This is a genomic window from Alistipes sp. UBA1686 (genome assembly GCF_002320215.1).
GTDB classification, from domain to species: Bacteria; Bacteroidota; Bacteroidia; order Bacteroidales; family Rikenellaceae; genus Alistipes; species Alistipes onderdonkii.
In genome coordinates this window covers 1-57,671 of the sequence record NZ_DCKA01000018.1, presented here as the reverse complement: position 1 = coordinate 57,671, position 57,671 = coordinate 1, and the positions used below count along the sequence as shown (strand labels likewise).

At 60.0% G+C, this 57,671-nt stretch carries 53 protein-coding genes (1 of these 53 running past the window's edge); 33 read left to right on the top strand and 20 right to left on the bottom strand.

Annotation, left to right across the window (positions count from 1 at the left end; all coding sequences use genetic code 11):
• From B3C38_RS08280 to B3C38_RS08265, 4 genes are all read left to right on the top strand, one after another.
• Positions 1–281: the 3' end of an acyltransferase gene (locus tag B3C38_RS08280; protein ID WP_026318304.1), read on the top strand. Its footprint begins 553 nt before the window's first position; 281 of the gene's 834 nt are visible here — the last part of the coding sequence; its start codon lies off the left edge, out of view; the stop codon is at positions 279–281.
• A gap of 22 nt (positions 282–303) precedes the next feature.
• A complete protein-coding gene (locus B3C38_RS08275; protein ID WP_055212017.1) occupies positions 304–1,311 on the top strand; it encodes a GNAT family N-acetyltransferase in 1,008 nt (335 codons plus the stop codon).
• Positions 1,312–1,444: 133 nt separating this feature from the next.
• Complete coding sequence (locus B3C38_RS08270; protein ID WP_286726646.1) at positions 1,445–1,699, top strand: hypothetical protein; 255 nt, start codon at positions 1,445–1,447, stop codon at positions 1,697–1,699.
• Positions 1,615–2,940: a BACON domain-containing protein gene (locus tag B3C38_RS08265; protein WP_286726644.1), complete on the top strand. Its 1,326-nt coding sequence runs from the start codon at positions 1,615–1,617 to the stop codon at positions 2,938–2,940. Before B3C38_RS08270 ends, B3C38_RS08265 begins: the two co-directional genes overlap by 85 nt.
• A gap of 75 nt (positions 2,941–3,015) precedes the next feature.
• On the opposite strand, the gene B3C38_RS08260 is transcribed toward B3C38_RS08265, so the two are convergent.
• The 16 genes from B3C38_RS08260 to B3C38_RS08185 form a co-directional block, all read right to left on the bottom strand.
• Complete coding sequence (locus B3C38_RS08260) at positions 3,016–3,561, bottom strand: KdsC family phosphatase (protein WP_018695525.1); 546 nt, start codon at positions 3,559–3,561, stop codon at positions 3,016–3,018.
• Entirely contained in the window at positions 3,537–4,310 is a 774-nt protein-coding gene (locus tag B3C38_RS08255) for a Rossmann-like and DUF2520 domain-containing protein (protein ID WP_130064534.1), read from the bottom strand. The genes B3C38_RS08260 and B3C38_RS08255 overlap by 25 nt, the downstream gene beginning before the upstream one ends.
• An 18-nt stretch (positions 4,311–4,328) precedes the next feature.
• The gene (locus B3C38_RS08250) at positions 4,329–5,633 is read right to left on the bottom strand and encodes a YihY/virulence factor BrkB family protein (RefSeq protein ID WP_117507230.1); all 1,305 of its coding nucleotides are present in this window, start codon (positions 5,631–5,633) and stop codon (positions 4,329–4,331) included.
• Between the two features lie 88 nt (positions 5,634–5,721).
• Positions 5,722–6,873: a THUMP-like domain-containing protein gene (locus B3C38_RS08245; protein ID WP_022332772.1), complete on the bottom strand. Its 1,152-nt coding sequence runs from the start codon at positions 6,871–6,873 to the stop codon at positions 5,722–5,724.
• Positions 6,870–8,348 carry a ComEC/Rec2 family competence protein gene (locus B3C38_RS08240; protein WP_286726642.1) on the bottom strand — a complete coding sequence of 493 codons (1,479 nt, stop codon included), beginning with the start codon at positions 8,346–8,348 and terminating at the stop codon, positions 6,870–6,872. Before B3C38_RS08240 ends, B3C38_RS08245 begins: the two co-directional genes overlap by 4 nt.
• A gap of 137 nt (positions 8,349–8,485) precedes the next feature.
• Positions 8,486–8,905, bottom strand: coding sequence for a structural protein P5 (locus B3C38_RS08235; RefSeq protein ID WP_286726640.1), 420 nt, complete (start codon positions 8,903–8,905; stop codon positions 8,486–8,488).
• Complete coding sequence (locus tag B3C38_RS08230; RefSeq protein ID WP_286726638.1) at positions 8,898–9,323, bottom strand: phage holin family protein; 426 nt, start codon at positions 9,321–9,323, stop codon at positions 8,898–8,900. Before B3C38_RS08230 ends, B3C38_RS08235 begins: the two co-directional genes overlap by 8 nt.
• On the bottom strand, positions 9,298–9,771 hold the full coding sequence (locus B3C38_RS08225) for a hypothetical protein (protein ID WP_022332776.1): 474 nt from the start codon (positions 9,769–9,771) through the stop codon (positions 9,298–9,300). The genes B3C38_RS08230 and B3C38_RS08225 overlap by 26 nt, the downstream gene beginning before the upstream one ends.
• An 80-nt stretch (positions 9,772–9,851) precedes the next feature.
• Entirely contained in the window at positions 9,852–11,081 is a 1,230-nt protein-coding gene (locus B3C38_RS08220; protein WP_286726636.1) for a phage portal protein, read from the bottom strand.
• Positions 11,078–11,575, bottom strand: a complete 498-nt coding sequence (locus tag B3C38_RS08215) for a hypothetical protein (protein ID WP_286726634.1) — start codon at positions 11,573–11,575, stop codon at positions 11,078–11,080. Before B3C38_RS08215 ends, B3C38_RS08220 begins: the two co-directional genes overlap by 4 nt.
• Before the next feature lie 2 nt (positions 11,576–11,577).
• Positions 11,578–12,558 (bottom strand): hypothetical protein, encoded by a 981-nt coding sequence (locus B3C38_RS08210; RefSeq protein ID WP_149873509.1) that lies wholly within the window; start codon positions 12,556–12,558, stop codon positions 11,578–11,580.
• Positions 12,559–12,600: 42 nt separating this feature from the next.
• Positions 12,601–13,476, bottom strand: coding sequence for a Clp protease ClpP (locus B3C38_RS08205; protein ID WP_286726629.1), 876 nt, complete (start codon positions 13,474–13,476; stop codon positions 12,601–12,603).
• A 3-nt stretch (positions 13,477–13,479) separates the two neighbouring features.
• A complete protein-coding gene (locus B3C38_RS08200) occupies positions 13,480–13,743 on the bottom strand; it encodes a hypothetical protein (protein WP_276656384.1) in 264 nt (87 codons plus the stop codon).
• Positions 13,740–16,100: a hypothetical protein gene (locus tag B3C38_RS08195; RefSeq protein WP_286726628.1), complete on the bottom strand. Its 2,361-nt coding sequence runs from the start codon at positions 16,098–16,100 to the stop codon at positions 13,740–13,742. Before B3C38_RS08195 ends, B3C38_RS08200 begins: the two co-directional genes overlap by 4 nt.
• Positions 16,091–17,068 (bottom strand): hypothetical protein, encoded by a 978-nt coding sequence (locus B3C38_RS08190; RefSeq protein WP_286726626.1) that lies wholly within the window; start codon positions 17,066–17,068, stop codon positions 16,091–16,093. Before B3C38_RS08190 ends, B3C38_RS08195 begins: the two co-directional genes overlap by 10 nt.
• Positions 17,069–17,205: 137 nt before the next feature.
• Positions 17,206–17,610 carry a hypothetical protein gene (locus B3C38_RS08185; protein WP_286726625.1) on the bottom strand — a complete coding sequence of 135 codons (405 nt, stop codon included), beginning with the start codon at positions 17,608–17,610 and terminating at the stop codon, positions 17,206–17,208.
• Between the two features lie 247 nt (positions 17,611–17,857).
• Between B3C38_RS08185 and B3C38_RS08180 the strand changes: the two genes are divergently transcribed.
• From B3C38_RS08180 to B3C38_RS08120, 13 genes are all read left to right on the top strand, one after another.
• Complete coding sequence (locus B3C38_RS08180; RefSeq protein ID WP_130064385.1) at positions 17,858–18,631, top strand: menaquinone biosynthetic enzyme MqnA/MqnD family protein; 774 nt, start codon at positions 17,858–17,860, stop codon at positions 18,629–18,631.
• Positions 18,632–18,701: 70 nt separating this feature from the next.
• A complete protein-coding gene (locus B3C38_RS08175) occupies positions 18,702–19,685 on the top strand; it encodes a CorA family divalent cation transporter (RefSeq protein WP_018695508.1) in 984 nt (327 codons plus the stop codon).
• Between the two features lie 500 nt (positions 19,686–20,185).
• Entirely contained in the window at positions 20,186–21,655 is a 1,470-nt protein-coding gene (locus B3C38_RS08170) for a lipopolysaccharide biosynthesis protein (protein WP_286726620.1), read from the top strand.
• 70 nt (positions 21,656–21,725) lie between these two features.
• Positions 21,726–21,920, top strand: a complete 195-nt coding sequence (locus B3C38_RS08165; protein WP_276790794.1) for a hypothetical protein — start codon at positions 21,726–21,728, stop codon at positions 21,918–21,920.
• Between the two features lie 5 nt (positions 21,921–21,925).
• A complete protein-coding gene (locus B3C38_RS08160) occupies positions 21,926–23,071 on the top strand; it encodes an ATP-binding protein (RefSeq protein ID WP_286726616.1) in 1,146 nt (381 codons plus the stop codon).
• 3 nt (positions 23,072–23,074) lie between these two features.
• Positions 23,075–23,572, top strand: a complete 498-nt coding sequence (folK, locus tag B3C38_RS08155) for a 2-amino-4-hydroxy-6-hydroxymethyldihydropteridine diphosphokinase (protein ID WP_117507220.1) — start codon at positions 23,075–23,077, stop codon at positions 23,570–23,572.
• Positions 23,573–23,585: 13 nt separating this feature from the next.
• The gene (locus B3C38_RS08150; protein ID WP_237957299.1) at positions 23,586–24,545 is read left to right on the top strand and encodes a hypothetical protein; all 960 of its coding nucleotides are present in this window, start codon (positions 23,586–23,588) and stop codon (positions 24,543–24,545) included.
• A 5-nt stretch (positions 24,546–24,550) separates the two neighbouring features.
• Positions 24,551–26,596, top strand: coding sequence for an Ig-like domain-containing protein (locus tag B3C38_RS08145; protein ID WP_117507535.1), 2,046 nt, complete (start codon positions 24,551–24,553; stop codon positions 26,594–26,596).
• 4 nt (positions 26,597–26,600) lie between these two features.
• On the top strand, positions 26,601–27,407 hold the full coding sequence (locus tag B3C38_RS08140) for an outer membrane beta-barrel protein (RefSeq protein WP_055201731.1): 807 nt from the start codon (positions 26,601–26,603) through the stop codon (positions 27,405–27,407).
• An 11-nt stretch (positions 27,408–27,418) separates the two neighbouring features.
• Positions 27,419–27,769 carry a 30S ribosome-binding factor RbfA gene (gene rbfA / locus B3C38_RS08135; protein ID WP_018695498.1) on the top strand — a complete coding sequence of 117 codons (351 nt, stop codon included), beginning with the start codon at positions 27,419–27,421 and terminating at the stop codon, positions 27,767–27,769.
• Between the two features lie 18 nt (positions 27,770–27,787).
• A complete protein-coding gene (locus B3C38_RS08130) occupies positions 27,788–28,993 on the top strand; it encodes an FtsX-like permease family protein (protein WP_022332535.1) in 1,206 nt (401 codons plus the stop codon).
• Positions 28,994–28,995: 2 nt separating this feature from the next.
• Positions 28,996–29,823: a lipoprotein gene (locus tag B3C38_RS08125; protein ID WP_022332536.1), complete on the top strand. Its 828-nt coding sequence runs from the start codon at positions 28,996–28,998 to the stop codon at positions 29,821–29,823.
• The gene (locus tag B3C38_RS08120) at positions 29,783–30,931 is read left to right on the top strand and encodes an amidohydrolase family protein (RefSeq protein WP_022332537.1); all 1,149 of its coding nucleotides are present in this window, start codon (positions 29,783–29,785) and stop codon (positions 30,929–30,931) included. Before B3C38_RS08125 ends, B3C38_RS08120 begins: the two co-directional genes overlap by 41 nt.
• Positions 30,932–31,048: 117 nt before the next feature.
• Here B3C38_RS08120 and B3C38_RS08115 read toward each other — a convergent pair whose 3' ends face one another.
• Together B3C38_RS08115 and xerD are read right to left on the bottom strand one after the other, a co-directional pair.
• Positions 31,049–32,857: a glycoside hydrolase family 2 protein gene (locus B3C38_RS08115; RefSeq protein ID WP_022332538.1), complete on the bottom strand. Its 1,809-nt coding sequence runs from the start codon at positions 32,855–32,857 to the stop codon at positions 31,049–31,051.
• 184 nt (positions 32,858–33,041) lie between these two features.
• Positions 33,042–33,938: a site-specific tyrosine recombinase XerD gene (gene xerD, locus B3C38_RS08110; protein ID WP_022332539.1), complete on the bottom strand. Its 897-nt coding sequence runs from the start codon at positions 33,936–33,938 to the stop codon at positions 33,042–33,044.
• Between the two features lie 70 nt (positions 33,939–34,008).
• On the opposite strand from xerD, the gene prmA reads away from it, so the two are divergent.
• From prmA to B3C38_RS08095, 3 genes are read left to right on the top strand one after another with little or no spacing between them, the layout of a single operon-like run.
• Complete coding sequence (gene prmA, locus B3C38_RS08105) at positions 34,009–34,836, top strand: 50S ribosomal protein L11 methyltransferase (protein WP_022332540.1); 828 nt, start codon at positions 34,009–34,011, stop codon at positions 34,834–34,836.
• Positions 34,837–35,565: a DNA repair protein RecO gene (recO, locus tag B3C38_RS08100; protein ID WP_055201743.1), complete on the top strand. Its 729-nt coding sequence runs from the start codon at positions 34,837–34,839 to the stop codon at positions 35,563–35,565.
• A gap of 48 nt (positions 35,566–35,613) precedes the next feature.
• Positions 35,614–36,024: a hypothetical protein gene (locus tag B3C38_RS08095; RefSeq protein ID WP_229107526.1), complete on the top strand. Its 411-nt coding sequence runs from the start codon at positions 35,614–35,616 to the stop codon at positions 36,022–36,024.
• Positions 36,025–36,150: 126 nt separating this feature from the next.
• Here B3C38_RS08095 and B3C38_RS08090 read toward each other — a convergent pair whose 3' ends face one another.
• Both B3C38_RS08090 and B3C38_RS08085 read right to left on the bottom strand, forming a co-directional pair.
• A complete protein-coding gene (locus tag B3C38_RS08090) occupies positions 36,151–37,455 on the bottom strand; it encodes a sensor histidine kinase (RefSeq protein ID WP_055201747.1) in 1,305 nt (434 codons plus the stop codon).
• Positions 37,452–38,810 (bottom strand): sigma-54-dependent transcriptional regulator, encoded by a 1,359-nt coding sequence (locus B3C38_RS08085; RefSeq protein ID WP_149873683.1) that lies wholly within the window; start codon positions 38,808–38,810, stop codon positions 37,452–37,454. The genes B3C38_RS08090 and B3C38_RS08085 overlap by 4 nt, the downstream gene beginning before the upstream one ends.
• 206 nt (positions 38,811–39,016) lie before the next feature.
• On the opposite strand from B3C38_RS08085, the gene B3C38_RS08080 reads away from it, so the two are divergent.
• The 13 genes from B3C38_RS08080 to B3C38_RS08020 form a co-directional block, all read left to right on the top strand.
• Complete coding sequence (locus B3C38_RS08080; RefSeq protein ID WP_286726601.1) at positions 39,017–40,495, top strand: TolC family protein; 1,479 nt, start codon at positions 39,017–39,019, stop codon at positions 40,493–40,495.
• 18 nt (positions 40,496–40,513) lie between these two features.
• Positions 40,514–41,776, top strand: coding sequence for an efflux RND transporter periplasmic adaptor subunit (locus B3C38_RS08075; protein ID WP_286726600.1), 1,263 nt, complete (start codon positions 40,514–40,516; stop codon positions 41,774–41,776).
• Between the two features lie 42 nt (positions 41,777–41,818).
• Positions 41,819–44,200: an ABC transporter permease gene (locus B3C38_RS08070; RefSeq protein WP_286726598.1), complete on the top strand. Its 2,382-nt coding sequence runs from the start codon at positions 41,819–41,821 to the stop codon at positions 44,198–44,200.
• Positions 44,201–44,214: 14 nt separating this feature from the next.
• On the top strand, positions 44,215–46,575 hold the full coding sequence (locus tag B3C38_RS08065) for an ABC transporter permease (protein ID WP_286726597.1): 2,361 nt from the start codon (positions 44,215–44,217) through the stop codon (positions 46,573–46,575).
• A 6-nt stretch (positions 46,576–46,581) separates the two neighbouring features.
• On the top strand, positions 46,582–49,017 hold the full coding sequence (locus B3C38_RS08060) for an ABC transporter permease (RefSeq protein ID WP_286726596.1): 2,436 nt from the start codon (positions 46,582–46,584) through the stop codon (positions 49,015–49,017).
• Positions 49,018–49,058: 41 nt separating this feature from the next.
• Complete coding sequence (locus B3C38_RS08055) at positions 49,059–49,739, top strand: ABC transporter ATP-binding protein (RefSeq protein ID WP_018695464.1); 681 nt, start codon at positions 49,059–49,061, stop codon at positions 49,737–49,739.
• A 241-nt stretch (positions 49,740–49,980) separates the two neighbouring features.
• Positions 49,981–51,030, top strand: coding sequence for a porin (locus tag B3C38_RS08050; protein ID WP_286726595.1), 1,050 nt, complete (start codon positions 49,981–49,983; stop codon positions 51,028–51,030).
• A 23-nt stretch (positions 51,031–51,053) separates the two neighbouring features.
• Positions 51,054–52,340: a YeiH family protein gene (locus tag B3C38_RS08045; RefSeq protein WP_286726594.1), complete on the top strand. Its 1,287-nt coding sequence runs from the start codon at positions 51,054–51,056 to the stop codon at positions 52,338–52,340.
• Positions 52,341–52,768: 428 nt separating this feature from the next.
• Entirely contained in the window at positions 52,769–53,980 is a 1,212-nt protein-coding gene (locus tag B3C38_RS08040; RefSeq protein ID WP_286726593.1) for a site-specific integrase, read from the top strand.
• A 469-nt stretch (positions 53,981–54,449) separates the two neighbouring features.
• Positions 54,450–54,995, top strand: a complete 546-nt coding sequence (locus tag B3C38_RS08035; RefSeq protein ID WP_286726592.1) for a UpxY family transcription antiterminator — start codon at positions 54,450–54,452, stop codon at positions 54,993–54,995.
• Positions 54,996–55,051: 56 nt separating this feature from the next.
• Positions 55,052–55,957, top strand: a complete 906-nt coding sequence (locus B3C38_RS08030) for a hypothetical protein (RefSeq protein ID WP_286726591.1) — start codon at positions 55,052–55,054, stop codon at positions 55,955–55,957.
• A gap of 81 nt (positions 55,958–56,038) precedes the next feature.
• Positions 56,039–57,211, top strand: a complete 1,173-nt coding sequence (locus B3C38_RS08025; RefSeq protein WP_349677388.1) for an MraY family glycosyltransferase — start codon at positions 56,039–56,041, stop codon at positions 57,209–57,211.
• Between the two features lie 64 nt (positions 57,212–57,275).
• Positions 57,276–57,671 (top strand): sugar nucleotidyltransferase (locus B3C38_RS08020; RefSeq protein WP_286726589.1); only part of this gene is annotated, 396 nt, incomplete at its 3' end.

Genomic DNA, 57,671 nt, shown 5'->3' with positions numbered 1-57,671 from the left:
GCCAGATCGTGCCGGTGTTCGTCGAGGGGCGGTTGTCGAACTTCTTTTACCGCGTCGACCGTATCCGCCGGATGCTGGGCGTGAAATTCAATATCGAGATGCTGTGGTTGTCCGACGAGATGTTTTCGCAGAAGGGCAAGCATTTCCGCATCCTCGTGGGCGACCCCATCCCCGTCGCCGAACTGCAACGCTACGGCGGCCTCCGCGACCAGGCGGAGTTCGTACGCAAAAAAGCGTATTTTTTGGAAAATATGCTCCTCCCGGCGGAAAATAACGGGTAAATCGGTATTTTTGTCCTAAGTTATGCAAGCACGAGAAATGGAACCTATCATACCTCCCGTCGACCGGGAATTGCTCCGCGCCGAGCTTACGCCCGAGCGCAAAGCGCGCGACACGAAGAAGGCCGGGAACGAGATCTATATCTTCCCGGCGTCGGAGTGCCCGGCGCTGATGCGTGAAATCGGACGGCTGCGCGAGATCGCGTTCCGCGGCGCCGGCGGCGGTACAGGCCGGGAGGTGGATATCGACGCCGAAGACCTGGCCGAGGACGGGTATTACCAGCTGATCGTCTGGGATCCGGCGGCCGGGGAGATCGTTGGAGGCTACCGTTTCATCATCTGTACGGACGAATATCCCCGCCACCTCTCGACCGAACACTATTTCCGTTTCAGCGACAAGTTTCGTCGCAAGTACCTGCCCCGCACCATCGAGCTGGGACGCTCGTTCGTGCAGCCCTCCTACCAGGCGCGCGGCAACGCCAAGAGCATCTATGCGCTGGATAACCTTTGGGACGGCCTCGGGGCGCTGATCGTGCTGGATCCGAATGCGAAATACCTTTTCGGCAAGGTGACGATGTATACGACCTACAAGGCCGTGGCGCGCAATGCGCTGATCTGGTTCCTGCGCCGCTATTTCCCCGACCGCGAGAACCTCGTGGAGGGTATCCATCCGTTGAAGCTCGACCTCGACGACCCCTATTACGAACAGCTTTTCACGGGGCGTACCTATCAGGAGAACTACCGGATACTGATCCAGAAGATCCGCGAGTTCAACGAGAATATACCGCCGCTGATAAATGCCTATATGAACCTTTCGCCCACGATGCGGGTCTTCGATACGGTGTCGAACCCCGATTTCGGCGGCGTGGAGGAGACGGGCATCCTGGTGACCATACGCGATATTTATCCTGAAAAGCGCGAGCGCTATACCCGCTGGCTGGGTTGGCAGGCCGATCTGAAATACCGGCGGGAGTTATTCCGCGAGCACATCCGCGGGCATTTCGACCGGATCAAGAAGAAAAGAAACGGCTAACTCCTCGTTTTCAATGACAAAGCCGCACGGAGACAACCCGTGCGGCTTAAATTTTACTGTTATTTTCCGCGGGAACGCAGTAAAACGGGATTCGCGGCGTTTATATAGACAGTATCATAAAACAATTCGCCTTATGAAAAAATTATTCCGGCTCTTCCTTTGCCTGGCGCTGTTTTCGGGCACCGCGGCGTGCAGTGATGACGAAGCATCGCAGAACCTGATCGTAATCAACGGCGGGGAACATTTCCTGTCGCTCGACGGACTGGCCCGCGCAGGCAAGATTTCCGTGCTGGCTCCCGCCCCGTGGCGTGTGACGAAGGCTCGGGAGACACGTGGTTCACGCTTTCCGCGACCGAGGGCCCTGCGGGATATTCCGAGGTCGAACTGAGCCTCGACGAGAATCCGGGTGCCGCACGCAGCGCCCAGCTCGCCTTTGCATGCGGGGATGCGATCGTACCCTTCCGCCTGTCGCAGGGAGCCCTGTCGGCCGGCTATGACTCCCCCGATTATTATTTCTACGTGACGTTCGGGACGATGCCTACCCTGTATGCGGGCATTCACCTGCTCTCGCACGACAAGCCCAGCTACGTATTCTATTCGCGCTCCAGGACGTTCGACCCGGCGGAGTTCCCGGGGCGTGCCGAGGTTACGACCGCCGCAGACCGAACGGCCGATGCCACGCAGGCCGAAATGGAAGCAATGGCGCGCGAAATGAAGCGCCGTATCCTGGAGATCAACAGCGCCGACCCGACGGCCGTCTTCGGCCTCTATGTGGACGACCTCCGCTGCCGGATCGGTTACGACTGGTTCGTGGCGCAGGGGATCGACTCGGCACGGGTCAAGGTGAGTATGCTTTCCGACGGTACGGGAACTTATAACAATTTCTACAACTACTTCGGCGACGCGGCGACGGCCGAACAGAACTGGGATACCTATGCCGCCGAGGTAGAGGCACTCGACTGGAACCACGGCGGACGTTATCCCGAGACCCGTTCGCTGCCCGAGTTCGAAAGCTATACGTGGCCCTATTACCTTTCTACCCGTCCCGACTACCGGCTGGTGGTGCAGGACGGTTCGCTGCTGGAAAGTTCCTGTCCGTTCATCACCGAAAAGCTCGGGGAGATGGAGATCGAAAGCATCCAGCCTTACGAGATGCTTTCGGCGTTGCTCGAGTCCGCCCGTAAGCGGTTCTACGACATGGCGGGATTCGATTACGACGAATTCGCGGCCCTGTTCGACGCTTCCCCGAAAAAGAACCTGGTCATCATCGGTACCAGCCACGGGAGCGAGGAGAGCGCACGGCAACAGCGCGACTATGTCGCACGGATCGTGGAGCAGTACGGCAAGGGGTATGACATCTTCTTCAAGCCCCACCCCGCCGATACCTCGTCGGCTGGTTACGAGACCGAGTTCCCGGGGTTAACGCTGCTGCCCGGCCAAATGCCGTTCGAGATATTCGTGTGGGCGCTGATCGACCGCGTGGACATGATCGGCGGCTACCCCTCGACGGTGTTCCTGACGGTGCCCCTCGATAAAGTGCGGTTCATCTTCGCCGCGAATTCCGAGAGCATGGCGCGACCGCTCAACATTCTGTTCCGCGACGCGACGGACGTGGAATGGATGCAATAGGTGCCTTTAGGCAGTATATGGAAAAGCCGGGCTTCCTGCGAAGCCCGGCTTTTTCGTGGCCTTTTCGTGGCGGGTTTACCGCGACGCCGCCAGCGACGACGGGGTGACGCCCTCGGAGTTTTTCGCCCAGTCGCCGCGGGCGCGGAGCACTTGTTCGACGATGTCGCGCACGGCCCCTTCGCCGCCCCGGAACTCCGAGACGTAACGCGAAGCCTCGATCACTTCGGCCGCGGCGTCGGCCGGGCAGACCGGGATGCCCACCTCGCGCATGCACTCCAGATCGGGGATGTCGTCGCCCATGTAGATCGCGTGCGCGGGGTCGATGCCCTCGTCGGCGAAATATTCCCGCATGGCCGTGATTTTGTCCATGCAGTCGGTGTAGTAGCGGTTGATACCCAGCATCCGCAGGCGGTTTTCGAGCGTCTTGCCGCGTCCGCCGGTGATGATGCAGACCTTGTAGCCCATCTTGACGGCGTAGCCCAGCGCATAGCCGTCCTTGGCATTGTAGCGGCGGATGAAATCGCCGTCGAGCGTGGGGATGATGCCGCCGTCGGTCATCACGCCGTCCACGTCGAAGATAAACGCCTCGGTGCGGGCTATATCTTCTTTGAAATTTCCCATATGTTGTTACTTATTATCGAGTAGATGTTTTCGAGTCGGGGGGCGGCGGCGAGCAGTGCACGGTGGCGTGCCATCGTGGGCAGGTCGTTGCGCACGGCGGGGCCTGTCTGCACGTCGGCCGGGGAGGCGGCGTCGAGTGCCTTGGCGGCGGTCTCGGCCAGGAGCGGTTTGAGAACGTCGAAGGGCAGGCCCGCGCTGCGGACGATGCCTTCGCCGACGGCGTACATGTGGTTGACGAAGTTGCAGGCGAAAACCGCCGCGAGGTGCACCTTGGCGCGGCAGGCCGAGTCGGCCCACACCACCGTGTGCGAAAGACGGCGGGCGAAGGCTTCGAGTGCGGGACGCAGGGGGGAGTCGTCGGTTTCGAGGAAGAGGGGGATTTGCGAAAAATCCACGCTGCGCCCTTTGGTGAAGGTTTGCAGCGGATAGAAGACTGCGCGGCGTGCATGGGCGGGAAGCGCATCGAGCGGCACGCTCCCCGCGGTGTGGGCGACGACGGCTCCTGCTGGCAGGGGCAGCGCCGTGGCTACCTCCCCGACGGCCTTGTCGCTCACCGAGATCAGGTATATGTCCGCGTCGGCCAGCCGTGCCGGGTCTGCCGTCCACTGCGTTCCGGCGAGTGCGGCGACAGCCTCCCCCCGTGCGGCGTTGCGGGCGAACAACTGTACCAGTTGCAGGCCGCTTCGGGCGACGGCCTGTGCCAATGCTTCGGCAAGGTTTCCGCTGCCGACGATCACTACGCGTTCCAAAGGTCTCTCCATATCGTTTTACAGTAAATCCACCAGCCGGACGTTGTCCTGCGATTTGCGGGCGGTCTCTTTGAGCGCTTCCAGTTCCTGATCGATGCGGGTCAGTTCGGCGCTCTGGGTCAGGTCGACGGTCGTTTGCCCTGATTTTTCGACCGCTTCGAGTATGCCGTAAACGGTCATCGACTGGGGGTCGTGCGCCGGGGCGAAGGCCACTTCGCGCTCGCCGTCGCCCGAGGGCACGGCGATCAGTTGTCCGGCCTGTACGAGCTGGTAAAGGATGTCGTTGACGATGCGCGTGGGCAGATCCAGTTGTGCCCGGATCTCGTCGGCCGGGGTGGCGCCGCCCTGGCCGCGGAAGCGCCGCACGACCGTGAGCATCACGGCCAGCAGGATCTTGCGCCGCTGGTCGTAGCTGATGAGCAGCGATTCGCGCTCTTCGCCGAAACGGGCGATGTTCTGGTAGGCGAACGACAATTCGCCGCCGAACAGCAGGATCTGCCACGAGGTCTGGAGCCAGATGAGCAACAGCGGCAGCGCTGCGAAACTGCCGTAGATGGCGTTGTAGGAGGTCATCCACCGCTGGATGTAGAGATAACCCCACTGGAAAAGCAGGAAAAGCGTGCCGGCGACGATGCCCGCCATCAGGGCGCTCCTGAATTTGACCTTCGTATTGGGGATGATGATATACAGGATGGTGAACATGATCCAGATGATGACCATTGAAGCCAGGTGCGAGAGCAGGGTGAAATACCAACTGCCGTCGAAGCCCAGCATCTGCTGGGCGTAGCTGCCGACGGCATTGGCGACGATCCACAACACAGGGACGATCATCACCACGGCGATGTAGTCGGTATACTGGCGGGTGAGGCTGCGTTCGACCTTGACCTCCCAGATGTTGTTGAAGGCGCTTTCGATCGAGCCGAAGACCCGGATCACCGCCCAGAAGAGCATGACCAGCGCCACGGCGGCCACCACGCCGCCCTGCGTACGGGCAAGCGCCTTTTCGGCGAACGTGACGATGTAGTCTACGATCTCGGGGTTCTGCGGGAAGAGGGCGTAGAGGTTTTCCACCAGCCCGTCGGCCAGCCCGAAGCCCTTGACGACGGCGAAGACCACCGCGACGATCGGTACCAGTGACATCAGCGTGTAGAACGTGAGTGCCGCGCTGCGGACGATGGTGCCGTGTTCGAGCAGGCCCCGCGCCGTGTAGAACAGCAGCCGGTATTGCTGCACGAGCCAGCGGATCACCGGGTTGCGCCATTCGCGGATGTCGCGCCGGAAGATCGTGTCCGTAAAATAGGTGAATATTTCGCTGATTTTCATAAGCCGTTTCCGTTCCCGTAACCCGGAGGCGCCGTGCCGAGGCCCGTGTGCCGTCGGGGCGGACGCTGTCCCAGTCGTGCAAATATAGCTATTCCAGCCGTACAACCCAAAAACCGCTCCCGATTTTCGTGAAGGCCAGCCGAACGTCGTTGCCGGCATGTACGCCCAGCCGCCGTGCCAGCTCTTCTGCGGCGAACGGGAAATCCCGTTTCATCAACTCCGCGCCGCGGCCTTTGAACGCGCGTTTCAGCCGCCGGGGGTCGTAGGGCTCGATACGTTCGATTGCGAATACTTTGCCAATTATCCCCTCTGGCCGCTCCGCGGCGAAACCGTACCCGTTTTCGCTCCATATGTCGGCTTTGCCGCGCAGGTGCAGCCGTGCCAGCCGCGCTTTCTGCAACGCCACGTCGGGTACCACGAGCCACCGGTAACGATCCGGTTCGAACGCACCCGGGGGCGGGGTTGCGCCGGCTTGGGCGGGCGTTGCCGTGAACGAGCCGCGTCCGAGGGCGGTCGCGGTAATGCCGGGGCCCGTGCCGTCGGCGTAGATGACGACCTCCTTGCATTCGTCGCCCAGCGATACGGCCTCCACGCGGGCTCCGGGGAAGAGCCGCAGTGCCTCGCCGATGTCGAACAGCGGGGAGTTTTTGACGCACAGTCGTCCCGAAGCCCTGCTGATGAGCGGCATTAGGGAGAGTATGTCGGGCGAACAATCCTCGAGCCGTACCATTTTGCGTCCGTCGCCCGAACGGCGGTCGGGGTCGGCATAGACCCAGTCGAAATGCAGTCCGGGCTGTGCGAGGTATGTTTCGGCGGAGGTATTGACGACCTCGATGTTCGCGGCGCCGAGCCGCCGGAAGTTCTCCGCGGCGATGCGGGCGAGCGTCTGGTCGCGTTCGAGTGCCACTACGCGGCGGAAACGGCGCGCCAGGAAAAAGGCGTCGGCGCCCAGTCCGCAGGTGAGGTCGAGGACGGCTCCGCCCGCGATCCGCTTGTGGGCGGAGCAGGCTTCGCTCGAAGCCTGTTCAAACGCCAGCGGCGGCAGGATGCATTGTGCGGAGGCGTATGAGGGGAGTTTCGCCTCCGCCCGCGCGAGGTACTTGACTTGCGTGGCGACCAGCCGGGCGTGGGGTATGTTGCGGTCTAAGGCCACCTCCAGCGGGTCGCGGCCGCGGTTGGCGGCGATGGCCCGCTGCACTTCGTCCGTCAGCAGCAGCGTATATTCCCCGGGGGTTATCATGCCGGCAAATGTACGCTTTTTTTCGGCTCGAAAGACCATGCCGCCAGGGTGGCGAGCAGAAAAAACAGGTAGATGCCTGCCGTCGCCCCGCTGCCGAGGGTGTATTCGGCATATCCGCCCGGGAGCGCCGCGGCAGCTCGGGCCAGCGTGTTGAGTAGGCCGGCCGTGCCCGAAAGCACGGCGTCGAAGGCCGGGGCGAGCCAGTTTACGGGAAGGATCATCCAGACGGTGCCGCCCAGCACGACGATGCTTCCCGCGAGGATCGCCACGGGATTGACGAGCAGCCCCGCCAGCGGGACTGTGCCGAAGGTGTGCGATACGAGGGGTGCCGTGGCGATGCCCGCCACGAGGCTGATGACGAGGGCGTCCGTGAGCAGGTTGAGCGCCCGCCGGCGGGTATGGAGCAGTCGGCAGAGCGGCACGCCCCAGACGAGGATGGCCGCGACGGCGATGAACGAGAGCTGGAAACTGATGTCGCCCAGCCAGGCGGGGTTCCACAGCAGCATCCCGAAGCCGGCGGCCGCCAGTGCGTTGAGTGCGACGTACTCCGAAGCCGAGGCCAGGGCGAACTGGAGCATCGTGCACATCACGGCCGCCCGCACGGCGCTGGGCGGGAATCCGGCCGCCGCGACGAACAGCCAGATGCAGACCGTTGCGAGCAGGTTGCGCACCAAGTGCCCGCGGTGCAGCAGCGGCAGCCACCACAGCATGAGGTTGATCAGCGCGAAGACGATCCCCGTGTGCAGTCCCGAGACGGCCAGCAGGTGCGACAGCCCGCTGCGCGAATAGGCCGTGCGCAACTCCTGCGTGATGCCGCTCCGGTCGCCCGTGACCATGGCGCGGCAGACGGCACCCGCGTCGCCCCGCATCCCGATCCGTTGCATCCGCTCGACGGCGTGCAGGTGCAGGGCGCTGCTCCGTCCGGGCAGGCGCTCGATGAGGGTGCGCTCCGACAGCCACAACGTTCCGGCGAACCCCCGGCGTGCCATCAGCCGGCGGTAACTTTCCGCTCCGCCGCGAAACGGCCGCACCGAACCCCGGCAGCGGATTCTCTCGCCGGGGTAGAGGGCCGTAAGGCTGTCGGCATAGAGCATTATACGGTCACCCGAGGCGTGCCAGGTTCCGTGTGAAGGGTCGCGCCACGCTACGGCCGTCGCTTCGGCCGAAGTGTAGCGTCCGCGGTCGGAGGGGATACCCTCGACGGTAAGTTCGTAAGTCGTGTATATACCGCGGGGCAGCGTGTGCGCCGTGTCGCGGAGCTGCGAGGCGGCGAATCCGGCCGTGAGCAGCATTACGAGTGCGCCGGACTGTGAGTGCAGCAACAGCGCCAGTGTCCCGGACAGCAAAAAAGCCCCTGCGAGGAACCACAGGGGCAGTGTGAAGCAGTCCGCGGCGAGAATCCCCGCGGCGAACGGTGCGACGGCTTTTACCATCGGCATACGGTCGAGTCGTGCGGACAGGGAGGCGGCTTTCATCTCTGCAAATATAGTAAATTCGGATTGTTTCGTGCGATATTCGGGTGGGTGTCCCGGTTTTTGTTGGCTGCCGGCTCTTTGCGGATCCTCGCAACCCGCCTCCGTTTACTGTTTCCTTTCGTCGCCCGCCGGGCGGGTCAGCCGGATGCGGGCTTGTCGCGGACGAACAGTTCCCACCCCAGTTCCACCTCGCCCATATCGGCCGCGGCGCCGTTTTCCACGCGTGAAATAGCGGCTGCCATGCGTAGCATCGTCGTGCGGTCGCGGGTGTCGAGCGGTTGCCCGTCCGGGATTCCGACGGCGTCGGCCACGGCGCGGATGTAGGTTTCGGTGTGGTTTTCCGAAGGCGGCGCCCACCGCGAAATCATGCCCCGGATCGTGTCGAGCCCGTAGCGTATCCGGTAGGTGTCAAGCAGTACGAATATCGCGCGGTAGCCCCATGCAAGGGACTCGAACTGTTTGAACGCCGGGTCGCGTGAGGGGCGCACTTCGCCTTTGTAGCGCACCTTCGACTGCCGGATATTGCCCGGGTTGCAGTTTTGCAGCCCCCTACTCATCGCCCGCCTCCTTTCGGATACGGCGGCGGACATAGCGGCGCAGCCAATGGAACAGCGGTGCATCGGAGAGCTGTGCGGCATTTTCGAGGAACGACCACAGCTCCACGCCGCAGGTGAAGCCCGTGAAGAGCCGGGCCACGTTCAGCTGCATGAAGTCGAGGATACAGCTGTCTATCAGCCAGGCCATGGCGATGGCTGTGACCGTAAGTCCCAGTTTGAGCACCGTGCGCCAGGCCTCGCAGCTTTCGAAATACCAGGTGCGCCCTTTGCGGCGGGCCGCGGCGCGGCTGGCGGCTACGCCCGAGAGGAAGTCGATGCCGATGAATGCCATGGCACATGCCACCAGCGGGCCTATGGGGGCGAACAGGGCGATGAAGCCTGCCGTGAGCCCGCTAACGAGTCTGTATAAGGTTTCCATCGGTCGTGCAGCGTTTGAGGATGTTGTTATCGGAATCGTATTCGGGAAATTCCGCGGCATGTGCTTCGAGGTGTTCCGCAGCGCGGCGCAGGAGCGTGCGGGCCTGGCGGCGCAGGCTGCGTTGCAGTTCGCGCAGCGACTGGGCATCCGCCGGCTGGTAGGAACCCGATTTGGGGGCTACGGTGCCGCACTGTCCGGTGCGGATGTCGAGCCGCGGCTGTACGGCGATGCGGGTGAAGAGCGCTACCGGGGCTGCGAGGTATTCGGCCGTGAAGCCGGCATGGAGGCCTGCGAGCAGTTTTTCGTGGAATGCCCGTCCGATGACGGGCACGATGTAGCGTTGTTCGGCCGCTGCGATGTCGCCTTCGCCGATGGCTTCCGGCGCAAGGTACTCCCCGTCCGTAAAGGCCAATGCGACGGCTTGTGCAGGGGTGATCAGTGTGTTCATGATTGTCGTGGTTGAAATGAGTGTTCGAGTGCCGCCGGAGGCGGCGAACGGCAAGTTTCGAAAGGCCCGGAGAACCGGCCTTATTCTATGCTTCGTATGTTGTATTTCGTGATCTCCGACAGGAACGCCTGTTGGCGCTCGTCGTCGGGGTCGTAATCCAGCCCGTCGGCCTTGCGGGCTTCCCAGACCTTCATGTAGATGGGTTTGGAGCGCGTCGGCGGACGGTTGATGACCTGTAACGACGAGGCGTCTATCCCCAGGATGGACGTGATCGCCTCGCGCACGGGCTCCGTCAGTTCGGCCTGCTCGCCGAGGATGACCGTGTTGAGCGCCACTTCGTACTCGTGCAGGATACGCTCGGCGCTGAATCCCGAGGCGTAGTTCAGTCCGCTCAGCGTCCGGAACCATGAGTGTGCCACGACGATGTCCGACACGGCCTGTTCGTGCAGCGCCTGCCAGTCGCCTTCGTTCTGCGACGCGATGGGGATGAAGCGCGAATTGTCGCCCTCGCCGCCGTCGCGGATGACGAACATCACCTGCCCGGGGTTGCCTGCGAATTTCTGTTCGGCCAGCCGTACGATGCGCTCGGCTTCGGATTCGTTGTCCACGGTGCTGTCGAGCATCATCACCCCCGAGAGCTGGAACGAGTTGTCGAGCCGCGAGATGTTCCATTTGTCGGTCTTGTAGGCGATGGCCGAGACGTTGAACCCGGCGATATAGGGCGGTACGCCGTAGTGTTCGAACATCGGTTCGTAGTCCTTGTAGTGGATCACGGCCCGCAGCGTGCTGTCCTCCTGCCGTTCGAAGGCCGGGTAGAGGGGCAGCGTCCGTGCCTCGGCGGCGTTGAAGGCCGCCCAGTCGTGGTGCAGGAGGATGTGCGCCGAATCGCGGGCCACACGGCAGCGCGAAGCGTCCTGGTGGTGGAACGCGAGGAACGAGTGTTCCGCGTCGGTCACTATTTCGAGGAAGGCGTTGCCGAACAGGGCCTTGTCGAAGGCTAGCTTGTTGAGCACCTGCCGCAGGCTCTCCCCGTCGCCGTTCACACGTCGGATGAAGGCTGCGAGCAGGGGTTCATGCCCCTCGTCGCAGGAGAACCCCTTGCCCGAGATGTAGTCGGCCTTGTCGTTGATGATGCGGCGGTGCGTGACCGAACGCCGGGCCATCAGCGCCAGGGCATTGGGAAAGAGATTGTCGTCACCCCAGCGCCAGAACTTGTCGCTTTGGACGCTCCCCGCGCCCGATGTGATATATGGGTCGTCCGCACGGTTGGCGACCGCTACGGCCGGCTTGAATTTCTGTTTTCTGCTCATGCTTCTTGTTCTTTGAGCTCGGCGGCCGGGTCTGTGTCCTCGCTCGCAAGCGTCAGGACGGCCGGTGTGCCGTCGAGGGGTTTGATGCCCGACTCCATGGCGAAGGAGCCCAGGCGCAGGGGTTGCGAGGTGCCGAAACGTGCCGACCATCCCGCCAGCAGCCGCTCGCCCGAGGCCATCGTGACCAGGGCTATGAGCCCTTCGGTCTCGGCCGCACGGCGGAGTGCCGGGGTGAAAGCCTCACGGAACGCCTCGCGGCCCACGACCAGCGTGAGCGTGTGGCGCACGCGCTGCGGCCCGGCGTCGGTGTCGAGCCGTTCGGCATAGGACGAGCGTTGTTCGGCGAGCGGCAGGGCGGTGAGCTGCGTCGCGTCACGGAAAATCGCTTCGGCGCGCCCGTCCGCCGCCACCGCCGCCCGCAGGAGGTTTCCTGCGGGGGTGACCGTGACGGCTGCGACGCCCCCAGCCGGTTTGCGGGGTGTGGAGGCTGCCATCGTTATGCCGGGTTGTAGGCGTAGGTCATCAGCGTCTCGTCGAGCACGTCGCACCCGGCCATGAAGACGGCACGCTGGCGGTTTTCCATCAGGTCGGGGTTGTACCACATGCGCACTTCGTTGCCGGGGAAATCGGCCGTGTTGACCGCCAGTACCAGGTTGCGGCGGTCGGTCAGCAGGCAGAACGACTTGTGCAGCGACGTACTGCCGAGGTAGGAACCCAGACGCACGTCCACGAGCGGTATGCCGTGGTAGGCGAGGCTCGGACGGCCTTCGGTGGTCGCCATGTAGGCGGCATCGGCACTCTTGCCGTCGAGGTATTTCTCGAAAGCGTAGTAGATGTCGGACGTGACGAAGAAGGCGAGCTGCCCGTCGGCCTTCATGTCCTTGACACGCTCGTCGGCGTTCATCCAGAGGTCGTCGAGGACGGCGACTACCTTCCCGGGATCGGAGAAATCCTCAGCCTGGCAGATCGAGTTGTAGAACTTCTCCTGCATGGCTCCGGCCTTCACGGTTTTGAGGAACCCGTCGAAGGTGTTGTAACCCGATGCCGCCGAGGTGTCGCCCACCCACATCGTGGCGCGGATGCTTTCGGCGACGGCCTGTTTGAAGAGTGCCGTCTCGGCCTGTTCGAGTTCGGTGCCCGTCAGGTCGTCCATGTTGACGTCGGCGCGTGCGGCGATCTTTTCATAGACCAGCGAGAAATAGTCGGCGGCCGAAAATCCCAGTTCGGCCTTCACGCGTCCCAGGCTGATGGTCTTTTGCAGCTTGGTCGCTGCGTTGCCGCCCGTCCATCCGGCGGCGGAGTATTTCTGGAGGACGTTGCGCTGTCCGTCCCAGAGCTGGATGGTCGTGGGTACGGGCATGTTATAGAGTACCCGTACGCCCAGTTCGCGGGCGGAGTCGCCGCTCAGGATCGGACGGAAAAAGATGGTTTCGAGGTCGGAACCGGTGTACTGTTTTGCACTTTCTAAGAAACTCATGGCTGATTTGTTTTTGGTGTTGGGTTATGTCGTGTGTGAATGTCAGATGCCTTTGAAGCGTTTGGCGTCTTCGGCATAGGCGCGTTGGTTCGCCGTCCGCACCGTATCGCCGTACGAGGGGTCTTCACGCGGTTTGGTGCAGGTGGGCGAGGCGTTCTGCTGCGCCTGCCGTATGGCCGTGGCCGAGCGGCGCAGCAACTCCTGCCGTTCTCCCGCGGTGAGCAGTACATTGCGGTCGGCGGGAAGCTCCTCGCGGCGGTTGAGCCCGATGCCTGCGAGCAGCCGCTCCCAGCCGCGGGCGATATTCCCTGCCAGCGAGGGTGCCGTGCGCTCCCCGTTGTCGGTCACCGTGTCGGCGAGCCCTGCTGCGACGGCCTCTTCGGGCGACAGCCAGCGGCCGTTGCCGTTGTTTTCGGCCATCAGCGCCTCGAACTCCCCGGCCGGGCGGCCGGAACGGGCGGCATAGACCGCGGCGATGCGCGTGTCGGTCTGGCGGAGCAGGTCGAGTTTTCCCGCTATCTCTGCGGCGTTGCCTTCGGCGGCACAGATGGCCGTGTGGATCAGGTAGAGGGCGTTGGCCGAGATTTCGCGGCAGCCGGGCGATGCGGCCTGTGCGATGATCGTCGCCGCCGAGGCCGTGTAACCGTAACAGCGGGTGGTGATGTGCGCATCGAGCGAGCATAGTGCGTCGTGGATCAGGAGTGCGTCGTTGACGTCGCCGCCCGTCGAGCGGATGTCGACCACGATCTGCGGGGCGTCGATCCCGGCGATGCGCCGCACCGTGTCGCGGAACTTCTCGTAGGTTGCGACGCGCGCTTCGGGCTGGTCGAACTGCCACTCTTCCGGTACGCCGATGGTACCTTCGATCTCGATGCGGCAGACGCCGGCGCTGTTTTTGATTTGGATTTCCGATTTCATGTTTCAGGATTTGTACGTGTTGTAATAGTAGCTGCGCACCTTTTCGTAGGAGCAGCAGAATTCGTCGGCCGTGACGTGCATGGCCTCGCAGCGGGGTGCGCCTTCCTCTGCCAGCCGGTCGATCCGTGCCCGTACGGCCCGCTGTTCGCAGGCCCGTAGGTTGACCAGTCCCAATCCGAACAGCCGTTCGACGGCCTGTTCCCCTTCTAGGCCGCCTATTGCGTCGAGCAACACTTCGGCGAGCCGTTTTTCGTGCCGTGTCATCATCCTTCGCTCAAGCGTGTGAAGGTGCATCTGGCCGATGCCGCCTGCGGGTCGTAGCTTTCTATAGCATGGAGCGTGGCGCGGATTTCCTCGCCCCCGGTGTCGAGCCGGAATACCGAACGCAGGTCGGGCATCCCGGTGCCGGGCGTGAAGAGGCTTTCGAATTCGTGCGGCGCGAGCCGCAACGAGAGGGTGATGCGCTGGCAGGTGGCTTCCTGTGCTGCCTGGCGGTCGTAGCGATGGTGCAGGCCGCGGATGCCGTCGCGGTCTTCGAAACAGAGCGTGAAGCCCTCCGTCGCTGCGTCCCCCGTGAAGTGGAATGCCGCGAGCGGGTATTCCGCCAGCCCCGACGGATACCCCCAGCGTTCGCCCGCGGGCAGCGGGTGCAGCCCGGCGAAGCGCACGATACGGGGCGTGAAGTTGGTGCCGTCCTCCTGCACGTCATCCCGGTCGCCGACCTGCATGATCTGCGCCGAGGGGGCGTTGGCATAGTGCCCTGCCTCGCTGAGCGTGGGCCGGAAGAGGGGGTTGCGCAATACTTGGTCGCCCTCTCGTGCGGCATAGGAATCGGTGCGGACGCTCCACTCCCCGAAGGGGCTCCCGGCTCCGGCATTGAAACGGTTCACGGCGCCGTCGCCTTCCTGGTAGCCCCATGTGCGGCTTTCGTGGATTTCGGGGGCGATGTCGGCCAGCACCACAGGCTGCGAGAAATCGCTCCTGTCGCGCCAGTCGGCCGTGGTTCCGCTGCCGAAAAATTCGTCGGCGGGTTCGATGCGTACGGTCTTGGTCTCCTCCTCGGTGTGGAACCTCAGGTTGAAGAGGTGTTGCAGCGCTTCGAGCAGTGCCGACTGCCGGATAGGATGCCGGGCGACGTCGGCGAAAGTGATTGCGGAGCCGTAGCCCGGTGCCGACGAGAACCGCGGTCGGAGTGAACACTCCTTGTGGAGCGTGAGCGACATTCCCTCCTCTGCGCCGTAGAAATAAATCCGGTCGAAGAATTTGGGCGATGCGGGGGCGATGCGTTCCGGGGCGGTTCGTACCCGCAGCTCGACGGTCGTCCGTCCCGATTCGGTGACGTATCCGTCGTACAGCGCCCAGTCGCCCGCATAGCGTACCCAGCGGGTGCCGCTGCGGATGAGCAACACGGGGTCGGCGACGGTGCCCGAGGCCGGGGTCGTGACCTGCGCCGTGCGCGCCGAAAACTCCGTCCAGAGAGCCTCTGCCACTCCATCCTTCGTGTAGGCCAGGCGGTACTGCGCCCCGTCGGTGTGGTCGAACACGATAGCCAGGTAACGGTGCCCGGGAGAGATGTCCGGCCGGCGGTCTTCATATCGGTTCGCCAGCGTGAAGGGCATGTCGGCGCCCGTCCCGAGGTAAACCGAGTCGAATCCCCGGAGCCGCTCACGCGTCAGGATACGGTGGTCGGTGGTGTATTTCAGGTAGTATTCGAAGCCCGCACTCACTTCGGTCGTGGGGGTGAAGACGATGCGCCCCTTGTCGAACCCGAAGCAGTTGCCGTTGTTGCAAAGTTCGGGAATCGGCTCCCCGTCGGTGTCGAGCGTCTGCGGCGTGGCCGTTTCGACGATGTTGCCCACGCTGTTGGCCGTTGTGCTCGGGTTGGCCGACACCCGCCCCAGGTGGTTGCCCTGTGCGGTGGCCGGAGCCAGCCTGCGGGCGTAGAAGCCCATCCGCGCAGCAAGCGCCGCCGTGTCGCGCGACGGGTAGGCACCGCTCATGTAAAGCGAGCGGAACTCCGGACTGCCCGTGAAATTGCTTTCGATGCGGTAGCCGGCCTCTGCGAAGATCGTCTCGACGAGCGTCGCCACGTGCAGGAAGGGATGGTAGTCGTCCGCCGAGAGGATCCTTTCGGCGGGCAGCAGATCCGACGGGCTGTTCTGTTGCGGGTATTCGTCGCGGCGGATCGGGAAAAACTTTACGGGCGAATCGTCCGTCCAGCTGGCCGAGACGGTCGACGGTAGCAGGCGCGCATGATAATCGATGCCCAGGGCGCTGAACATCCGCAGGGCGGCATTTTTCGCCCAGCGGGCACCGCTTTCGCGGATTTCGATCCGGTACCCCTCGCCCGAAGCTTCGAGCAGCCGTACCGTCCCGGCCAGTAACTTCGACCCTTCGGCCGAGAGCACAGCCCTGTGGAGCGAGGCATTGAACCGCCCTGAGGTATGCGGGTCGCGGGCGAATCCCAGAAGCGCCTCGTTACGGGGCGTCGCGGGGAGCGTGAACTCCTGCGACCGGCCTTCCCGTGCGGCTTCCACGTCCGCGAGTTCCGTGGCGGCGTAACCCCCGACGGTGATGGGCTCCCCGGCCAGGTCGCAGGGCTTCGAGTCGATCGTCAGTTCCATGGCATCCCGGTTTTACGTTTGGGACGGATTTCGATTTCGAGGCAGGTCACGGCGCCATGCCGGTGCAGGACGCTCTTTTCCGTAACGATGTCGACCGCCGTGTAGCCGTCGTCCCCCGCCAGCCAGACGTCGGGCGAGGAGAGGACTTCGGAAAGCCCTTCGAGGGCCGTCCGGGGTTCGTAGGCCGACACGAGCACCGTCCGCCGTTCGGTACGGGTTCGGGCGACCAGATGCCCTTCGGCTCCGTATGCCCGTTGCCTGGTTGTTTCGACGGACTCCGACTTTTCGATCGGGAAGGTGTAATGTTCGATCCCTCCCGCGCTGCTGCGCCAGGCCAGCCGCCGGGCTCCGGAGAATGCGGGGATGACCGTGTAGGCGACCGAGCCGCAGGCTCCGGCGTCTACGGTCAGTGTTTCGGCTTCGGGGAAGTCGCGCGTGTCGAGCCGGAAAACATGCAATCCTCCCGTGGCCGTGCGGTAGCTTTCGGCGGTCGTGGTCGTCCCCGATTGTGCCGTGACGGTTACCGTGACGGCTTCGTCCGAGAAGAGCGTCAGTTCGTCGCTCTCGCCGTGCGAGATCAGGCGGACGAGCGGCATCGAGGTCAGCAGGGCGGGTGCCGTTACGTTTGTCCGGCAGGGGAGGAACGTCCGCAGCGGGGAGTGGACGGTCGGGGCCGTCCCGGTTGCCTGTGCCGCTTGGGCCTCGATGTAGGCCGTCACGGTACGCCCGTCTGCCATGCGGAATCCCGTGCTTCCGGTCGTCGGGACGAACGCGACGGTGCGCCGCAGGTAGGGGGCGGCATCGAACGAGGCGGACGTGACTCCGGCGAAGCGTTTGGCGCCGATCAGCGTGCCGTTCCCCGCATCCGCGATGCGCAGGTCGAGGGTGGCGGTTTCCTGCGTGGTGACGGTGTAACGGAGTTCCCCGCTGAGCGGGGCGTACTCCGGCGGAATTTGTGTGAATGTCATTTGGATAGATGTTTGGGGTGTTGTTGCGGCGGATTGCAGGAAGGTGTCCGTCGCCGGCTGCAGCGTGCCGGCGTTTCTGTTGCGTGCCCGTAACCCGGGCTGGGTTGCGGCCGTGCGGACGGCGACGGTACGCCGTGCTAAAACCACGTTACGATGCGGGCGGTGGCGGTTTGCGAAATTTCGCCGTGTGGGGTGAGCGAGAAAGAGCGCGGGCGGACGGAGAGCCCTTCGACGGCGAGGATGCGTTCGTAGAGCGAGAGCTCCGCGAAGATCTCGATCATCTGTGCCTCCATTTCGGCCAGTGCCGTGCGCCGCTCCGCAGGGGAGATGCGTGCTCCGGGACGGAGCAGGTGCAGCGTCATGTCATAGGTAGCCCGTCCGTGAGTGCGCCCTTCGACGGCGTGCAGTTCCGGGGGTGCCAGCCATGCCGCGGGGTAATTCCGCACGGTGTGGCCCATGTCGTCCTCCGGCCCGGTGTAGAAGGTGTAACCCCGTTGTGCCGTGAGCTTTTCCGCCGCACCCTCGAGGTGGGTGCGATTCATTGTTGATAAACAGGTTGAAAGGTTGTTGAAAACGAAAATAACAATTCGTAAACGACTGGCAGTGAGTTCTGTCCTGATGTCGATAACTTGTGCGCTGTGCACCGTGCGGTGTGAATTGTGTGGCAAATATACGACGGCGTATACCCCCTTGTCAAGAGGTGGAAGCACTTTTTCTAAAATTTGTGGAAAAACTCCCGAATTTTGATTACCTTTGCAACATCGAACCAACAGTTTTATACCCTTATGGATGATGGTCATAGTTCCACGTATAGCGGCCGTGTCGTATCTCAATACGATACCGTTCATCTATGGTATCGAGCACGAAGGTAACCTCCGTGCCGAACTGCTGTTGTCTCCGCCTTCCCTGTGTGCAAAGAATTTCGCCGAACACAAAGCCGACATCGCACTGGTGCCGGCCGCAGCCGTGCCGTCGCTGGCGGATGCGCAGGTAGTGACCGAGTACTGCATCGGAGCCGCCGGCCCCGTGCGGACGGTGGTGCTCCTGAGCAACGAGCCGATCGAAAAGGCGCGCCGCGTATTCCTCGATGCCCATTCGCTCACGTCGGTGCAACTGGCCGGCTACCTGCTTGCAAAGCACTGGAAAGTCACCCCCGAATATTATACGCTCGAAGATTATGCGCAGCTGGGACACGCCCTGCCGGGCGATGCCTTCCTGCTGATCGGCGACAAGGTCTTCGACCACGAAGGACGTTTCGCATACTCGTACGACCTGGCCGCCGAGTGGAAAAAGGCTACGCGGCTGCCTTTTGCGTTCGCCGTCTGGGTCGCCCGCAAAGGTACCGACCCCGACTTCACGGAGGGATTGCAGCATGCGCTGACTTTCGGTATCGAACACACCTACGAGGCCATTCTCGAACATGGTTTCGACAACAAACCGTACGATGCGTATGCCTACCTTACGCAGAATATCGACTATATTTTCGACAATCAGAAGCATAAAGCGCTGCAAAAGTTCTGGGACTCGGGTATCAAGGTAACCCCGAGGGCCAATCCCGGCTGAAGAGCTTAGCGGACAGCCGATCCGCCTCTCTGCCGAACAGGATTTTTAACTTTAAGAAGGAGAGCGTTTTATGATTACAATTTACCTCAAGCAGTACAACAAGATTATCCGGAATGCCGATACGAAGCTCTTCGACGAGCTGGGTTACGACGACATTCTGTGGATTGACATGCTCCTGCCGACCATTAAGGAGCAGAAGGCCGTCGAGAATTTTATGGAGATCAGCCTCCAGACCAAACAGCAGGTTGAGGAGATCGAGTCCACGTCGAAATATTCGGAGAACGAGAATGCCATCATCTCCAACTCCAACTTCTTCGTGCCGACGGGCGATACGTTCATCGTCGAACCCGTGTCGTTCATCATCTCCAACGAGGGTGTGCTGGTTTCGGTGCGCAGCGCCGAGTTCCGCACCTTCCGTGAAACGGAAAAACGCCTTCAGATGAACTACCGCAGCTATTCGACGGGCTACCACCTTTTCATTTCGCTGCTCGAGGTGCGCATCGATTTCGACGCCGACCTGGTGGAGCTGATCGCCAAGCAGGTCGCGGCGCTCTCGAAGGACATCAACTCCGAGGACTCGATCGACAAGGCCGTTCTGCACCGCATCAGCGCCCTGCAGGAGAGCACGATGTCGCTGCGCGAGAATATCTTCGACCGCCAGCGCGTGTTGTCGGGCATCCTGCGTTCCGAGCGCTTCCCGAACGATATCTACCCCCGCCTGCAGCTGATGATCAAGGACGTCAACTCGCTGATCAACCATGCCGATTTCAGCTTCCAGCGACTGGACTATATCCAGGACGCCGCGCTGGGTCTTATCAACATCGAGCAGAACGAGATCGTCAAAATTTTCTCCGTGGCCGCGGTGATCTTCATGCCCGCGACGCTCATTGCGTCGATCTATGGCATGAACTTCAAATTCATGCCCGAGTTAGACTGGACGCTGACGCTCGGAAACGGCTGGAACATCCCCCTGGGCTATATCTTTGCCATCGGCCTGATGATCTTCTGCTCGGCGCTGACCATCTGGTATTTCAAATACAAAAAGTGGCTGTAATGCAACTGGCCGAATCGACGTTCTGCAGCTGACAGCCCTCCCCCGCCATGCGGAGCGTCCTCCATGCGCGGCCCGTGTCCTGCGGCTGTTTGCGACACGGCACGCCGTTCCGTATGCGGAATCTCCGCACCCCGCGGATTTGCGGATTTATCCCGCCCTTGTCGGGGGCGGGATTTTTGGTGTCCGGCCGGAGCGCTGTCTCCGTAATCGGTGCGACCGCTTTCCCGGCGGCTTCATGCGGTAGCGCTTCCGGCGTTCCGTGCCTGGTGTTCCATCCCGGTATCCGGCCTTTCCCCTCGGCTCCGGTTCCCTTTTCCGTTTCCGGGGGCACGCTTTTTCTGTCCTTTTCGCCCCTCCCGTTTTCCTCCTCGCGCATCCGTTTTCCGGCGCTCCCCGTTCCACGCTTTCCTGCTCGGGTTTTCTCTTCTTTCTTAAGAAAGAAAGAGAATGTAGCCTTTTCCCCGCAAATTTCGTATATTTGCAAGCTATAAGCTGTGTCCATGCTCGAAAAACTTGCAAAACAGACTGCCGTCTACGGTATCAGTACCATTGCCGTAAGGTTCCTGAGCTATCTGCTCACGCCTTACTATACCCGCATTTTCGGGCAGGAGACCTATGGTATCGTCACGGATATCTACGCCCTGATCCCGCTGGCGCTCACGCTGCTGACGATGGGCATGGAGTCGAGCTATTTCCGCTTTTCGGCCAAGGCCGAGGAGGCGGGCGGTGATGTGAAGGCCGCCAAACGCAGGCTTTTCGCCACGACATGGGGCGTCACCTCGCTTGCCGCGGCCGTTTTCTTTGTCGTCGTCGCCTTTTTTCGCGACGGGATTTCGCACCTGATGGGCGAGGCTTATGTGGCACACCCCGAATACATCGTCTGGGTAGGGCTCATCATCCTGTTCGACGTCTGGTCATGCATCCCCTTCTCACGGCTGCGCGAGCAGGGACGGGCGTTGCTGTTCGTCGGACTCAAGGCGTTGGGCGTCGTGCTCAATGTCGTCCTGGCCGTGGCATTCGGCCTCGCCGGGCTTTTTTCCACCGGGTTTGGCGTGGGGTGGGTCTTCGTCGCCAACCTTGTCGCCAGTGCCCTGACGTGGCTGGTAATCCTCGCCACCGTCGATCGTACCGTGCCCAAGATCAACTGGGCCCTGCTGGCCGCCGTTTTCGCCTATTCGCTGCCATTGCTCATCGGTGGGCTGGCGGGTACGGCCAACGAGTTCATCGACCGCCAGCTGATCAAATACCTCGTGCCCGAGGGGGCCATGGCGGAGCTGGGGGTTTACGGCGCTATCACCAAGATCGCCGTGGTGATGATGCTTTTCTACCAGATGTACCGCCTTGCCGCCGAGCCGTTCTTCCTCTCAAACTTCAAAAAGTCCGATTTCGTGCAGATGAACGCCGCGGCGCTGAAATACTATGTCATGGCCTCGATGCTGATCTTCCTGGGCATCGCCCTGTTCCGCGACCTGTTCGCGCTGATCGTGGGACGCGATTTCCGCGAAGGGATCTTCATCCTCCCGGTCGTGCTCGGGGCCAACGTGCTGACAGGCGTGTGGCTCAACCTCTCGTTCTGGTATAAACGCGAGGAGAAAACCTCGCTGGCGATCGTCGTTACGGGTGCCGGGCTCGTCGCCATGATGGCCTTCGGTTTCTGGTTCATCCCGCTGTGGGGATACTACGGGGCTGCCTGGGCCCGGCTGGCGAGCGAGTCGGCGATGGTGGGTGTGAGCTGGTGGCTCAACCGCCGGTTTTACCCGACGCCCTACGACTGGCGGCGCATCGGCGAGTATGTGGCCGTGGCGCTTGCGGTCTTTGCGGCCTGCGAAGCAGTAACGGCCTTCGACGGCAATAAATTGATAACCTATGCGTTTAATATAGTGCTGTTTGCGGCTTATGCCGTCTACCTCGTCCGCCGCGAGCGGATCGATGTCGGGGCGATGCTGAGAGCGGCGCTGAAACGGAAATAGACAATGCCGAGACACCTGTATATCCGAACCGTGCTTGCCGGGGCGAGTGTGAACCCGGTGGGGAAATGATATGGCGATGAAACGGAAGGTGAAAGAGAAGGCCGTGGTGCTGGCGATGAGTTTCGTGCTCTTCATGGGAGGTGTATTTGCGCTTTCGATGGATCGCGGCAACGGCCGTACGATCGTCCTGGTATTCGTTGTGCTGGCGCTGCTGGCTATCGCCGCCCGGCAGACGATACGGAGTTTGAAGAAGAAAAAGGAGTAGAAGATATGCGTTTTGCAGACATAACGGGACAGGAGGATCTGAAACGGCATCTGGTGCAGAGTGTCGATGCAGGGCGGGTGAGCCATGCCCAACTCTTCACAGGGCAGGCGGGTGCGGGTGCCCTCGCCCTTGCCGTGGCCTATGTGCAATACCTTTGCTGCCACCATCGCCATGACGGCGATTCGTGCGGCGAGTGTCCCGACTGCAGGCAGATCGCTGCGTTGGCGCACCCCGATCTGCACCTGGTTTTCCCGGTCAACAAGCAGGGGAAGAAATCCGGCGAGGTGATGCGCAGCGATGAATTCCTGCCGCTGTTCCGCGCGGTTTTCTCCGAAAACGGCGGCTATTTCTCGGCGCAGGACTGGTACGAACGCCTCGACCTGGGCAAGACGCTCAAAGGCATGATCGCAGCCCGTGAGGCCGACGAAATCATCCGCAAACTCTCGTTCAAGAGTTTTGAGGCCGACTATAAGACGATGCTGATCTGGCTCCCGGAAGCGATGAACGAGGAGGCGGCTAACAAGATCCTCAAGATCTTGGAGGAGCCTTGGGAAAAGACGCTTTTCCTGCTGGTTTCCGAGCAGCCCGACCGCCTGTTGCCGACGATCATTTCGCGTACACAGGAGGTCGCCGTGCCGCGCATCGCACCCGACGTCCTGGAACGTGTGGCCCGCGAGCGGGGGATCGCCGATCCGGTGAAAGCCCGTAACATGGCCCGTCTTGCAGGGGGCGACCTGCTGGAACTGAAACACCTCGTGGCCGGCGAGAGCGATGCCTTGCGGAAAGAGAATTTCGACCTCTTCTGCGGGCTTATGCGGCTAAGCTACAACGACAAGCATCTGGAACTCGTCGCCTGGGCCGAAGATGCCGCACAGCTTTCGCGCGAACAGCAGCGTGCTTTCCTGCGGGATGCCGCGCGCCTCTTGCGCGAGAGTTACATGCTCCATGCGGGCATCAATGAAGTCTGCTACCTCTGGGGCGAGGAGCTGGCTTTCTGTACCAAATTCGCCCCTTTTATCGGATCGCAGAACATAGAACCGCTCATCGGCGAGATCGAAAGCGCTTTGGCGCAGATTTCGCAGAATGGCAATCCGACGATCGTATTCACCCATTTTGCCCTTGCGGTGAGCAAAATGATAAAACGACTCTGACTTATGGCACGTGTAGTACTTCTTACCGGCGGCAATACCGGCGACGTGAAACGGACGCTCCAGGCTGCGCAACAACTCATCAACGCCCGCGTGGGCGCCGTGCTGCGTTGTTCGCACCGTTACGAGAGCAAGCCGTGGGGCTTCGATGCCGAACAGCATTTCTCGAACCAGGCGCTAGAGGTATCCACCGACCTGCAACCGCTCGAGGTGCTTGAGGCCGTGCAGGCCATCGAGCAGGAACTGGGCCGCAACCGCGCGGCCGAAGCGGTCGAGAAAGCCCGTACGGGCGTGGCCTACACCTCGCGGTCGATCGATATCGACATCCTCTTCTACGACGACGAGGTGATCGCAAGCGAGCGGCTCACCATTCCCCACCCGCTTCTCTCCGAGCGGGAATTCGCCCTGGCTCCGCTGTGCGAAATCATGCGCCAGCGCCGCCACCCGGTCACGGGGCAGACTATGGAGGAGATGTACGAGGCCCTGCGCCCGAACGAAAATTAAAAAAGAGAGAACATTGAAAAGGGGACGATTAATAGCGTTGTTCACGGCCGTCGTGCTGTTCGCGGGATGTTTCAAGGAGGTTTCGTACAGGACGGACTATGTGCTCAAGCCGCTTGTGCAGGAGAATTCGGGCGATGTCGCCCAATTGCTTCCCGAGGGGAAGGCGCAGGCTTTTGCCCATGCTGCCGACACGGTCTTTTGGGAGGTCGCTTCTTACGAAGACGCCCTGGCCGGGATCATTACGCGGCGGGACAACCCGTCCGAAAAGCAGACCGTGCCGCTTGTGACGGCCGAACCTTATGATCAGGAAGGAATTGCCGGATGGCTGTCGATGCGGATCGACAAACCGTCGGTGATGGTCGTTGCGGTCGATACCGAGCACAGGATTTACGGCTATACCCAACAGGAGATCGCCGAGAATTTCCCCAAGCTCTACGTTTCCGTCGTCTTCAAGCCGTGGAAGGAGGGGACGGAATACAAGGACGGCAATTGGATTTTCCGCAACCAGTTCTATGTGCCTCCGACCTATCTCGATTGTTACATCGCACCTTCGGTGCAGGCCGAGGAGGGCGGCGAAACGACCGAGCCTTCGAAACTCAAGGCCTATGCCTATGCCGTCGATACGACGGCGTGGAGGATCGCCTCGTACATCGACGCCGCGGCCGGAGTCATCACCTCGAAGAACGACCCGTCGCAAACCCGTTCCAACCCCAATTTCACTGCCTCGAAAGAGGAGTCGGGCGCTTACGGCATGGAAGTGAGCAGTCCGACGCTGATGGTGGTCGTGGTCGACCAGACCAACGAGGTTTACGCCTATTCGAAACAGGAGGTCGACCTCGACGGCGAGCCCGTGACCTTCCCGATCGTCTTCCGCACATGGCGCCCGGAATACCTCTATGTCGAGGAGGGCTGGCGCGTGGTCAATGAAAAGAACGCCGACCCGGAACAGGAGGGTTCGGATACAACTAAATGATAACGATGGATATCCGCAAAAGACATATCGTCCGCACGCTGCGTGCCGCCGTGCTGCTGCTTTTCGTTTCGGCTTTCCTGAGCCGTTGCGCGAGCATGATGACCCCCACGGGTGGGCCGCGCGATTCGCTGCCCCCGGTCATCGTGAACATGACGCCCGACAACTTTTCGACCAACCGGCCGCTCGTGAACCATGAGAAGATTTACATCGAGTTCGACGAGTTCGTGCAGCTCAAGGATCAGCAAAAGGAGTTCTTCACCTCGCCGCAGATGAAGAAGAAACCGCTCGTTTCGCTGCGTGGCCGTGGCGTCGTCATCCAGTTGCGCGATACGCTCGAGGCGAATACGACCTATTCGCTCAACTTCGGCAGCGCCATCCGTGATAACAATGAGGGCAACCCGCTCTACTCGATGCGTTATGTCTTCTCGACGGGGCCCGAGATCGACTCGATGGTCATGTCGGGTTATACGGCCGACAGCTATAAGGCCGACTCCGTGTCGAAGAGCTTCATCTGGTTCTTCCCCGCCGATTCGGTGGAAAACGTCGCCGAATACGACTCGACGATCTTCAAGTACAAGCCGGCTGCCATCGCCCGCGCCGAGAACAACGGTATCTTCATCGCCCAGAACCTCAAGCCGATCGCTTACCGCGTCTATGCCGTCCAGGACAAGAACGACAACCAGATTTATGAACCCGGTTCCGACCAGGTAGGCTTCCTCGAAGGTACCTACAACCCCCGCGAGCAACCCGATTTCGCCATGTGGTACGATTCGATCCGCCAATATGTCGTGGCCGAACCGCAGCTCTACCTGCGCATGTTTACCGACAAGGCGTTCCGGCGCCAGGTGCTTTCGCAGTCCGAACGGCCCCTGCAACACAAGGCGATGCTCTATTTCGCGGCCGCACACCCGCAGATCGAGCGTATCCGTTTCGACAGCATCCCCGAAGACCGGGTCATTTTCGACCCGCAGACCGTCGGGCGCGACACCATCGCCCTGTGGTTCAACATGCCTTCGTCGGCACTCCCCGATACGATCAAGGGCGAGATCACCTATTTCAAGCACGATACGGTCAATGTCCTGCAATCGGTCACCGAGCCCTTGAAGCTGGCCTGGAGGTTCATCGAAACCAAAGAGCAGGAGAAGGAGCGCGAGAAGCTCGAACGCGACCGCCGCAAGGCCGAGGCCGCGGGCGAGGAGTGGGTCGAGCCGAAGAAAGAGAACCCCTTTGCCTACAAACTCCCGCTGTCGGGCGAGGTGAACCCCGAGAACCATCTGACGATGGATTTCGACTATCCGCTTACGAAGCTCGATTCGGCCGCCATGCTCCTCACGCTTACGCATCCCGACAACAGCATCGAGGATATTCCCGTGCGTTTGGTGCGCGATACGGCGCAACTGCGCCGCTATTACATTCGTGCGCCCTGGAAAACCGGCGGGCAATATACCCTCACCATCCCCGAAGGGGCCATTACCGATGTGGCGGGATTTTCCAACGACTCGATCATCGGCAAGTATACGGTGCTCGACCCCGAGAAGTTCGCCACGGTGAAGATCCATGTCACGGGCAAGGACGACAGTTCGAAGTACATACTCCAGCTGCTCGACGGCAACAACGCCCTTAAACAGGAGAAGCGCGACGTTACCACGGGCGACTGGCAGTTCAATTTCGTCCCGGCCGGTGAAATTAAGTTCCGTGTCATCGAGGACAAGAACGGCAACGGCAAGTGGGACACGGGCAATGTGGTCGAACGCCGCCAGCCCGAACGCGCCGAAATCTATGCCAACGACGAAGGCGAAGACACCTTTGCCACGAAAGCCAACTGGGAGGTCGAGTTCTCGATCGACATGAACACCCTGTTCGCTCCCGTGACGATGGAGTCGCTTTCGCGCACGCTTGAGGAACGTGAGGCCCAGCGCCTGCGCCGCGAGGCCGAGAAACGCGCCAAGGAACCCAAGAAGAAGGGTCACAGCCACGATAACAACCAGAATAATAACCGCATGAACAACAGCATGAACTCCACGGGCGGCATGTTCAATAATTTCCGATAGCGCGATGATGAAGAGACGATTCAAAAACCTGTTGTTGTTCGCGGCTGCCGTATGCTGCTGGCATGGTGCTTCGGCGCAACATACGCTCGGTTTTACGGCCGGTTACGGCATGGCCAGCGCCCGCTTCGACCCCAAACAGGAGATGAAGGGGATGTGGGGTATCTATACCGCCGGCCTTACTTGGCGCTACTATGGTACGCAACGCTTCGTGGGCGGTTTCGGTATCGACCTCGAATTCCTGCAGCAGGGCTTCTCCTTTGCGACCAATGCCTCGCTGGTCGAGGAGCCGAAGGATTTCCGTTACTATACGCGCCATATCAATTCGGTCATGTTGCCTATCGTCTGGCAGCCCCATATCTATATGCTGCGCCACCGTGTGCGCGTTTACCTCGAAGCTGCGGCCACCTTTTCCTACCAGCTTTCGTCGGATTACGAGGATGAGAGTGCCAAGGCATCGGGAATGGCCGACTGGAAGGGGGATTACAACTACAAGACGGCCCGCGACAGCCGCTGGGGCTACGGGCTTGCGGGCGGCGGCGGTATCGCCTTTCTGATACGCCGCTTCGAGATCAATGTCCGCGCCCGTTATTACTTCGGGCTTTCGGACGTCGTCCGCAACCGCAACAAGTATGCGGACAACGGCATCGACGGTTCCGAAAACCCGTTCTGGACGACGCCCATGCGCTCGCCGCTGGACAACCTCACTATTTCGGTGGGGTTGAGCTACCGCTTCAACAAGGAGGGCTTCTCGACCTGGAAACCGCGTCCCAAACGCGAAAAGAACCGCGAAGTCTTCAAATACGGATTATAAATATTCAAGCCATGGAAACCACACGACAGCAAAAAATCGCCAAACAGATACAGAAGGACGTGGCCGAGATCTTCCAGAAGGAGGGGGCCGGCATCGTCCGCGGGGCGCTCGTCACGGTCACGGCCGTGCGTATCTCGCCCGATTTCGGCTATGCCAAGGTCTACGTCAGCATCTTCCCCTTCGACCGGAGTGCCGCGACGATGAAGGAGATCGAGCATCAGAACTGGTTTATCCGCAGAGCCCTCGGGCAGCGGATCCGCAACCAGGTCAAGAATGTGCCCGAGTTGCAGTTCTTCCTCGACGATTCGCTCGAATACATCGAGCATATCGAAGAAGCGCTCAAGCACGACAAGCCCGAATAGCTCCCGCTTCCCGACGTCATGTTGCCGCAGTTTTTCGCCCGCCGCTACCTTTTCTCGCCCAAATCCCGTTCGGTCGTCAACCTGATCTCGGGACTGAGCGTGGTAGCCGTCGCGATGCCTGTCGCTGCGATGATCATCCTGCTTTCGGTCTTCAACGGTTTCGAAAGCCTCGTGAAGTCGATGTATTCGGCCTTCGACGCCGACCTGACCGTCTCGGCGCGGCTGGGGCAGACTTTTCCTGCCGACGCGATAGACACGGCCGCCGTGGCACGGATTCCCGGGGTCGAAGCGTTTTCGTTCGTCCTCGAACAGAGCGCCCTGCTGGAACATGCCGGACGCCAGGCTACGGCGACGGTGCGAGGCGTCGACGATGCGTATGCCGCGGTGTTTCCGCTCGACAGCGTCGTTTCCGCGGGCGAATACCGGGTGCGCCTGGGGGATATCGAACGCCTCGTCATGGGGCAGTCGATGACTTATATGCTGGGCATCCGCTCGCTTGCCGATGCCGATGTCAATGTCTACGCCGTGCGCCGGGGTTCGTTCTCCTCGCTGCTGCCTTTCGACAACTATACGCGGCGGACGGTGCCCCTCGGCGGGGTTTATTCGCTCGACCTGGAGACGGAGCGGACGTATGTCCTGGCGTCGCTGCGGCTGGCACAGGAACTTTTCAGCCATCCCGGCCGTGTTTCGGGGCTTGTCGTCCGCCTGCGCGAGGGCGCCGATGCGGAGCAGGTGCGCCGGGCTCTGGCGCGGCTGTCGGGTGACGATTACCGCGTCCGCACGCGCCACGAACTGCGGGCCTCCTTCTACCGGATCATGACCTATGAGAAATGGGGTATTTTCTTCATTTCGCTGCTGGTACTGGTCATCGCGTCGTTCTCGGTCGTCGGGGCGTTGGCGATGCTGATCGTCGACAAGCGGCGCGACATCGTGACCCTGCGTGCGCTGGGAGCCGACACGTCGCTCGTGCGGGCTATTTTCCGCAGCGAAGGGTTGCTCATCTGCGGCCTCGGCGCTGCGTGCGGGGCGTTGCTGGGCGTCGGGCTGAGTCTTTTGCAGCAGCACTTCGGCCTGATCGAAATCCCGGCCGAAACGCTTCTTGCCAAGAGCTATCCCGTCGAATTCCGCCCGGGCGACCTGCTGGCCGTGCTGGTGGCCTTCGGCCTTGTCGCCTATGTTATTTCGAACATTACCGTGCGCAGCATGGTGAAACATAATGCCTGATTATGAAACGCATTTTCCGTATATCGCTCTGCGCGTTCCTGCTGCTTGCAGGCGCCGCCTGTACCCGCCACAAGATTATCCCCGATGAGAAACTGGCGCAGATCTTCCACGACGCCTTCCTCACGAACGCCTATATCGGCGACGTGCGGGTCAATATCGACTCGCTGAACATCTACGAACCGATCTTCGCCCGCTATGGCTATACGACCCGCGATGTCTACTATACGATCGGGAACTTTTCGAAGCGCAAGAGCGCCCGTCTGGGCGACGTCGTCGAGATGGCGATCGATAAACTCGAAGCCGAGGGTAAATTTTACGACCGTGAGGTTGCCGTGCTCGATACGATCGACAACGTGGCCCGCCGTACTTTCACGCGTACGGTCTATGCCGATTCGCTGATCCGCGTGGGGGCACTGCGCGATACGGCGCGCCTGCGGATCGCCGTCGACGTGCAGCCCGGCGAGTACGAACTGCGGCTCAAATACCTCGTCGACTCGCTCGACCGGAACGAAAAGGGGTTGCGGGGCGTCGTCTGGCTCGAAAACAGGGACGGCGGGCGCAGTAGCGTCTATTCCACGACGCTGCGCCGTAACCGGACGGAGAATTTCACCCGCCGTTTCACGGTCGATACTACCCACCGGTGCCTTCACCTGGATTTCCTGGATTTCCGCGAGAAGCCCCTGCGTCCCTCGGTGACGGTGACCGGCCTCGAAATCGACTACATTCCCACGACGTCCGTTGCCGTCGACAGCCTTTACCGGCAACAACTCGACCTGCGAATCTTTGCCGATGAATTCCTCCGCGCAGCCATCCAGGCGGATAGCCTCTAACCTGCTCTGGACACCGCAGGGTCTGCTCCGCAATCCCCTGGTCGGGGTTGCGGCCGACGGCCGTATCCTCTCCGTCGTGACGTGTCCCGAGCCCGACCGGTGTCCCGGCACCGAGTTCTATGCCGGGGTGCTCGCTCCGGGACTGGTCAATGCCCACTGCCACCTCGAACTCTCCTATTTGCTGGGGGCGATCCCCGAACGGTGTGGTTTTGCGGGGTTTGCCGGTGCCATGTCGCAGGTGCGGGAGCGCTTCTCCGCCGAACAGCGAGCACAAGCCGTCGAAGCCGCCGATGCCGCCATGTGGCAGGCCGGGATCCAAGCCGTAGGCGATATTTCGAACGGGGATACCGCTTTCGCCGTAAAATCGCGCAGCCGTATTGCTTACCATACTTTCGTCGAGTTTTTCGGCCTGCGCGCCGCGTCGGCCGAGCACATGCTGCCTCTGCTCCGCCATCCGCAAACCTCGCTGACCCCCCATTCGCTCTATTCAGTGCAGGATGCCCCCCTGCGTGCGATCGCTGCCCGGGGCGATGCCCCGCTTTCGATCCATTTCATGGAATCTCCCGGCGAAGCGGCGCTCTTCGAACACCGCGGCCCGCTGTGGGAGTGGTACGCGAAGGCCGGTTTCTCCTGCGATTTCCTGCATTACGGCTCCCCGGCCGAACGTCTCGTGGCCTGCGTGCCGCACGACCGCCGCGTGACCCTGGTGCATGACTGCTGCATAACGCAGCGCGACATAGACATCGTTATGGGCCATTTTACGGCGCCCGTATGGTGGTGCCTGTGCCCCCGTTCAAACCGCTATATCTCCGGCCTCGAACCCCCTGTGGAGCTGTTACGCCGCAATCGCCTCAATATTTGCCTCGGAACCGACTCGCTGGCTTCGAACGACCGGCTTTCGGTTTTCGAAGAAATGCGTATGTTCCCCGGCATCCCGCTTCCCGAACTGCTCGCCTGGGCTGCCGGGGGCGGTGCACAGGCATTGGGTATGGAGGATGCACTCGGCGAAATAGCTCCCGGCCGTCGTTGCGGCCTCACGGTCATTTCAGGGTTGGATTACGGCACGCTGTGCCTGACCCCGGCGTCGCAGATCCGCCGCATCCTCTGACCGGGATACTTTCCCTCCCCGTATGCGTGGTTATCGTACGGATGCTTGCCGCCGGTAGATGAAAACAAAAAGGAGCTTCCCCTGTCGGGAAGCTCCTCGTATTTTGAGGCCGGATGCCTATTTACCCAGTGCGTTGCAGAGTTTCTGGTTGATCTTGCGGATACGTTCCGGTTCGACCTTCATCTCCTTGCGGTCGTAGGTCATCAGTCCGTTGACCTCCATTTCGACGTCGGTAGTCTGCGTGTATACGCCTGCCGAAAATCCGCGGCCGATCAGCTTGTAGAGCATTTCCGCATACTTTTCGTATTCGTCCGTCACCTCCTTGGGCGAGTTGAGGCGGATATAGCCCCAGTTGCGGTCGGGTTCCCAGAGGTGCCCCTTCATCACGAAGCCGATGCCGCCGTACTCACCCAGCACCGTTGCGCGGTTGGTATCGAGCAGCGTCAGGCGCGGGTTGGGGTAGTGGTGCGTGTCGAGGATGTCGCCCGTAAGGTAATGGTTGCCGCCGCTGGCGGGGTTGACCAGGCGCGAAGGATCGTAAGCCTTCGTCCACTCTACGATTTCCTGGGTCTTGAACTGTCCCCAGCACTCGTTGAAGGGAACCCATACGCCGATCGAGGGGGACGAGTAGAGGTAGTCGATGATCTCTTTCCACTCCTTGCGGAAGTTGGCCTCCGATTCTGCCGACCGGTGCTTCTCCTCGCCCGTGAAATAGTTGTGCATCTGCCACTGCGGGCCGCGGTCGCCGCTGGGCATGTCCTGCCATACGATCATGCCGAGTTTGTCGCAGTGGTAGTACCAGCGTGCGGGCTCGACCTTTACGTGTTTGCGTATCATGTTGTAACCCAGATCCTTGGTCTTGATGACGTCGAATGCCAGCGCCTCGTCCGAGGGGGCTGTATAGAGGCCGTCGGGCCACCAGCCCTGATCCAGCGGGCCGAACTGGAATACCGGCTCGTTGTTCAGCTCCAGGCGGACGATGTCGTCGGCATCGCGGCCGATCGAGAATTTACGCATGGCCGTGTAACTTTCCACTTCGTCTATTTTCTTGCCGTTGCGTACCAGGCTTACCTTCATGTCGTAGAGGAACGGTGACTCGGGGCTCCAGAGTTTGGGCTCGGCGACGGACAGTTCCACGGCGGCGCCGTTGAGCGAGCTGCCCTTGGCGACCTGCGTGTCGCCGTCGAAAAGCGCCACTTCGATGCGGTCTTCGGGCTGTGCGCCGCAAACAGGAACCTCGATGCGGAACGACTTGCGGTCGAGGTCGGGCGTTGTCTTCACCTGCTTGATATATTGCTGGGGCACTGCTTCGAGCCATACCGTCTGCCAGATGCCGCTCACGGGGGTGTACCAGATGCCCTCGGGGCGGTTCACCTGCTTGCCGCGCGGCTGGTAGCCGTCGTCGGTCGGATCCCATACGCGAACCCGGATGTCGTTGGCACCCTTTTTCAGGGCCGACGTGATGTCGAACTCGAACGGCGTATAGCCGCCCGTGTGGCTGCCTACGCTGACGCCGTTCACCCAGACGTCGGCTTTCCAGTCTACGGCGCCGAAGTGCAGCAGCACGCGCTTGCCGTTCCATTTCGCGGGTACCGTGAAGCTGTGGTTGTACCAGAGTTCGTTATCCTTACCCAGGCTTTTCCCTACGCCCGAGAGGCTCGACTCCACGGCGAACGGCACGAGGATCTGTCCCTGGAATTTGTCGGGGGTCTGTCCTATGGGCAGGATCGCATAGTCCCACAGGCCGTTGAGGTTTTGCCAGTCGCCGCGTACCATCTGAGGACGCGGGTATTCGGGCAATACGTTCTGCGGATCGAGCTTTTCGCCCCACTGGGTGCGGATACGGTCGCCCGCGGGTTGCCATTGCGCTACGCCGGCAAGGGTCGTCACCAGGGCGGCAGCGGTCAGGAGAATGTTTTTCTTCATACTTCGGGTTATTATTAGGTTAAAATTGTATTTCAAATCCGTACAAAATTAAGCCATCTTATCCGGAAAACAGTCCGCATATATGCACAAAAAGTATATTTATGCTTGGAAATGCGGTTTGAACTGCATTTTTACGGACTTTTCATGCGGGGCACATTTCTTCGTCCTCGGGGCCCCGGCTCCCCTATATCCCGAGGTGCTCTTCGAGCGTATGGCGCAGGTGGTCGCTGTCGAGGTGCGTATAGATTTCGGTGGTGAGGATGCTTTCGTGTCCGAGCATCTCCTGTACCTGCCGGATACTGGCGCCCCCTTCGAGCAGGTGCGTGGCGAACGAGTGCCGGAACGTATGCGGGCTGATGTGTTTGTCGATGCCGGCGCGTTGGGCGGCCTGTTTCAGGATCGTGAAGACCATCACGCGCGTAAGCTGCCCGCCCCGGTTGTTGAGGAATACGACCTCTTCGCCCGAACGTGCGCTGCGGCGCTCTTCGAGATAGCGCTGTATCTTGTCGCGTGCGACGGTGCTGATCGGCACCAGCCGCTGCTTGTCGCCCTTGCCGATGACGCGGATGTAGCCCTCCCCGAAAAAGAGGTCGGAAAGCCGTAGCGAGGTGAGCTCCGAGACGCGAAGCCCGCACGAATAGAGCACTTCGAGCATGGCGCTGTCGCGTATGCCCTTGGTCGTGCGCGTGTCCACGGTGGCGATGATGCGGTCGATCTCTGCGGTGGTGAGGACGTCGGGCAGGTGCCTCCCGAATTTCGGCGTGTCGACGAATTCGGCGGGCGACGCCTCGATCTGGTCGCTTATGAGCAGGAAATTGAAGAAGCTGCGGATGCCGCACAGGCAGCGGGCCTGCGAGGTCTTTTCGCGGCCGCGCTCGAAAAGCCAGCCCATGTAGCGTTCGATCATCGTCCGCTCGACCTTGCGGGGCGTCACGTCGTATTGGCGCAGGATGAAATGGGCGAATTGGCGCAGGTCGCGCATATACGATTCGACGGTATTCTCCGAGAGGCGTTTTTCGAGTTTGATATAAGTACGGTAACGTCGTCCCGTCTCTTCCCACTTTTTCGTGTTTTCTGCCATCCTTTTCCTGCCTTATTTCCGAGATTATCGTTAACTTTGTACGGGCGAAGATACGTAAATTTTACATAATATGAACTATATATCCTTGAATATTGCCTTTTCGGACGACCTGCAGGCCGAGATCCTGACCGCCGAGCTGGCCGACTATCCCTTCGAGAGTTTCGAGGCCGATGCGGGGACGCTCAAGGCCTATATCCCTCAGGAGCAGCTGGCTGACTGTAAGGGCGAGGTCGACGCCTTGCTGGCGCATTACGGCGTGCAGGGACGCTATATCGCCATCGAGACGCAGAACTGGAACGCCGTCTGGGAGAGCAATTTCCCGCCTGTGGACGTCGAAGGGCGCCTGTTGATCCGGGCGCCTTTCCATGAGCCTGCCCCCGCAGGGGTGATGGAGGTGGTCGTCATGCCCAAGATGTCGTTCGGCACGGGGCACCACGCGACCACCTGGCTCGTGTCGCGTGCCGTACTCGACCTGGGCGTCGCAGGCCGTCGCGGGCTCGATATGGGCAGCGGTACGGGTGTGCTGTCGATCGTCGCTGCCAAATGCGGTGCCGCCCATGTCGATGCGGTCGACATCGACGACTGGGCCGACGCCAACTGCCGCGAGAACATCGCTTCGAACGGCGTCGCCGACCGCATCGAACCGATGCTGGGCGACGTGCGCCGCATCGCCGGACGGCATTACGGCTTTATCCTGGCCAATATCAACCGCAATATCCTCACGGCCGACATGCCGGCCTATGCCGCAGCGCTGGAGCCGGGCGGCGACCTGGTGATGAGCGGTTTCCTGGAACAGGACGTCCCGGCGATAGTCGCCTGTGCCGGGGAACTGGGCCTGCGCCCGGTGGCGACCGCTGCCAGGGAGGGGTGGATGATGGTTCACGTGCGCAAAGGGTAGGTGAAGACGTACAAAGGGCGCGGGGTCGTTCTCCATACGCTCAAATACGGCGACTCGTCGATGGTCGTCTACCTGCTGACCGACACCGGGGGGCGCCGCAGCTACATGGTGCAGGGCGTCCGCAGCCACAACGGGCGGGGCTCGAAGCTGGCACTTTTCCAGCCGATGTTCCCGGTCGAGTTCGAAGGGCTCGAATCGTCGCGTCAGCAGATGCACCGTTTCAAGGAGGTGCAGGGCGGCTTTGTACTGCAAAGCCTGCCGTTCGACGTGCGCAAATCGACCATGGCGCTCTTCATGGCAGAGGTTTTGTACCGCCTCGTCAGGGAATACGACGAACCCAACCAGGCGCTTTTCGATTTTGTGTGGAACTGTGTCGGGGCGCTCGATTCGATGGACGAGGGGGTGGCCAATTTCCACCTCTGGTTCCTGGCCAACCTGAGCCGTTTCCTGGGTTTTTGCCCGGGCAACGACTACTCGGCCGGCGATTGGTTCGATATCCGAGAGGGACTTTATACCAAAACTCGGCCGCAGCACGTTAGTTTTATGACACAGGAATGTACGCGTATTCTGCGCGATATGATGGAGTGCGACGTGCGTTGCCTGGCCGAAATCGGCCTCAACCGCACGCAGCGCGTCGAGTTTCTCAATGCCGTGCTGGTCTATTTCGGCTATCACCTCGATGCCATCAGCGCGGTGCAGTCGGTGCGGATCCTGCGGGAAGTGTTCTAAGGGAATTGTAATTTTGGAGAGACCAAATAAAAGATAGGAGGGATAGTTATGAAAAGGATGTTTATTCTGGCGGTCGCCCTGCTTGCGGCCCTTGCGATTTCGGCGCAGGAACCCAATAAGTTCGGGCTGAAAAAACCCGATTCGCCCCGCTCGGGGAAGTATGAGCTTCCCGATTCGCTCCGTAACAAGTTCGAGCTTCCCGACTCGCTGGCGCATTTGTCGCCCTGGAAACCCGATTACCGTGCCGAGGGAAAGATGAAGGTCAAGCCTTCGGTTACGATGACTTCGGTGGTAGTGATCCAGAAGGAAAACCTGCCGTCACGTGTTACGGTGATCGACAACAATACGTTGCGTCTGGGACGCCATTTCACCATCTCGAACGGTCAGGCCTGGAACAACGGATCCTTCCCCGATGCGTTCCTCGATGCGCGGACGATCTCGATGCCCCTGCCGCGGTAGGGTGTTGCTGCCCGTTCCGGAGGAATGCCGATCCCGTCCGCACTTCGTTTAGGCGGGCGCAGTTTCCTGATGGTTCCGTGAACTGGAAGTCCCCCGGGACGGCAATACGAGGCGTATTGCAGGCACCTATCCGAACAGGAGCGTGAAGGTTACCCGGTTGTCCGTGTTGGCCGTCAGGCGCAGCGAACCCTTGTGCAGTTGCATGATGCGGCGCGAGACGCTCAGGCCGATGCCCGATCCGTCGGGCTTGGTCGTGAAGAAAGGCGTGAAGATATTTTCGGTTACTTCGGCGGGGATTGCCCCGCCGTTGTTGCTAATCTCGATAACCACGTTTTCCTGCGGGTCTATGCGCGACGTGACTTCGATGCAGGCGTCTCGCCGTGTCCCTACCGCTTCGCGGGCATTCTTGAGCAGGTTCACCACCACTTGTCCGACCAACATCTGGTCGGCATAGATCATCGTGTCTGCCGGTTCGACGTCGAGCCGGATGCGGATGCCTTCCGCAGCGATCAGCGTCATGGCGTGCTCCAGCAGTTCCCGCACCTCGAAGGGTGCCTTCTGTGGCACCGGGATCTTCGTGAATCGGCGGAAATTCTCGACGAAGGCCATCAGCCGCCGGCTCGTGGCCGAGATCGTATCCAGCCCACGGGCTACGTCGGCGTTCATCGTCCGGTCGATATGCAGCAGTGTGTCGCTCAGGGAGGTGATCGGTGCGAGCGAGTTCATGATCTCATGCGTCAGGATGCGCGTCAGCTTGCTCCACGATTCGATCTGCATCTCGCTCAGTTCGCTGTTGATGTCGCTTATGACCACCACGCGCAGCCGGCGTTTTTCGAGTACGATCTCCGAACACCCCAGCGAGAGGCTCATTTCGCCCGTTTCGGTCACGCACGACACATGGTGCTTTTCTCCCGGTCGGATCTTCGTCAGTACCCGGTATGCCTCGGGAGCGGGCAGTTCCAGTTGCTGGATGTGGGTTATGCGCGGCAACCCGAAGATGCGCAGCGCCTCGCCGTTGGCCTGGTAGACGCTTCCCGCGTCGTTGATGGTGATTAGCCCCGTGCGTGCATACTCCATGATCAGCTGGTAGTAGCGTTCCCGCTCTTCGGCGCGTACCTTGGCGCGCACCAGGATCTCCTTGATACGGTTCAGGGCGGCGTTGAGCATGCCGTTGTCCACTTTCGACGGGTCTTCATGGAAGCGGAACGTGAAGTCGTCGTTGTCGATGGCGTTGAACATGAAGGTTACACGGCGTATCGAATCGCTGTAAAGTCCTATGAGGCGGTATGCCGCGATCCCGATCACCGGGACGAGCAGGATCGCCAGCGGGTACCATGACCCTGTTACCACCCATCCGAGTGCTCCCGAAGCGGCGATGAGCAACGCCGTGTACCCGATTACGGGGCCGTAGGCTATTCCTTCGCGTTTCATAACCCGTAGCGTTTGATCTTGTTGTAGAGTGTCTGGCGCGTGATGCCCAGCTGCCGCGCCACCTCGGTAAGGTTGCCTGCGTAACGCGCCATCGCCTGACCGATCATGCCGCGCTCCATCTCTTCGAGCGTCGAGAATGCCAGGGCCTGCACTGCGGCCGGAGCCGGCCGCAGCAGCAGTGTCGCGGGGGTGATTCGCCTCCCGTCGCTCATGATGACGGCTTTTTCGACGGTATGCTGCAATTCGCGGATGTTACCCGCCCAAGGGTATTCGTCCATTTCGCGCACCGCTGCCTGGTCGAAACCCTCGATCGGTTTGTTGTACTTCGTGGCGTAGCGTTTGAGGAACATTTCCGCCAGCGGCAGGATGTCTTCGCGGCGCTGCCGCAGGGGCGGCAGGTCTATATGGATCGTGTTGATGCGGTAGAGCAGATCTTCGCGAAACTCCCCCCCCCGCGCTACCATTCCGAACAGGTCGCGGTTCGTGGCGCAGATGAGGCGGATGTCCACCGCTACGGGCGTGTTGCTGCCCACGCGGAAGATACGCCCGCCCTGGATGGCCGTCAGCAGCTTCGATTGCAGGTGGGGCGGCAGGTTGCCGATCTCGTCGAGGAAAAGCGTGCCGTGGTCGGCGACCTCGAATTTCCCGGCGCGGTCGGCCCGGGCGTCGGTGAAGGCTCCCCTGACATGGCCGAACAGTTCGCTCTCGAAGAGCGTTTCGGGTACGGCTCCCATATCCACCGAAACCATCAGTTCGCCGCTGCGCGCCGAGCGGTTGTGTATCTCGCGTGCCAGCATCTCCTTGCCGGTGCCGTTCTCCCCCGTGATCAGGATGTTGGCGTCCGTGGCCGCAACCTTCTCCACGATTTCGCGGATGCGCGCCATGGCGGGGCTTTCGCCCCAGAACATCGGCTGCTCCGAGGCCAGCTCGCGCTTGATCTCCTTGAGCTGCTTCACCTCGCGAGCCGACCGCGCCAGATTGTATGCGTTGCGCAGCGAAGCCACCAACCGGTCGTTGTCCCACGGTTTGACGACGAAGTCCACCGCACCGTCGCGCATTGCCCTCACGGCCAGGTCGATATCGGCGTATGCCGTGAAGAGCACGACTTTGATATCCGGCCTGCGGGCGTGGATCTCGCTCAGCCAGTAGATGCCTTCGTTGCCGGTGTTGATGCCCGCCGTGAAATTCATGTCGAGCAGGATCACGTCGATCTGTTCCTCGCGCAGGGTCGTCGCCAGCCGGTTGGGGGTGGGGAGGGTCAGCACCCGTGCGAAATATTTTTCCAGCAGCAGGCGCAACGCCGCCAGGATGCTGCGGTTGTCGTCTACGATCAGTAACGTTCCCTCTTTTGCCATGGTCATTCCGGATTGTTTTGCGGTAAAATTAGCGTTAAAATCGTGAAATCGTCCCTTCGTGTCCACAAAATTTACAAGGGTGTAAAATTTTTTTACACTTTGTCTGTTGTGCGTATGATGTATTAATTTGTAATACAGTTATTTAGTTTCTTTGGCACGGGGTTGGCTCCGAAATGTCCCGAACGAACAATACCCGCAAATCAAGGATGAAACGACTGTTATTACTCCTTATTCTGTCAATTTTTTGGACACTCGCTGCGGCGCAGATATCCCTGCCCGCCGCCTCTGTGCAGCCGGATGCTGCGCCCGTTGCTCCCGTGGGGGCTTCGGCCGCAGATATTGCGGCAACGGAAACTGTCATCGTCGCGGATCCCGCCGTGGATTCCCTGTCCGGCCCCGCCCCGAATGCGGCCGAGCCCGTCGTGCGTATGACCCTCGACGAGTGCATGGCCTATGCCGTCGAACACAGTCCCGTCGTGCGGCAGCAGGATTACACCAACCGCAACTATCGCCAGGACTATATCGAATCCGTGGCGGCGCTCGTACCCTCGGTCAGCGGATCGGTCAGCGCCACGACCAGTTTCGGCCGTTCGGTCGACCCCGAGACCAATACCTATACCGACGTTTCGAACCTTTCCAACAACTACGGCGTTTCGGGGCAAATGCCTGTTTTCGCAGGTTTTACGGGGATCAATACCATCCGTGCCGCGAAGGTGATGCGCCTGATGGGCGTTGAGGAGTTGCAGCGGGTCAAGGACGAGGTGGCGCTCAATACCATGCAGGCCTATTTCGACGTCGTCTATTACACCGAAAGCGTGCGCCTTGCCCGTGAACAGCTGGAAACCAGCACCGGCAACCTCGCCAAGAGCCGCAAGCTGCTCGAACTGGGGCTCAAGAGCGCTGCCGACGTGGCCGAGCAGGAGGCGCAGTGCGCTTCGGACGACTACCTGCTCACGCAGCAGGAAAACAACCTCGAACTGGCCAGGATCACGCTTGCCGAAACGATGAATTATCCGCCCGACCGTCCCCTGGGGATCGAGACGGCTCTCGCCATCGAGACCCCGGCCGGCACGGCGCCCTTCTCCGATGTGGTCGCCTATGCCCTCGACAACAATCCCAAAGCCCGCAGCGCCGGTTATAACGTGCGGCAGTCGAAGCTCCAGTATTCGGTCGCCCGGGGCGGCTTTTTCCCGTCGGTCTATGTCGGCGGCGGATACTCGACCAATTTCTTCATGAGCCTCGACGACCATTCGTTGTACGAGCCGTTTAAGAACCAGTTCCGTGATAACCGCGGTTACTATTTTTCCGCCCAGCTCAACATCCCCATCTTCGGGGGGCTTTCGCGCCGCACGAGGACGAACCGCGCCCGCAACAACTGGCGGATCGCCGAGCAGCAGCGCGATCAGACATTGCGTGCCCTGCAAAGCGAAATCGCCCAGAACTACCAGCAGATGCTCGGCTACGGCAAGGAGTTCGTGCAGGCCAGCAAAAAAAGCGCGGCCTCCGAGCTGGCCTACAACGCCGTCGCCGGCAAGTACGACCGGGGCATGGTTTCGGCACTCGACCTTCAGACCGCCGCCAACAACCTGTTGCAGGCCCGCTCCGAACGGTTGCGTGCCCGGCTGCAATACATTATCAAAACGCGTCTGGTCGAGTATTACAACGGTGCGCCCCTGATCCGCTAACGAAAAACAGAAAATAACATGGACATCCGTATCGAAAAGAAAAAGGGCATCCGCGCCCTGTTTACCAAAAAAGGCATCCCCTATCTGGCCGGGGCGCTGTTCCTGGTCTTCGTGTTGTGGCTCCTGTTGCGCGACAACTCCTCGACGCTGCGCGTCGATGCCCGTACGATTTCCGTCGGGCAGGTCGTGCGCGGTGAATTCAACGACTATATCCGCGTCACCGGGCAGGTGCAGCCCATCACCACCGTGCAGCTCAGTCCCCTCGAAGCGGGCATCGTCGAGCGGCTGGTCGTCGAGGAGGGTACCTCCGTCAAAAAGGGCGACGTGCTGGTCGTGCTGAGCAACACGTCGCTCACGCTCGAAATCCTGAACAGCGAGGCCGAGCTGGCCGAAAAGCAGAACATCCTGCGCAATACGCTGATCTCGATGGAGCAGGAGAAACTCTCGCTGCGGCAGGACAAGGCGCAGCTGGATCTCGACGTGTCGCGCAAGAAGCGGGCCTGGCAGCAGAACGAGGAGCTTTACAGGAACGCCCTGATCGCCCGCGAGGAGTGGTTGCAGTCGAAGGAGGACTACGAACTGGCCGAAAAGAAACGCGAGCTGAACATCGAGCGGCAGGTGCAGGATTCGCTCTACCGTTCGGTGCAGATCGAGCAGATGGAGGAGAACCTCGACAACATGAAGCGCAACATGCAGCTCATCCGCGAGCGCATCGGCAACCTCAACGTCAAGTCGCCGATCGACGGCGAAGTCGGTCTGCTGGACATCGTGCTCGGGCAGTCGGTCTCCACGGGGCAGAAGATCGGGCAGATCAACGACTTGTCGGACTACAAGGTCGAGGCACAGATCGACGAGAGCTACATCGACCGTGTGCGTGCCGGTCTCGAAGCCACCTTCGACCGTCAGGGCACCGACTACAAGGTGCGCCTGCGCAAAGTCTATCCCGAGGTGCGCAGCGGCCAGTTCCGAGCCGACTTCACCTTCCTGGGCGACCATCCCGAGAACATACGCAGCGGCCAGACCTACTACCTGCACCTCGAACTGGGGCAACCTACCGAGGCGGTCATCATCCCCCGCGGGTCGTTCTACCAGACTACGGGCGGCGCATGGATCTATGTCCTTGCACCCGAGGGCGACAAGGCTTACAAACGCCCCATCCGCATCGCCCGCCAGAACCCGCAGTATTACGAGGTGCTCGACGGGCTGGAGCCGGGCGAGCGGGTCATCGTTTCGGGCTATGAGAATTACGGCTCGAACGACGTGCTGATCCTCAATAAATAATTTTCCGCTGAAATTTCTCCGCACCCGTCAAAACCGAATAATATGTTCCGTCAACTCAATTTCCGCTCGTTTTTCAACTTCCTGGGGCGCAACAAGCTCTATGCGGCCATCAATATCTTCGGGTTGTCCGTCTCGCTGATGTTCGTGATCCTGATCGCCGACTACACCCTTCGGCAACTTACGTGCGACGACTACCACGCCAAGGCCGACCGCATTTATGTCATCGGCAACGAGGAGCGCATTACGAGCGGTTATTACCTGCAGAAATACCTGCGCGACCGTTATCCCGAGATCGAATCGACCTGCGCCGTCGCGGTGTCGGGACAGTCGACCGACGCCACGCAGCCCGTCGAAGTCGGTCTGCAGAAGTATTCGGCCACGATCCTTTTTGCCGATACGACCTTCTTCCGGATTTTCGATTATCAGCTTCTGGACGGCGACCGCGAACAGGTGCTCGCCTCGCGCGACAACGTGGTGCTTTCCGAGTCGTTCGCCCGCAAGGTTTTCGGCACGTTCAACCCGATGGGGCAGGTGATCCGCTTCCCCGACGAGGAGAAGTCGTACGTTGTGAGCGGCGTGGTGCGGGATATCGACCGCTCGGTGATTCCCAATATGGACATCATCATGCGGGCCGAGCGCCTCTGCGATATCAATTCGGCCAATGACGAGCATATGAGTAATTCCGGTGCCGTGACGACTTTCATCCTGGCGCGTCCCGGTGCCGACCTGACGGCCAAGATACCCGATATGCTTGATTATTTCAAAGAGATATACTGGATCTACAAGGGCAATGTCTATCAGCATGTGACCCTTACGCCTTTGCGCGATGTCTATTTTTTATCCCAGAATAATGATGGAGGGTTCAACTACGGCAGTTGGCCCTTCGTGATGATCCTTTTCGGTGTGGGCGCCGTCATCCTGCTCTTCGCCGTGATGAATTATATCAACCTGACGGTTGCCCAGACCGGGTTTCGCGCCAAGGAGATGGCCGCCCGCCGGCTGCTGGGCGCCTCGCGCGGCGAAATCATCCTCAAACTGATCCTCGAATCGACATTCCTGTGTGTTGTGGCGTTCGTCATCGCGCTTTTCCTGGCAGCCGCGGTGGAGCCCGGCGCTTCGCGGCTGCTGGGGTCGAAAATCGGCGTCTGGCAGGATATGACGCCTGCCGTCGTGGCTTGCTATGCCGCGTTTATCGTGGTGCTGGGCGTCGTTGCGGGCTTTATCCCGGCGATGATGGTGTCGCGCTACAAACCCGTGGACATCGTCCGGGGATCGTTCCGCCACCGCACCAAGATGTTTTACAGCAAGGTGCTTATCACGATCCAGAACGTCATTACCATTGTCCTGATCGCCACCTCGCTGACCATTGGCCTGCAGATCCGCCACCTGATTTCTGCGCCGATGGGATATAATACGGCCGACATACTCGATGTCTCGACCGAGATCTTTACCGGAAAACCTCAGATCGCACAGTTCCGCGAAGAGTTGCTGCGCGAACCCTGCGTCGAGGCCGTCGCCCTGGGTTGCGGCACGCCCCACGACCGGGGCAACAACAATACGATGCAGTATGGCCCCGACCGGATGATCGGGTTCCAGATATTCATCGGCGATTCGACCTATTTCCGGATACTGGGGCTGGAACGGCTGCGCGACAACCACCTCGCTACACGCGAGGACGGAAACAATGCCTTGTTCGTCAACCAGTATGCCTTGCAGGCGTTGGGTATCGCGGAAGACGCGACCAATTTCAAGGTCGGTGAAAATTACACCTACAACTACGATATCGCCGGTGTCTACCGCGATTTCCAACTCGGTTCGGCGCTCGACGAACTGCAACCCGTGCTGCTGAAATATTATGACTCGCCGGAGGAATTCCTGAAAAAGGCGTATCCCTGGAATATCCTGGTCAAAATCCGCGGGGACAAAACCGCGGCCTACAATACGGTCAAATCGGTATTCGAACGTATTTCCGACGGTGCGGTCTTTACCGGGGCGGAGTATATCGAGCAGGAAATCGAAGCCGACTATGCCCAGCAGCGGCGCATCCTGCACATCGTCGGCATCTTTACGCTCGTGGCGATCCTGATCTCGGCGCTCGGTCTGGTGGCCATGTCGACTTACTACATCCAGCAAAAGGAGCAGGAGGTCGCCGTCCGCAAGGTCTTCGGCTCGACGCGCGGTGAGGTGCTCAAGCGCCTGGTGGGCAACTTCATGCGGCTGGTCGGCGCAGCGTTCGTCATCGCCGTGCCCGTGGCGTGGTACCTGCTCGAACGCTGGCTGCAGGATTACAGCGTCCGGATTTCGCTCTCGCCCCTCATTTTCCTGGCCTCGGGGGCTTTTGCCGCCGCGGTGGCATTCGTTGCCGTCTTCTGGCAGAGCAGCCGTGCGGCCGATTCCAACCCGGTCGACTCGATTAAAAACTAAAAAAGATACCCGGTATGAAAAATTTTCTCTTCGCATTACGTTACCTGCGCAAATTGCGAGGCGGTACCGTTGCCCGCGTCATTTCGCTCTCGCTGGGATTGGCCGTGGGCCTGCTGATTTTCTCCTATGCCAATTATAACCTCACGTCCGACCGTTGTTTCCGCGACGGTGACCGCATCTACCAGTTGTGGGTACATTACAATGCACCGCAGATGACGGGGTATTCCTCGTCGCTCCAGGCGCCGATCGCCCCGGCGCTGGCCGAAGAGATTCCGCAGATCGAGGCCGCGACGCGCCTTTGGGGAACGACATCCGACGATGTGGTACGCGGGGACAATTCGTTTCCGATGCAATATATTCTGGCCGATACGATGTTTTTCGACGTGCTGGGCTTCGATGTGCTCCAGGGCGATCCGCACCGGGCGCTTGCGCAGGAGAACCAGGTGATGATTTCGGAATCGGCCGCCCGCACCATCTTCGGGAAGAAAGATCCCGTCGGGGAACTGTTGTTGCTGAAAGGCACCGATTCGCTGACCGTTTCGGGTGTCTTCCGCGATCCCGATCCCAACCAGCACCTCGGGAAATTCAACATGCTTCGTTCGTTCGAATATGCCCGCCGGACGATGAACACGTCGTGGCGGGGCGGCGACTCGTTCGCCAGCTATGTCAAATTGCGCGAGGGCGTGCAGATCGGCCAGGTCGAGGCGCAGGCGGAAACATTCATCGACCGCCACGAGCTGCGGGGCATGATGGAAGAGTGGGGCATGAAGTGGTATTTCTTTCCGATCACCGAATCGTCACGCGTCGATTCTTCTGTCGAGCTGATTTCGTGGGTGCTGATGGCGCTTGCGGCCCTCACGCTTTTCGTTGCGGCGATGAACTACGTACTCATATCTATTTCGACGCTGGTCAGCCGCTCGAAGACCATCGCCATGCTCAAGGTCGGCGGCGCCCGGCGTTCGGACATTTTCCGCATCTTCTGCTCCGAAACCGCCGTGCTGACCCTCGCTTCGGTCGTCGTGGCCGCTTTCCTGCTGTGGGCCCTGCAGGATCAGGTACGGGAGATTACTGGTACGCCGATGGCCGAGCTTTTCGCCCTGAAACGCATCTGGGTGCCGCTGATCGTCATCCTCGCCGCATTCGCCCTCGCGGCGCTCGTCCCGGCGCGGATTTTCACCTCGATTCCCGTGACATTGGCGTTTCGCGGTGCGACGGACAACCGCCGCCGCTGGAAGCAGGTTTTGCTCGTCGTCGAAATTATCAGTTGTACGTTCACCCTTACGCTCCTGCTGCTTGCCGTGCTGCAGTTCGACAAACTCCGCAACGGCGACTTCGGATTCGTGCACGACCGCATTGTCTATACCCGGCTCAAGACGCCGCTTCCGGGCATGGCCCCCATCTGCGACGCCGTGGCCGCCCTTCCCGAGGTCGAGGCAGCGGGCGCTTCCGAGGATGTGCCCATCTGGGGTTATTCGGGCCAGCCCTGCTACGATGAGAAGAGCAAGGAACTCCTGTTTTCGTGCCGTTATACACTCTGCAACGAAGCCTATATGCCCGCGATGGGCATGCAGATTGCCGCCGGCCGCAATTTCGTTCCGCAGAGCAACCCGTTCGAGGTCATTGTCAACGAAACCTACGTCCGCCTGCGCGGCTGGACGCCCCGGGAAGCCGTAGGGCGCCAAATCATCGATGAGGACAGCGCCGATGCGCGCCTTTATACCATCGTCGGCGTCGTGAAGGATTTCCGTACGGTTATCGCCACGGGACAGGTTGACCCGATCGTGATACATCCGCTGAATTATTATACTTCGTTTCCCCGGTATACGCCGGAGATCAAACTCAGGTGGTACCTGATGATCCGCCTGCGCGAAATGTCGCCCGAGGCGCTGGCCGCCGTGCAGCGCAAGATCGAGGAATACCCTTCGGACAACAACCACGTGCTTACGGTCTACGACGATCTGCTGGGCGATACCCTTTCCGAGATACGCAGTTTCCGCAACATCGTCTTCACGGTCAGCGGCATCACCCTGCTTATCGCCCTGATGGGGCTTGTGGGCTATCTGGGCGACGAGATGCGCCGCCGCAGCAAGGAGATCGCCCTGCGCAAGGTCAACGGGGCTTCGACGGCCGACGTGCTGCGCCTGCTCTCGCGCGACGTGCTGTGGATTGCGGTTCCTTCCGTCATTGTCGGAGCCGCCATAAGCCGCTGGGGTGCAGACCTGCTGGTCAGCAACTTCGTCGAACGCGTGGCGCTCCGCTGGTGGCTCTTCGCCCTGTGCGGGTCGGTGGTGCTGCTGATCGTCTGTGCCGTGCAGCTCGTCCGCACGTGGCGCATCGCCAATGCCAACCCGATCGATATGATTAAAACCGAATAGTGTGTTATGAAGATCGCATTTCGTAATTTTCTGACTACGCTGCGGCGCTACAAAATCTCGTCGCTGCTGAACGTCATAGGCCTGACGCTGGCATTTACCGCGTTCTACGTCATCATGACGCAGGTCTGGTGGGAGCTGGGTTACAACCGCTCGCTGTACGAAGCCGACCGTATTTATCTCGTGGAGAACGAGGACTGGTACGAGCCCGGGAAATGGTCGTCGTGGCTTAACCGGCCGGTGCCCGAGCGTGTCATCGCTTCGACGGCGGGGGTCGAAGTCGGGGGCTGCATGTGGGGCGGTTTCGGCTCCGGCACCTGTTGGACGAGCAACGAGCCTTCGTTCGGGTATAATAAGTTTTCTGCTTCCTGCGGTTCGGTATCGCTGCCTTTCCTCGATGTTTTCGCTTTCCGTTCGGTCGAGGGCGATGTGCATGACCTCGGAAAACCGAAGAGCGTCATCGTTTCCCGCGAGGTGGCCGAACGGATGCGGGTCGGCGTGGGCAGCCTCATATGGGTCGACACCGACGAACCCCAGCCCGACGGGGCGATGGAAGTCGTGGCGGTTTTCGAAGACTTTCCGGACAATTCGTTGCTGGGAGAGTGCGAGGTGGTGAAAAATCTGGGCGAAACGAACCTTTATACCACTTCGGAGTGGAGTTTCAATTATTTCGTCAAATTCAGGCCCGGTGCCGAACCCGACGAGTTTGCGCGCCAGTGGACGAACGTGAACCAGGAGATGCAGCGCGAGGCGGCCGAGAAACGTGTGGCGGCCGGGGACGCCGCAGATGACGACGACGAATCGGGTATCTACGGCGTGCGCCTTTCTCCGGTATCGGAACTCTATTTCGAGTCGGATTCACAGGCGCCCTGCCGGCAGGGGTCTGTCGTCACGACCTATACCCTGCTGGGTATTGCCGTGTTGGTTATCGTGCTGGCTTTCATCAACTTCGTCAACTTCTTCTTCGCACTGGTGCCGGTGCGCATCCGTACCGTTAATACGTTCAAGGTCTTCGGCGCTCCCGCCTCGTCGCTGCGCTTCAATTTCGTGTTCGAGGCGTTCGGGCTCGTCCTGATCGCTTTGTTGGCGGCCTGGTACGTTTCCTTTGCCTTGCAGGGCACCGAATTCGCCAGCTACATTTCCGCATCGCTGGCGCTGTCGCAGAATTTGGAAGTCGTGGGGCTGGTAGCCGTTGTAGCTTTCGTCATGGCGCTCGCAGCCAGCCTCTACCCGGCGTGGTATATCACGTCGTTCGCCCCGGCGCTGGTCGTCAAGGGATCCTTCGGCGGAACCCGCAGCGGCCGCCGGCTGCGTACGCTGCTGCTGGGCGTGCAGTTCTTCATCTCCATCGGGCTGATCATCGCGACCAGTTTCATTCGCCTGCAACACGACTACATGATGCACTATGACATGGGTTTCGACAAGGAAAACCTCCTCGCCGTGCGGCTTTCCGAACGTGGGGCGTCAAGTTATGACGCCCTTCGGCAGAAACTTCTATCCGACCCTCAGGTAAAGGATGTTACGGGAGCTACGAGCCGTTTGGTGTCGGTCGGGCGTATGGGCTGGGGCCGGGAGTTCAAGGGCCGTCAGGTCGCTTTCCAGAGTTATGTCGTACAACCTGATTTCTTGCGCGTTATGGGTATCCCGATTACCGACGGACGCGATTTCCTGGAGAGCGACTTCGACAAGGAACTCGGAACGATGATTTTCAACGAAGCGGCGCGGCGGGAATTTGAAATGCAGGTCGGCGACCGTATCAACGGTTTCGTGTCGCCCGACGAGCAAATTGTAGGTTTCTGTGCCGATTTCAACTTCAAGCCCCTGCAATACGGTGTATCGCCCTTCTGTTTCTATCTTCTTCCGAAGAAAATCCAGCAGGAAAATTACTGGCACCTGCCTCATGTGGTCTATGTGCGGATGACGCCCGGAGCCGATATTGCGGCTGTTACCGCCCATATCCGCCGCTGTATCGCGGAGGTCGATCCCCGCACGGAGCCGGGCGATATCGTCGTCCGTGTTTTCGACGAGGAGCTGGGCCTCGAGTACGACAACGAACGCAAACTGACGGCCATAGTCGGGCTGTTCGCGCTGTTGGCCGTCGTGATCGCCCTGATGGGCGTCTTCGGGCTGGTGCTGTTCGAGACGCAGCACCGCCGCCGCGAAATCGCCGTGCGTCGGGTAATGGGGGCTTCGCGGGGCGAAATCCTCGCCATGTTCAACCGCCGCTACGTCATGCTGGTCGCCGTGTGTTTCGTGCTGGCCGTCCCGGTAAGCATCTGGGCCGTCAGGCACTGGCTCGCAGGCTTCGCCTATTCCGTGCCGCTGTACTGGTGGGTCTTTGCCCTGGCACTGGCGGGGGTGCTGGCCGTCACGGCACTCACCGTCACCGTCCGCTCGTGGCGTGCCGTTAACGAAAACCCGGCCGAATCCGTGAAATCCGAATAAATCAAATCAATATCAACAATAAAAACCTGTTTGTTATGTCAATGCTGAAAGTTGAGAACCTCAAGAAGGTTTTCCGTACCGAAGAGATCGAGACCATCGCACTGAACGGCGTGACGTTCGAAGTGAAGGAGGGTGAATTCGTCGCCGTCATGGGCCCCTCGGGCTGCGGCAAGTCCACGCTGCTCAATATCCTGGGGCTTCTGGACAATCCCACCTCGGGCAGCTATACGCTGCTCGACCACGAGGTCGCCGGGTTCAAGGAGAAAGACCGCACGAAATTCCGCAAGGGGAATATCGGGTTTGTCTTCCAGTCGTTCAACCTGATCGACGAACTGAATGTCTTCGAGAACGTCGAGTTGCCGTTGATCTACATGCGCGTCAAGGCGTCCGAGCGCAAGCGTCGTGTCAACGAGATCCTGAGCCGCATGAATATTTCGCACCGCGCCGAACACTTCCCCCAGCAACTCTCGGGCGGACAGCAGCAACGTGTGGCCATCGCCCGTGCCGTGGTGTCGAACCCCAAGCTGATCCTGGCCGACGAGCCCACGGGTAACCTCGACTCGAAGAACGGCCGCGAGGTGATGGAACTGCTTTCGGAGCTGAACCGCGAGGGTACGACCGTCATCATGGTGACCCACTCGCAGCACGATTCGACTTACGCGCACCGGGTGCTGCACCTGTTCGACGGCGAGCTGGTCAAGGATCTCGCCAACAAACTGTGATTCCTGTACCTGACCGATAAAAAGTTCATTCCATAAGCGGGGAGGCCGGAGTATTCCGGCCTTTTTTGTGCCATCCCTGTCCGTGTCCTGTGCGGTGCCTGTTCTGTTTTCCGGGAGCGGACGGCCGGCGGTGGCCATCCCCGGATGCCGCCCGGAGCCGTTCCGGGTCATTTTAGGTATTTTCGCGTATTGACCTTTTGCGCCGGAATCACGACTTTTGTGAACCCAAACGACCTTGTTTATGAGAATGATTTTGCCCGTATTGCTGTTGCTCGGCTTGATTGTACCCGCCCGCGCGCAGCAGCCCGACACGACCACTGTGACATCTTCGGTTGAGGAGCTTTCGGCGGAAATCGCGGCCCTCAAAGCCAAAACGTCCACCTGGGACAAAGTGCTGGCCGCCCTGCCGGAAATTTCGGGATATGTCCAGACCGGTTACGAATGGAGCGACCGTTCGTCGACCTTTTTTATCAAACGCGTACGTCTGAACCTGGCGGGCGTCATCGCTCCGAAACTGGATTACCGTGTCCAGATCGAATTCGCTTCGCCGAAAATCGTCGACGCCTACTTGTGTTACAAACCGTTCGATGAACTCAACGTCCAGCTGGGCGAATACAAGCTGCCTTTTTCGATCGAGAATACCGACTATGTGCCGCTCAGATATGAGTTCATCGAATACCCCCTTTCGTTGTGCAAACTGATGGGGTTCAGCGACCTCTGCGGACTTTCGGCCACAGGCCGCGACCTGGGCGCGCAGCTGTTCGGAGGATTTTTCAAGCGCGACGGATACAGTATCCTGAACTACAACTTCGGCGTTTTCAACGGCGAGGGGCTGAACGTCAAGGACAAGAACAAAAGCAAGGACATCGTGGCGCGCCTTACGGTCAAGCCCGTCGCCGGATTGCAGTTCGCGGGATCGTACTACCGGGGCGAGTACGGCGAGGATTACCTGAAGCGCATCCGTTACGGTGCCGGTGCCTGCTACGATTACGGGCGCCTCGTCCTGCGCGGCGAATACATCTGTGGCACGACGGGCGGCCTCGACAGCGAGGGGTGGTATGCCGTAGCGGGCTGGCGCGTGACCCGGACATTGTTGCCGGCGGTGCGGTACGATACCTTTCTCGAAGACTGCTCCCGCGGTTCGAGCCGCCAGACCAATTATACGGCCGGGCTTACGTGGCAACCTGTGAAATACCTGCGCTGCCAGCTGGATTACACCTACGAAGATTTCGCCGCGCGGGATGTCGCCGGTCGCAATGTGGTGGCACTGATGCTTTCCGGCATATTTTAACCTGAAAAAATGATAAAATAAAAATGAAAAAGTGGATGGAACAATTCCGGGTCGAGGACTGGGTGGTGGTCTGGGTGAGCATTCCCTTGCTGGCGCTGGCCGCGCTCGCACCTTCCGCGCTGCCCAAAGTCCCCGCGACGCTGCTGGGCGGCGCTGCGTGGAGCAATATCGCCTATCTCTTCGCCATCGTGCTGGTGGTGCTCTATGCCGGGTGCCTGATGCTCCGGCGTCCGCTCAAGGGGCTCCTGCCGTCGCTCGTGGCCGTCTTCGCCGTCTCGTTGCTGGCGCAGATCGTCGCCAAGATCCCCTCCGTGTCGTATTACGGCTTCGAGTCGGTATTCTTCTCGGTGCTCTTCGGGTTGCTGATCCGCAACGTGTGGCGTGTACCCGCGTGGCTCAAACCCGCGATCCAGGGTGAATTCTACATCAAGATCGGCGTCGTGTGCCTCGGTGCCACGATCCTCTTCAGCGACGTGATGAAATCGGGCGTCTTCGGCCTCGTGCAGGCGTGCCTGGTGGTCGCCGTCGTGTGGTTCTTCGCCTTCCGGATTTCGCGCCGCATGAAGGTCGACGAACGCTCGGCGATGATCCTTTCGAGCGGCGTGTCGATCTGCGGCGTGTCGGCCTGTATCACGGCGGCCCGCGTGGCGGGCGGCGACGACCGGAAACTTTCGTACATCGTTTCGTTGGTACTGATCGTCGTCGTGCCGATGATCTATCTGATGCCGTGGCTGGCGCATGTGATCCTGCCGCATATTTTCGACGATCCGCATGTCGTGCAGGAGGTTGCCGGGGCGTGGATCGGCGGTACGATCGACACTACGTCGGGTGTCGCCGCGTCGAGCATGATCGTGGGCGAGGTGGCCAACCAGCATGCCGTCATCATCAAGGCTGCGCAGAACGTACTGATCGGTGTGGTGGCGTTCTTCATCGCGCTTTACCTCTCGACGCGCCGCGGCGATAAGACCGGGCAGGCCCCGTCACTGGGGATCGTGTGGGAAAAATTCCCGAAATTCATCATCGGCTTTGTTGCCGCATCGCTGGTGTTCAGCCTTTTGCAGGGCAACGGCCTCTTCACGGCCGATGCCAAGGGTAAACTTGCCGAGCCGGGTGTCGCCAAAATGTTCTCGACGGTATTTTTCTCGCTGGCCTTCGTCTGCGTGGGGCTCGATACGCGCCTCAAGGATATCGTTTCCCGGGAGAACCGCAATCTGCTGTGGGCGTTCCTCGCCGCCCAGGCTTTCAATATCGTCGTTACGTTCCTCATCGCGCTCGTGCTGTTCGGCGTGCTGAAACCAATGCTGGGATAATCCTCGGCGGGAGGCCTCTCCATTGCCCCCGAAACCGAAAGGTTCGGGGGCTTTTCATATTTCCGGCCGGGCTGTAATGCTCGTCCGCTGCCCGCCGCCCGCCAATCCTGCCCGTTCATCCGTCCATTCGCCCGTCCGCCCTTTCCGTGCGTTTGCCGCCCTGTCCTGCCGGCTCCGCTTGTCTGCGGCCTGCTCTGTCTTGCAGTCTGCCCGTCTGTCTGATCCCGTCTGCCTGTGCCTTATGCTGCAAGGGTATTTCTTGTCCGGAATACCCTGCACGCAATGCCGTTATGGCCGAATAACATATTTTTCGGCCTTTTTAAGTTGTCCGATGGTTAGTTTTGCTGGCGTGATTCCGCCGGGACATGCATCCGTGTACTTCGGGCGGCGGAAAAAATTCCAAATCTAACCATAAACAACTAAAATGTATGGCGACAGTAAAAGTCAAGCTCAGGGAATCGTCGGTCGGCGGGAAAGCGGGAGTAATATATTACCAGCTTTGCCATCGGCGCAAATCGCAGCAGATAACTACCTCCATGCGTCTCCAGCCCCGGCAGTGGGATGCAAGGCGCGGGTGTGTCATCACGCCCCTATCGGGGGAAGCCCATGCGTTGCTGTCCGTGCAGCAGCGGATCGACCATGATCTGTGTCTGTTGCATACGATCATCCGGGATCTCGAATTCCGGCAGGAGGGCTACTCGCTCAGGGATGTTGTCGACCGGTTCCGCAACTCCCGGCGGAGCACTGTGCTCGCCTATGTCGAAACGCAGGCCGCAAGGCTCGAGGCGAACGGGAAGTTGGGGACGGCGCGCAACTACCGGCGGACACTCGGGAGTTTCTCCGATTTCCTGGGCGGACGGGATATTCCCTTTTCGCTCGTCGATGAACGGCTTGTGGGGCAGTATGACGACTGGCTCCGGCGCCGGGGCATTGTCCGCAATACCGTCTCGTTTTATATGCGGATATTGCGCGCGGTCTATAATAAAGCCGTGAAGGAGGATATCGTACCACAGGCCGATCCTTTCCGGTATGTGTATACCGGTGTCGACCATACCTGCAAACGTGCCGTCGGCGAGGATGTCGTCGTGCGGCTCCGGCGGCTGGATCTGACGCACTCCCCGTCCCTGGCCTTGGCCCGGGATATTTTTATTTTCAGTTATTGTACGCGCGGGATGGCGTTCGTGGACATTGCCTTCCTGAGGAATCAGGATATCGTCGGGGATACGATCCGTTATGTCCGCCGCAAGACCGGGCAGCGCCTCGTTATCCGTATCGAGCCCTGCATCGCGAAGCTTATCGGGCGTTATGCCGGTGCAGGGCGCATATCCGGCTATGTTTTTCCGCTGCTCAGTTCGGACGATCCGGTCAGGGCGTTTTCCCAATACCGTACGGCCCTTGACTATTATAATCGTCGGTTGAAAAAGCTGTCCGGTTTGCTGGGGCTCGAAGTCCCGCTCTCCTCCTATACCTCGCGGCATACGTGGGCGACTGCTGCCCGGAACCATAACATTCCGTTGTCGGTCATCAGTGCGGGAATGGGACATGCTTCGGAAAAAACCACGCAGATTTACCTGGCCTCGCTCGAAAACTCCGTTATCGACCAGGCGAACCGGAGCCTGATAGCATCCTTATACGTGTAAGGTCTCTATGTAAGAGATAGTTACATCTTAGTTGCCGTCTGATAATCAATTGGATGACATATAATGAAGGGTGTTTTTTCTAACACTGCTTAACTATTGCCAGCAAATAGCCCGAATCGGATTAAAAGAGCACTGAATTCATCCACTTAGTGAGCAATTCTTGCAAACAATCAGGATAAAAACAATAAGTTTTTGATATTCAAATTTTTTTTACAGAAACAAGCGGCGTTGTAAACAAAAATATGGTTTAAAAAATTTGGGTATATACTTTATTTTTAGTACTTTTGCGAAAGTTATAAAGGTCTCTTACATAGAGACCGCACTTTAAAATACGGAAGTGTTCTTATGGGAGGCGCGTAATTGGTTGAAAATCTTAGTTTTACGAGGTTTTCAATGTCCCCATGGAACGCTTTTTTCTCAACTATACGCCCTTTTCGGGTGCCGAATACCGACTTAACGGATCGCAATAATGGACTGTCAGGATACAGATACCAAATGGTATGTGCTTCGGGTAACCTATCAGCGCGAACTCTCCACCAAGGAGTATCTCGACAAACTGGATATCGAGAATTTCGTGCCGGTAAGGGTCGTACGCCGCCGGGATTCCAAGGGCCGGTTTTCCCGGGTACGGGAAGCTGCGGTGCACAACTATATTTTCGTCCGTTCCACGCGTGAAGTTATCGACGACCTGAAGACATTCAGGCTGCCGATTCTGCGCTATGTGATGCATCAGCAAAACGGCGAGAACCAGATTATGACCGTACCCGAGTCCCAGATGCGCAATTTTATCGCCGTGGCCGCCAATATCGACGAACCGGTGATTTTCCTTTCGCCCGAAGAGGTCGCATTGTCGAAAGGCGACAAGGTGAGGATTAAGGACGGCGTATTCATGGGTGTCGAAGGCACGTTCATGCGGGTGAAAAACACCCGGGACAGACGTGTCGTCGTCAAGATCGACGGCATCACGGCGGTCGCTACCGCTTCCATTCCGTCCGCATTGGTCGAAAAAATATGATCCTTGGCACTATAAGCCTGCAAAAAGAACTGTTCCGGTTCCGATAAATTACTGACATGACACCGAATTACCTGAAAAAAATGCTGCCGTTGCTGCTGGATGCCGATCCCGCCCAAGCGACGAACGTGCGCCTGGTGTCGTTGGCAAGGGCTTTTGTCGCGGGCTGTGAATTGGTGTCGTCCGTGGCGCCTGCCGGGGAATTCGGTACGGAGGAAACCTTCCGCAACAGAATTGACAGCTTGTTCTGGGTGCTGTCTGAACGCTCTAAACACGAGCCCGATACAGCGATCCGTAGCCGGATGGTACATGCCATGTATTCGCTTGCCTGCGAAACGGTATTTCCCGCCGATCTGCGGAAGAAAAACTGTTGTTACCGGGCTGCGGACGCACTTGTCCGGGATTTTATGGGCGGTGTCGGTGCCCGGCCGGAAAACGGTCTGTTTCAGCAGACGGGCGTCTGCATGTGCGTGGCCGACCTGCTCTATCCCGCGCCGGCTGCCGATGACGAATACCTGCTGTTCCTGAAACGGCAGTTGGCCGGCTGGACATCCGCCCTGGATGCTGACGGCTGCTGGCCGGGGGTGTCGTCCGAGGTCGCATTGGAACGTATCGGGGTGATGAACCGGGTTGCCTGGATGTTTCCCGACTTGGGGAACGATACCGCGACAAGGCGGGCGGCGGGGTATTACCGCAGGTGCGTATGCGTCCCTGCCGACCCCCTGAATTTCGACGAGGGGTACCTCTGTACGCTGGGGCGGATGTACGAGGTCGCATTGCAGGGCAATGCCCTCCCTGTCGATAAACCCGCAGCGCGGCGGATCGCCCGGTTCATGTACGATTACAGCCTGACGCTGCCCGTGCGCGGCGACGCATGGTATTATTGCACTTCTTATGTCATACATTGTATTGCCGAAAGTATCGGGGCGCGACTGGAGGCTGAAATGGAACGGCATATCGCATAAATGATAAAGCCTGTTGAATTTTCCATTTGATTGCTGTCGATGTAAAACCTCTTCCTTTTCCGGATAATAAAATGAATCAGTATGACAACGCCTCTTTGCTACACAGTCATCATTCCTTTCTTTATAGCCCTTTTCTTAGTCGGCTGGATCCACCCTAAACTGGTGAAAATCGCGCTGTTGAAAAACATTGTCGATAATCCGGATGCCCGTAAATTGCAACGTACGCCGGTTCCTGTCCTGGGCGGCGTCGCCGTTTTCTTCGGGGTCGTGATCGCTATCGGGAGCATGAGTGCTGTCGTGGACTGCTCCGGACTGCCTGTCGTAATCATGGCCATGATGGCGATGCTCTATACCGGCACGATGGACGATATTCTGAACCTTTCCCCTTCCCTGCGGCTTTTGATCGAGATCGTCGTCGTGCTGCTGCTGGTCTTTGTCGGCGGCTATTGCATAAACGACTTCCGCGGTTTGTGGGGCATCGGGCCGATCTCTTCCTGGTATGCCGTGCCGCTGACTGTTTTTGCCACCGTTGGCATTATCAACGCCATCAACCTGATGGACGGCGTAAACGGTCTTTCTTCGGGCTATTGTATCATGGCCTGCACCATCTTCGGCATACTTTTCCATCTCGCCGGCGAAGAGGCGATGACGATCCTGGCGGTAGTTTCGGTCGGGGCCCTGATTCCCTTCTTCCTGCACAATGTTTTCGGTAAATCCTCTAAGATGTTCATCGGCGACGGCGGGACGTTGGTCATGGGCACCGTCATGTCCGTCTTCGTAATTGCCATCCTGCAATCCGGTTCGCGGGTCGCAGCCTTTGTCGACCCCAATGTCGGGCTTGTACCGTTCACGCTGGCGGTGTTGTCGGTTCCCGTGTTCGATACGCTGCGCGTGATGTCGACGCGTATGCTGAAGGGCTCGTCGCCATTCCGTCCCGATAAGACGCACCTGCACCATATGTTCATTGACATGGGTTGTTCCCATGTCGCAACGACATTGGCTATCTTGGGGTTGAATACGTCGGTCGTGTTATGCTGGTGGGCGTTCGAAGCGGTCGGTTTTTCAATCGCCGTTCAACTGTATGCGGTCGTCGGCATGAGCCTTTTGGCCACGTTCGGGTTGTATCATTTCATGCAATGGCATATCCGCCGCGACACGAAATTCATGGGCATTATCCGTCGGCTGGGGTACAAGACCCATATCAGCCGTACCGGAATTTTTTTCTGGTTGCAGCAGGTCATGGATAAGGTTTGATTTTTTGTTCGCGACCCTGTATGTTCGGGACGCATTTCTAAAAATAGATTTAACTTACTGATAAATGAAAGGCATCATCTTGGCGGGTGGCAGCGGAACGCGTTTGTACCCGATCACGAAGGGCGTCAGCAAGCAGTTGTTGCCTGTTTACGACAAGCCGATGGTCTACTACCCCTTATCGGCGTTGTTTCTGGCTGGCATCCGCGACATCCTCCTGATCTCTACGCCAGAGGATCTGGGCGGTTTCCGTCGTCTGCTGGGCGACGGCTCCGACTACGGGGTTCGCATCAGCTATGCCGAGCAGCCGTCCCCGGACGGTCTTGCGCAGGCGTTCCTGATCGGCTCGGATTTCATCGGCAATGACTCCGTGTGTCTGGTTCTGGGCGACAACATCTTCCACGGCTCGGGCTTCACGGGCCTTCTTCGCGAGGCGGTACGCACGGCCGAGGAGGATGGCAAG

What these genes read in the sequence shown, in the direction of transcription:
- B3C38_RS08090 (WP_055201747.1), bottom strand. Translation starts at nt 37,455, where the DNA reads ATGAAACGCGAAGGAATAGCCTACGGCCCCGTAATCGGGTACACGGCG.
- B3C38_RS08030 (WP_286726591.1), top strand. Translation starts at nt 55,052, where the DNA reads ATGACACCGAATTACCTGAAAAAAATGCTGCCGTTGCTGCTGGATGCC.
- B3C38_RS08230 (WP_286726638.1), bottom strand. Translation starts at nt 9,323, where the DNA reads ATGGAAACCTTATACAGACTCGTTAGCGGGCTCACGGCAGGCTTCATC.
- B3C38_RS08180 (WP_130064385.1), top strand. Translation starts at nt 17,858, where the DNA reads ATGATGGTCATAGTTCCACGTATAGCGGCCGTGTCGTATCTCAATACG.
- B3C38_RS08195 (WP_286726628.1), bottom strand. Translation starts at nt 16,100, where the DNA reads ATGGAACTGACGATCGACTCGAAGCCCTGCGACCTGGCCGGGGAGCCC.
- B3C38_RS08275 (WP_055212017.1), top strand. Translation starts at nt 304, where the DNA reads ATGCAAGCACGAGAAATGGAACCTATCATACCTCCCGTCGACCGGGAA.
- B3C38_RS08240 (WP_286726642.1), bottom strand. Translation starts at nt 8,348, where the DNA reads ATGAAAGCCGCCTCCCTGTCCGCACGACTCGACCGTATGCCGATGGTA.
- B3C38_RS08075 (WP_286726600.1), top strand. Translation starts at nt 40,514, where the DNA reads ATGGACATCCGTATCGAAAAGAAAAAGGGCATCCGCGCCCTGTTTACC.
- B3C38_RS08250 (WP_117507230.1), bottom strand. Translation starts at nt 5,633, where the DNA reads ATGAAAATCAGCGAAATATTCACCTATTTTACGGACACGATCTTCCGG.
- B3C38_RS08055 (WP_018695464.1), top strand. Translation starts at nt 49,059, where the DNA reads ATGCTGAAAGTTGAGAACCTCAAGAAGGTTTTCCGTACCGAAGAGATC.
- B3C38_RS08245 (WP_022332772.1), bottom strand. Translation starts at nt 6,873, where the DNA reads ATGATAACCCCCGGGGAATATACGCTGCTGCTGACGGACGAAGTGCAG.
- B3C38_RS08065 (WP_286726597.1), top strand. Translation starts at nt 44,215, where the DNA reads ATGAAAAATTTTCTCTTCGCATTACGTTACCTGCGCAAATTGCGAGGC.
- B3C38_RS08160 (WP_286726616.1), top strand. Translation starts at nt 21,926, where the DNA reads ATGCGTTTTGCAGACATAACGGGACAGGAGGATCTGAAACGGCATCTG.
- B3C38_RS08200 (WP_276656384.1), bottom strand. Translation starts at nt 13,743, where the DNA reads ATGATGACACGGCACGAAAAACGGCTCGCCGAAGTGTTGCTCGACGCA.
- folK (WP_117507220.1), top strand. Translation starts at nt 23,075, where the DNA reads ATGGCACGTGTAGTACTTCTTACCGGCGGCAATACCGGCGACGTGAAA.
- B3C38_RS08235 (WP_286726640.1), bottom strand. Translation starts at nt 8,905, where the DNA reads ATGAGTAGGGGGCTGCAAAACTGCAACCCGGGCAATATCCGGCAGTCG.
- B3C38_RS08085 (WP_149873683.1), bottom strand. Translation starts at nt 38,810, where the DNA reads ATGGCAAAAGAGGGAACGTTACTGATCGTAGACGACAACCGCAGCATC.
- B3C38_RS08120 (WP_022332537.1), top strand. Translation starts at nt 29,783, where the DNA reads ATGAATTCCTCCGCGCAGCCATCCAGGCGGATAGCCTCTAACCTGCTC.
- prmA (WP_022332540.1), top strand. Translation starts at nt 34,009, where the DNA reads ATGAACTATATATCCTTGAATATTGCCTTTTCGGACGACCTGCAGGCC.
- B3C38_RS08220 (WP_286726636.1), bottom strand. Translation starts at nt 11,081, where the DNA reads ATGAGCAGAAAACAGAAATTCAAGCCGGCCGTAGCGGTCGCCAACCGT.
- B3C38_RS08035 (WP_286726592.1), top strand. Translation starts at nt 54,450, where the DNA reads ATGGACTGTCAGGATACAGATACCAAATGGTATGTGCTTCGGGTAACC.
- B3C38_RS08045 (WP_286726594.1), top strand. Translation starts at nt 51,054, where the DNA reads ATGAAAAAGTGGATGGAACAATTCCGGGTCGAGGACTGGGTGGTGGTC.
- B3C38_RS08130 (WP_022332535.1), top strand. Translation starts at nt 27,788, where the DNA reads ATGTTGCCGCAGTTTTTCGCCCGCCGCTACCTTTTCTCGCCCAAATCC.
- B3C38_RS08025 (WP_349677388.1), top strand. Translation starts at nt 56,039, where the DNA reads ATGACAACGCCTCTTTGCTACACAGTCATCATTCCTTTCTTTATAGCC.
- B3C38_RS08215 (WP_286726634.1), bottom strand. Translation starts at nt 11,575, where the DNA reads ATGGCAGCCTCCACACCCCGCAAACCGGCTGGGGGCGTCGCAGCCGTC.
- B3C38_RS08040 (WP_286726593.1), top strand. Translation starts at nt 52,769, where the DNA reads ATGGCGACAGTAAAAGTCAAGCTCAGGGAATCGTCGGTCGGCGGGAAA.
- B3C38_RS08175 (WP_018695508.1), top strand. Translation starts at nt 18,702, where the DNA reads ATGATTACAATTTACCTCAAGCAGTACAACAAGATTATCCGGAATGCC.
- B3C38_RS08270 (WP_286726646.1), top strand. Translation starts at nt 1,445, where the DNA reads ATGAAAAAATTATTCCGGCTCTTCCTTTGCCTGGCGCTGTTTTCGGGC.
- xerD (WP_022332539.1), bottom strand. Translation starts at nt 33,938, where the DNA reads ATGGCAGAAAACACGAAAAAGTGGGAAGAGACGGGACGACGTTACCGT.
- B3C38_RS08210 (WP_149873509.1), bottom strand. Translation starts at nt 12,558, where the DNA reads ATGAGTTTCTTAGAAAGTGCAAAACAGTACACCGGTTCCGACCTCGAA.
- B3C38_RS08140 (WP_055201731.1), top strand. Translation starts at nt 26,601, where the DNA reads ATGATGAAGAGACGATTCAAAAACCTGTTGTTGTTCGCGGCTGCCGTA.
- B3C38_RS08165 (WP_276790794.1), top strand. Translation starts at nt 21,726, where the DNA reads ATGGCGATGAAACGGAAGGTGAAAGAGAAGGCCGTGGTGCTGGCGATG.
- B3C38_RS08125 (WP_022332536.1), top strand. Translation starts at nt 28,996, where the DNA reads ATGAAACGCATTTTCCGTATATCGCTCTGCGCGTTCCTGCTGCTTGCA.
- B3C38_RS08225 (WP_022332776.1), bottom strand. Translation starts at nt 9,771, where the DNA reads ATGAACACACTGATCACCCCTGCACAAGCCGTCGCATTGGCCTTTACG.
- rbfA (WP_018695498.1), top strand. Translation starts at nt 27,419, where the DNA reads ATGGAAACCACACGACAGCAAAAAATCGCCAAACAGATACAGAAGGAC.
- B3C38_RS08145 (WP_117507535.1), top strand. Translation starts at nt 24,551, where the DNA reads ATGGATATCCGCAAAAGACATATCGTCCGCACGCTGCGTGCCGCCGTG.
- B3C38_RS08060 (WP_286726596.1), top strand. Translation starts at nt 46,582, where the DNA reads ATGAAGATCGCATTTCGTAATTTTCTGACTACGCTGCGGCGCTACAAA.
- B3C38_RS08190 (WP_286726626.1), bottom strand. Translation starts at nt 17,068, where the DNA reads ATGACATTCACACAAATTCCGCCGGAGTACGCCCCGCTCAGCGGGGAA.
- B3C38_RS08050 (WP_286726595.1), top strand. Translation starts at nt 49,981, where the DNA reads ATGAGAATGATTTTGCCCGTATTGCTGTTGCTCGGCTTGATTGTACCC.
- B3C38_RS08080 (WP_286726601.1), top strand. Translation starts at nt 39,017, where the DNA reads ATGAAACGACTGTTATTACTCCTTATTCTGTCAATTTTTTGGACACTC.
- B3C38_RS08260 (WP_018695525.1), bottom strand. Translation starts at nt 3,561, where the DNA reads ATGGGAAATTTCAAAGAAGATATAGCCCGCACCGAGGCGTTTATCTTC.
- B3C38_RS08095 (WP_229107526.1), top strand. Translation starts at nt 35,614, where the DNA reads ATGAAAAGGATGTTTATTCTGGCGGTCGCCCTGCTTGCGGCCCTTGCG.
- B3C38_RS08185 (WP_286726625.1), bottom strand. Translation starts at nt 17,610, where the DNA reads ATGAATCGCACCCACCTCGAGGGTGCGGCGGAAAAGCTCACGGCACAA.
- B3C38_RS08170 (WP_286726620.1), top strand. Translation starts at nt 20,186, where the DNA reads ATGCTCGAAAAACTTGCAAAACAGACTGCCGTCTACGGTATCAGTACC.
- B3C38_RS08205 (WP_286726629.1), bottom strand. Translation starts at nt 13,476, where the DNA reads ATGAAATCGGAAATCCAAATCAAAAACAGCGCCGGCGTCTGCCGCATC.
- B3C38_RS08070 (WP_286726598.1), top strand. Translation starts at nt 41,819, where the DNA reads ATGTTCCGTCAACTCAATTTCCGCTCGTTTTTCAACTTCCTGGGGCGC.
- B3C38_RS08115 (WP_022332538.1), bottom strand. Translation starts at nt 32,857, where the DNA reads ATGAAGAAAAACATTCTCCTGACCGCTGCCGCCCTGGTGACGACCCTT.